We start from the raw sequence: 53,430 nt of genomic DNA, 5'->3' as shown, positions 1-53,430 counted from the left end.
AAGCGGCTTGTTTGAGTTCAAGGCAAAAATCTTCAACTTTGGATCAGCATAATGCTCTGGCATGGTTTCCTCCACCTATTTTTCTTTTTCAAAGATCTGGATAATCTTCGTAAATACTGACCGATTGAGGCGATAAAGAAAATAATACAGCTTATATTGCCTTCTTAACCCACCAAAACCATTTTTAATCAGAATCAATGTTCTCGACTCAATTTCTGTATTTTCGACTATCGCAGAAATTAGGCACATCATCGCAATATTTGCAATTACACCATCCAAAGCCCCAGAAACTTCTGGTTGGACACTGATTACCTCAGTACGCACACACTGAGCGGCATCTAACCATGACCGATAATCAACGTTTGTCAAACCTGAACTTACGCTGTCACTATTATTAATCGTGTAAGAATACAAGGTTGCACGTGTACGCATTGATTCACGAATCAAACCTACGTATTCACAACAGAAAAGCATATCTTCCCACATACGGAATTGTTTAAATCTAATCTGACCTAGATCAATAATACGTCGCTTGAACATCTTGTTCCACAAGTACCCCTCGCAAGATTGTTGTGGGTTATCGACCAAACGCAACATCTCTTTAAAAACATCGAGTTGTGGTTCACAGTGGCGGGTGAACTCTCCAACAAAGAGGCTTTCATTTTGATTATCGGCAATGGAGAAATTGCAAATTGCTAAATCTGTACCTTCTATTGTTTTCAAGAGATACTCAAGATAATGCTCTGACACAACATCATCTGCATCGACAAAACATATATATTCACCGGTAGCATGCTCAAGTCCAAAATTTCTGGCACTTGCAGCACCACTGTTTGTAGTTCTAAAGTAATGAATTCGATTATCTGAAGCTTGAAGGGCAAGACAAATATTTTGAGTAGTGTCAGTCGAACCATCGTCAACAATAATTAATTCAAATTTTTTATAGGACTGTCGTATAATACATTCCACCGAGCGGGCAATCCATTTTTCGGAATTGTACGTCGGCATGATAACACTGATTTCGTTCCTCATCTTTATCCTCGAGAGTAATCATCTAAGTGATTGAATATGCTGAGTGGTACGAAAAGATAGTCTTCGGAAATACAAATCGAACACTCCAATGCCAACAATGAAGTAAATACCCTCCATGCTGAAAATCGACTCAAAAAACTTGTTAGAAAAGAAAGAAAACATAATTGAAAATGCCAGATATCCATAAAACATGATAAAGTACGTCACTCTCGGTGAACTTGTAAATTTTATATGATCATAGATTGCCTGACAAAACATCCCAAGAAATGCCATCATACCACCAACGCCAGCTAGACCGAAATCGGCGTATAGGGGCATGAACAGTGTATAGACATTACCCAAACCTACTCCATTCCACCATCTGTACTGATAGTAACTAGCAACTTGAAAATATGAATTCTTAGTGAAATCGTATACTCGAGAATATGTACTAGAAAACGTCTGTGCACCAAACAAATTCTGGTGAAGATGTCCTTCTCCAAGAAATAACTCAAGATTCTTCATAGGCGCGCCCAAGTAACTTGATAAGACTTCGAAGGAATTCATGTCCTGTAAAGTTCGTCCTTGAAATTCATTTAAAAAGTTAAAAAGAAAAACCAACAAGATGAACAAAAAACCAGCGATAAAGACAGCGCGAATGTTGATGGACTTCTTCCAACCAAATAACTTACTTCGAATCACAGTAAAGTAAATGAAGACAGTAATGATATACATAAAGAAAGTAGTCTTTGTACCAGTTAACAGTGAACCAGCAACCCCAATAAGAATATTGAAAATTAATAGCCTGGAATTATGCATTCCGTGTAATTTGTTATTTGCATACACAAATAGTAAATAATAAATTCCCGAAAAGTTTAAAATCTGCCCAATACTTACAATTGATGAGCCAGCCTTACTTCCAGTCCGAGCAAGCTCATAGTATGCGCCAACGGTCTTCGACAAAGACGACAGGCCAAGTGATCCCCCCGTGGTACGATGAATCATGAGTAAAATCATCCCAAAAAGTAGCAACTGAAATACGAGATAAACGATAAGTTGCATTGATGGGATACTAATGGCTTTTAATGGGTAAATCGATGGACGTCTACCCCGAGAGTCTATTAATGCAGTGAGATATGCAGCAAGTACGAAAGCTCCCACACCAACACCGAGGACTTTTGCAAATTCAATGTTTGAGAACTGATAGGTGGTATTGAAAGCCCAGTTAAACACCATTGAAATCCAAATTGTAACTACTAGTAAAAATGCGGGTGCAGCCACATCTCGATGAAAAATAAAAACTGTAACTATGAGCATGGCCGTAACCATCAGCACAACTAACTGGATCATAAAAACACCTCTTAGTTACTTGCACGACGTAAAACGTCGAAGAGTCTTTGATAAGGAATATTCAGACGTAAGAGCCGTTTTAAGAACCCAGTCTTCCACTGCGAATCGAACAAATCGTGAACTAAACGATGCGGATGAACTAAATAAGTGATGTAGTGACTAGGTTTCGCAAGATAAACTTTCTGACTATTGTTGAAGAATTGAAAATCCCCAAAAGCATTAACATCTTTCATACTTGGATTTACTCCAATTACTTGCAAATTATTAAACATCGTGATTGAATCTTTCCCAACAAATTCACGAAGAGGCGAGTTCGAGAAATCTTCTATAAACTCAAGAGCTCGTTCCTGTAGTTCCCCTACGTGAACCGCCTCAGGTGTTGGTTCATCATCAACTGAATATTCGTAGGGATAGCGTAATGCTACGAAATTCTGATCGCTTTGAATATAGCGTTTCACCGATCCAGATTGTTCTAAAAATAATGTTTCGAATAATCCCACGAATGGGCGTTCTAAATCTTTACCCGAATGATGAAGGTTGTCAAACACATACCCCCTTGCTGAATAATCGTATTTTCCTAGATTCGATTTTGCTTTTGCAGTGAGACCTACATAATACCCCACGATATTCGCATCAAAATGATTTGCTTGGAGGGTTTCTAAAAGGTATTTCTGCATTGAACCACCCCACCCAATATCTACTAACGCAGTTTTTTTATTAAAATCATGTTGATTTAAGTAACCAATTAAATCTGCACGTTCGGCATCAGCGTTGATCATCACATCCGTATATACATGCTGAAGTAATTTTAAAAACATTTTATTCGTACTCAGAGAATCGCGCTTCAGATATGTGGCCTGATCAAAACCGAGCCTCTGAATTTCCTCGAGGTACTCGGTAACATCAAGGCCCAGACTATCGAAAATTTGCGAAATATTCGTCATGTTGGGTACCGTCAACTCGCCCAGAATGTCATCTAGGCTCATGTCTCGATGATATGCCGGTATTCTTAGGCTCCTCCGTGACGCTTCAAAATAGCAAACTTCAAAGTCTTTATCGAATCCTAGGCATTCAAAAGCGCGTTTCATAATGTAACCATCACGCGCTAAAAAAAAGACCTGTTTGACATTATCCTTTCTCAATTGGTCCGCTAACCACATACTAAATCCGTATAGCAATGGTCCAAAAGCCTCATACCCAAACTGAGAAAAATAATCATTAGAACTAAGTGTATGATTATTAAGAAACGCTTCAAGAAAATTAGTAGCGTCAGCTGACTTCGTATCCGTGGGTTTATAATATTCGTGTAGCTTTAAATTGTAATAAGTTCGGATCTTGACTGAAGAGATTCCGTGTTTACGTGCAGACACAAAATCAGCACGAAATGAATTCCCGATGTGTAGGATATCATTCCTATTAATCTTCAGATTCCTGACCACGTAATCAAATAAGGCACCTTCTGCCTTACTCAAATTCAATTCATTTGAAATGTATAATCGTTGGAAACCAGATATACCACATTTGGTCAAGAGCCGAGTGATAGTCTCTCGATCGAGATACATGTCGGAAATCAGCACTATTTTTTTATTATTCTTGCAATAGTCATAGAATGAGGCCATCTCGGGATTTGCGATGGCAACTTCAACTTCCAGTTCCTTTTCAGCCGAAATCAGCTCAAGCTTCTGTTGCCCATCAGTGTCATCAAATTGGGCATAAATATCCTCAAGATTCACTTCTCCAGATGGTGATAGTTGTCTAGCGCGCGCCTCTGCATTAATGCGTCGTTTCGCAAAATTCTCTATATGATTCTTTTCTTGCATCAACACAAATAAATCCGTTGGAATTGGAACATCCCGTTTTAGTAAAGTATCAAATATATCAAACGAAACATATTCAAAATTATCTGCCTTACCTATTAACTTCTCTGGGGTACAAGACTCAAAATTATCTAATTTTAAGTGCAGCTTACTCCGAATACTCATAGAAATAAACACCTTTTCTGTTAGTTTTCTTTGATAGCGCGGTTCACAATAGTTGATTTCATTTGATAAAAGGTACGTGACATATGCGTCTTCACAAATCCAATTGTCTTACCCATCATGATGCTGCATCCGACCCAACGTTGTTTTATTGGAATAGATAGTATTGAAAGTACCGACGACTTTAACTGCCCATCATGCATAGCCTGGATAGTGAGGGGGTCATTCAATATTTCTCGAACCAGATTAATCTTATCTGGCGCATTGGACGTACTGACATTTTGTACACATTCGATTAATCGTCCGGCATAATATCCGTAAATGTTACTTAAAATATTGGAATCAGTGATATTCCAATGCTCGTAAAGTCTTAAAATATGCGTAAACTGTTCTTTTCTCTTTTTGAACAGCTGCCCGTCAAACACCGTCGTTGTCTCAGATCCTGGACGTGACCTAAAAAAATGATATCCAAATGTATTACATACAGCAACGTGTTTAATATTCATTAAGACTTCCACATTAAAGTGCAAATCATCCCATTTAACGTCAGGAAAACGTAAATGATTATCTTGAATGTAGCTGTTTAGATAAAATTTATTCCACGGAACTGCCAACATCGTATTATCAAAGTATGTATGCATGTGTAGCTTCACAGCATCATTGTTTTCGAAATCAGCTGCAGGTTCAGAAACATGGTATGAAAATGCCGTTCCGGCTTCGACATACTTCATTGTAAACCCAGACATAACTAATTCTGCCTGTGTCAACTCAGAATAGTCGTACATTGTCTGGATATAATTAGAGTCAATCCAATCATCAGAATCCGGAAAATATAAGTATTTTCCGCGTGCCACATCAATCCCTGTATTTCTGGCACTTGGTGCACCGCCATTTTGCTTGTGAATAACTCGAATACGTGAATCAGTTTTAGCATAACCATCTGCAATGGACCCACTCTTATCAGGTGAACCATCATCAACAATAATCAATTCAAAATCACGGAACGTTTGCGCGAGAATACTCTCTATGCATTTCGGTAAATATTCTTCAACGTTGTATACAGGGGTGATAATAGATACTTGAACCACTATAGTTTCCTCACTTCATTTTAAAAATATCGTATCGCTTCTCAGCATTCTTATCTAATCCTCAACCATCTGGCACTGTACATTATCTTTCAGAAATGTCTATCTGGATACTGGATTCTACTGCGTGAAAGTCAACACTTCTTGGATGCGTGAACAAAGATCCTCAAACTTGGCATAAAAAAGCTAAGGCTGGCTTACTACTTAATAAGGCAGTCTATCAATTAGTATACCGTACTTTATTGCAAGTACAACGACTGCAAGCGGTTAATATTTCTTGATACAATCTTGTAATGTTATTCCATGCCAAGATTAACTATTCATCAGTTGCAAATACGCAAAATATATTCTACTTTCATCATATGAATAAATGTTTTTAATACTCGGTCATGCCATTTTTGATGATTCAAACCGCCTGTTTATCAATTGTACGCTGTGCTTATGACATAATGTGTCCATTTTTGTGCCGTTGTGTGTTCAAACTTTTATCCCTTTATTTGAGCTTTAAAACTTTCTCCACAACAATTTCCTGTCCAGTCAAAGAAAGAAGCTCCAGAGTGATTCGCCCCAGAGCTTCATCCCCATTATTCACCTTTCACCCGCGCGTAGATCTGTTTCAACTCAGTCGCATACTCCATCACAGCACTACGACCCATCCCCAGTACCGCCGCGATTTCGCGTTGCGACAAGCCATCTCGGAATAATCCGATCATCGCTTGATCACGCTTTGGGAGACCTTGAACCAATTGGTCAACAAAAGATTGTTCTTCAAGCGTGGTGGCCTTCACAAAACGATAATGCTTACCCATCTCTGTCGTTTGCGATGCCTGTTGCTCAACTGTTGTTCCAAGTTTAACGATCAGATACTCCCAAACATCTGAAAGCAATGCAAACTGGACTGAGCGCTCGAACTCGGTAGGTGATAGACCGTTGCTCGCTGCTTGATGCTGATAATGCAAATAGCGCAACCGCGCATACAACAACAGTTCATCGAAGTCAGGATCGCCCCACTTCACTTCAAATTGCGCCAAGACTTCAATGATGACTTGATCATCAACTTTCACTTCTGGTTTCATTTGTTTGCCCCCCTACTTTGAACCTTCATCAATGGTCGTTCATACAAGCTTTCCAACTTAGAAATCGTGACTTCGACCCAGTCGCCGCTAGCACCCAGTTTTTCAAGAATTTGTGGTGCCGATAAACCGACCGCTTGCAAAAGATACAACACATCGCGCTCATTTTGTGTCAAATGTGTCCAGATTGCTAAATCACGTCTAACTTGAGCGCCTTCGTGTTGCCTGCTTGCTAGACCGACATGCAGGTGAACTGCCGTGGCGGCCTCGGTAAGCACAATCAATAACTCACGCCGACTGAGGTCTGGATCTTTGGCTAATTGACGGAAATAGGCTTGCACCACGTACCGTCGCAACACACCGGCGGCGCGATCAGTTGGCAACACTCCAGCTCGAAGTAACACTTCATAAATCAAATGCTCGACAAGATCGTCAACATTGTTCATGCACATCAACTCCTTCTACTAAAACAAGCACAATATGCGCTCAGCTCCTACGTTTGTCCCAGCACCTTCGTCATGATTTCCCGAATCTTTACCACCTGCCCATGCACCGCTTGCCGTGAAATTCCAAGTTCACGGGCAATATCGACTTGCTTCATACCACCATCGATCATCATCACCAAGATCTGTCGCTGCAATTCAGTCATCGATCCTAACGCTTCAGTGATCATCTCACGCACCTCCATTTCTGTAATGTCCACACCAACAATAGATTCAACTTGTGCATTCACGCGACTGGCGCGCTGTAAATCTTTCACGATCGAGCCACGTTGCTTTTCAATATCCAAATAGATCAACCTCCCAACACCGCGGTTGAACGCGACATCAGACAACTCACCGCGCTTTTCATAGTGGTAGACATACTGCAATCGTGAAAAGCTCAACCAATCATCATAGTCTGCGTCGCCTTGCCTGATATGCGCCCGCGCTAAGGCTTTATACAAGATCTTCATGTTCTTCGCTAATAACTCAAAGCCAACTCCCATTGCAATTCCCCCTTGCAAGCTTTGATGCGGTCAGGATAACGCGGGGATGGATGGGACGCCAAGTAAATGACCTGACGCCTATTTCACGGCGTTTCTCGCCTGATAAGTTCTCAATTTAATCCAAAAATAAAGACTGAAAAGCCGGTTTAACAGCATTTCAGTCTTTAGATGATTCCTTAACTTTATTTATTTTTGTTTTTTTGAGACATTTGTTTCAGTTTTGCGATGATTTCTTTCTGCTTTGCCTTTTCTGCCCGCTTCTCCTGCGCTTTGTCTTTCTCCTCTTGTTTATTGGCCAACGCCTCAATCGCGGCACCACCTTCACCACCAGAGCGTGCGATCAAAAACGAGTAAGTCGCGTCGATATCTTGATCAAAAAACCATTTACGGATCGGAAATTGAGGCGCGACCGGCGTGGGGTGAAATGGCGGTAACTCAATATCTAGATCATCAAGCTTGTTGCCAAGGTTGGCAATGGCGTATGTATACACAATTAAGGCTTTGCGTGAGACGTAATCCATTAACAAACTCAACTGCAACGGTGAAACGAGTGGCTTTTCACCGGTTTTTGGTTGTGCCGTCCAACTGATCACCTGATCATTAGCTGAATGCGTCATAAAGTGCAATTTGCCGTGTTCGATTTCAATGGCTTCGCACCCAGGGGTGAAAAACCAAATGCCATACGGATTCGCGGGATCTGCAGACCAGAAACTATGCTTACCACAACTGGCAACACGCAATGGATTCTTGAGTTGACCAAGCTTGTTCTCCCATGATTCAAGGGCATGATGATAGACTTGTTCCCAAGTCTCTTTATACTGACGTCTGGTATTCAAATAATAATCTTGCCACCGCGCTTCTAAATTCCGACACAACGCTTCTGGGGTTTGCTCACTGTAGAAATATTCGCCCGCATTGGTGACACAAAGCGCTTGAAACTTTGGATGCGAAAGTCCCATCACAAAGGCGATTTGATGAAAGTTGAACTCGACTAATAACTTCGGGTGCTTGGGAACGGTGATCAATTGCGATCCTCGACGTAGTTCCATGGTGTTGCCTCCTATATAATTATTAATACAGGATTATTGTGAATCACCCCGAACTGATCGCCTAGATGATCAGCGCATTCAAAAATATATTTACAGACAAATTCGTCATCGCTTACATGTCATTGAATCCCGCATTCAATGACACCCCCGCGCACCACCCACTTCTCCAACGCCTGCCAACGCAACCATCCCCCATCATTAAATTCCCACAATCTGCCGTGAAATGTTTCAAAATCCCTCCATAAGTCATGCAAATATATTCCACTCATGGGTAGTATGTGGTAGGAAATATGGTAGAATTGAATAGTTTTAACATACACACGCACACATATTCTTAGGAGGTCCCCATGGAGGACGACGTAATCAGCCTCGGCCAGGTGTTCCAGACGCTGAGGAAACATATTATCATGATCATCTTTTTTGCCATCGCGGGGTTGTTAGTTGCCGCTGGGGTCACTTATTTTGTCATGACGCCAATGTACGATTCCAGTGCGTTGATCTTAGTCAACCAGAAGGAAAACACCAGTCCAGCGATGCAATACAACGCGGTGCAAACCGACTTGCAAATGATCAATACATATAAAGATATCATTACTGAACCGGTTATTTTGGACCAAGCGGCTAGCGACTTACGCGAAGCCGGTCAATTCAACGGCACTGCCGGCGACTTGAAAGCAGCACTGACGATCTCTAACAACACGAATTCTCAAGTGGTTAACGTGACGGCGCGCGCGAAGAGTCCTTATGTGGCCCAAGACATTGCCAACGCAGTGACTCGCGTGTTCCAAAAGAAAGTCACCAAGATCATGTCCAACGCCAAGAACGTGTCGATCATTTCTAACGCCAAGTTGCAAACGAAGGCGGTATCCCCACGCAAAACCATCAACATGGCAGTCGGCTTGTTGGCAGGCTTAGTGTTTGGCATTTTGCTCGCGTTCATTCGCGAACTCACTGACAAAACGGTCAAGTCCCCAGAATTCATCACCGAAACGTTGGGGTTGCCAATGCTTGGGACGATTTTTAACATCGACGATCACGACATGAAGTTTGGCCAGACGCATTCCGCGCATAGCGCCAATGCCCGTCGCACTCGGACTGGAGGTGTGCGCTAATGTTTGGATTCGGTAAAAAGCGTCAAAAAAAGCTTGAAGACTTGTCGATGCACAAAGGCGTCGGCTTGATCACCGCTTATGCGCCAAAGTCTCACATCTCTGAACAATTCCGGACGTTGCGGACGAACATTCAATACTCCAACGCCGATCAACAGATCAAAACGTTGGTCTTCACCTCTAGCGGCCCTGCCGAAGGGAAATCCACGATTTCTGCGAACGTTGCCGTGACGTTTGCTAACCAAGGCTTGCGGACCTTGTTAGTCGACGCTGATACGCGCCGCCCGACTGTGCATGCGACCTTCTCATTGTTGAATGAACGTGGGTTGGTCAACTTGCTGACGAGCAAAGAAGACTTAGACCTCGGCGAATACATTGTGCCGACTTCAGTGGAACATCTCAGCGTGCTGCCAACTGGTCCAGTGCCGCCGAACCCTTCTGAATTGTTGAGTTCCAAGCGGATGGAGCGGTTGATCAACACATTGTCCAAGAACTTCGACATGGTGATCTTCGATGTCCCACCGTTGGGTTCTGTGACTGACGCGCAGATCTTAGCCTCCAAAGTCGACGCAACGGTGCTGGTCGTGCCATTTGGGATTGCCCAAAAAGGCGCCGTCATTGCCGGCAAAGGCTTGCTCGAACAAGTCGATGCCAACATCATCGGCGTTGTGCAAAACCGCGTGCCGCAAGAAGCCACTGGTTACTATGGTTACTACGGTTATTATGGCAACTACGGGTACTATGGTAAGAAAGATAAAGACGACAAAGCTGCTAAGTAAGCGGCGTTGTGGGAAGTCCGTCGAGACATCGACGGGCTTTTTGTTTCGACTGTATATGAAAAGCGGCCTCACATCTGGTAGTGTGAGGCCGCTTTGTCTTTGCTCCTATTTTGACTAGACGTGACGTTTCTTCAGGTCGATGCCCATCAAGGTGAGTAACGCAGTGATGATACCTAGTCCAGCAACAGTCGCCGCTGAATTGGTGCTATCGCCGTTTTGCGGTAACGTCGCTTGCGTGTTTATCTTGGTGTGGTGATCACCGTGTTTGTCACCGTGGTGTTGCTGGTCAGTCGACGGTGTTGGATTACCAGGGTTATCAGTCGTTGGCGTCGGTGTCGGTGTCGGTTTGCCAGGGTTTGGCGTTGGGTCAGGATCTTTGGCGAATTCCAACGTGATTTCATTATCCCCTGCCACCACCATGAAGTCCGTCGGCAACTTCGTCAGCATCGTGAAGCCGTCAACTGAATCGATCCCAATTGTTGTGAGGTCGACCACATCCCCTGTCGCGCCAAATTTTTCAAAAATTTGATCAGCGATCAGTGGCATTTCACTGCCTGCGACGACAAAGTGCACGATCAACTTCTGGGATTGTCCGCGATATTCCAAGGTAACGTCATTGACCCCTGCCATAACGGTATATGACCCGTCAATGAATGATGCCAAATCATAGCCTTGAATATCGGTATGAATGCCAACATCAGTCAGGTGAAGCATGGTACCAGTCACTGCGAAATTCTCGATGATTTGATCATCAACCAGCTTCGTATCAGTTCCAGCGACCACGAAATGAACCACTAAAGTCTGCGGATCGCCGACATAATTCAACATGACCGCATTCCCTGATGGCATCAGCACATAAGCGGTATCCAATGCATTTTGCAAATGGTAGCCAGCAACTGCAGTATCCAGACCTAAGCTGTTCAAATCGATCGTTTCACCGGTGATGCCGACATTGCCCAATGGACTTGGTGTTTTAAGTTCCTGCCCAGTGGTTCCGTCCAGATAGTAAATCGTCATTGTTGTCGGCAAGCCCAAGTACAGCAAGGTAATCGTATTGTCGCCAGCTTTTAACGTATAGGCGTCATTCAAAATACTTTGTAACGCGTAGCCAGTAACTTCGGTACCGATATTTCTGGTGGTCAAATCGACAATTTGTCCGGTGGTACCGACTTCTCTCAGCGTGGCGTCAGGCCTGATTGCCTTACCAGTCACCGCGTCTTGGTAACGAATCGTGATCGATTGTGGCAAAGCGTTATACAGCAACGTGATCTCGTTGTTTTCAGCCATTAACGTGTACGCCTCGCTCAGGTCAGTTTGCAGGTCATATCCGTTAATGGTGGTGTCTAATCCTTGAGCGGTTAGGTCCACAATTTCCCCTGTCAACCCAATATTCGGCAAGGTGGTCGCAGCTTTGATCTCTTTGCCAGTCATCACGTCTTGGTAATGGATGGTCACTGATTGCGATTCTGGAAGATACATTAGCGTGAGATCATTGCCACTTGCCTTCAAGGTGTAGGCAGGGTTCAAGATGCTTTGCATGGCATAGCCGTTGATCGAGGTGTCGATATTCTTGGTGGTCAAGTCAACATTTTCACCAGTCAACCCGACGTTTGCCAAAGTGGTGGAGTCCTTGAGCTCCTTGCCAGTGATCGCATCAGCGAAGTGAATGGTGAGCGATTGAGGTTCTGCCAGATACAACAAAGTGATGTCATTGCCACTTGGTTTCAAGGTGTATGCCGGATTCAAGGTACTAAACAAGACATAACCTTCAATATCGGGATCGATATCCTTCGTCGAAAGGTCCACCGATTCACCTGTCAGCCCAACGTTTGACAATGTGGTTGGCGCCTTGAGTTCCTTGCCAGTCGTCGCATCAGCGAAGTGAATGGTCACTGACTGTGGTTCTGCGAGATACAACAACGTAATGTCATTGCCATTAGCTTTCAACATATAGGCATTATTCAAGGTGCTTTGCAAGGCATACCCGTCAACTGTGGTGTCTAAACCTTGCACACTCAAGTCCACCACCTCACCAGTCACGCCAACATTTTCAAATGTGGTCGGCGCTTTGAGCTGCGCGCCGCTGACAGCATCTTGGAAGTGCATGGTCACACTTTGCGGTTCAGCGATATATTCCAAATAAACATCCGTACCATTTTCTTGTAAAACTACCGGATGCAAAATACTTTGCAGTTGATACCCGTCAACCTCAGTGTCGATGTCTTGTGCACTTATATCCACAGTGTTACCAGGCAAACCGATGTCTTTCAGCGTCGTCGCTGGCTTCAAGTCTTTACCCGTGGCATCTTGATAATGTACAGTCACTGATGCTTTTGGTTGTGCGGCCTTCAGCTTTGCCAATGCACTTTCCAAACTTGCATAAACATCTGGTGGGATCGCCTCGGTGGTGGCCCCGGCAGCTTGGGCGTCTGCCATGGCTTGTTCTTGCTGTGAAACCGCGTCACTGGCCGCTTGATAGCCTTCAGGTGTCGTGAGGTCTGCGTTATTCACCGCATCGACCATTGCTTGCGCTGTAGCGTTCATGCGTTCTTGAGCGATCATTGGTTTTTGAATGTCGCTAAGTTTCTGCAATGCAGCTTTCAATTCGGTTTGTAAGTTTGCAGGAATATCCGCTAACTTGGCCCCAGCAGCAACTGCTTCCGCCATTGCGGTGTTTTGTTGTTGGGCAATTGCACTCGCAGCGTTATACCCAGCACTTGTCGATAAGTCGTTGTTGTTCACCCCATCGATGATGGTTTGCACTGCCTGATTCAACCGATCTTGCAAAACAGATTGTTTCTGGACGTCGCTGAGCTTCTGCAACGCCGCTTTCAATGCCGTTTGCAGCTCTGGTGAAAGGTCTTCAATTTTCGCACCGGCATCGACGGCTTCTTGCATCGCCACGCTTTGTTGTTGGGCAACGGCACTGGCTGCGTTATACCCTTCACTTGTCAATAAGTCGTTGTTGTTCACGGCATCAACGATGGTTTGCACAGCAGTATTCAACCGTGCTTGCAAAATGGATTGTTTCTGGGCGTCTGCTAACTTTCCTAATGCTGCTTGCATTTGCGCGACTAACTCTGCTGGCACTGCCGACATCTCTGCTCCCGCAGTGGTGGCGGCTTGCATTGCCGCACTTTGTTGACCAACTGCTGCTTGTGCTGCTTCAAACCCTGCTGGCGTCGACAGATCCGCCCCATTTACCGCGTCGATGATGCCTTGCACCGCCGCATTTAGATCCGCTTGCGCAGCCGTTGGATCTGCCGCTGCGACAACTTCAGCTGTCGGATCCCCATCCGCAGCCGACACCGTTTGACTCCCGATCAACGCCGGTACCACCAACATCGCCGCCGCAAGCCCTGCGACCAGCCACCCGCGATGCGTTTTGTACATTTTCTTTGCGCCTTGACGATTGTTCATCAAATTTCACCCCACAATATACCTTCCCATTGCGACAACTTCCCCAGATGGGCGTCACGACAGCGTTTCGCCCGATAAAAATAGACTCGCGATTACTGGGGAGAGCAACCACGAGCCCGTGTGAAAGGAACCCGTCCTATCAGCGACCGTCACCCAACGGCCTAGGTGTCCATAGATCAATGACACCATACTTGTAGTATAGCCAGCTGGAAACGTTTTTTTGTGCAAGATTCAAAAAGTTTGTTTGTCGCGATTGACAAACTGCAATCGTCTGCCATTTAGGTAGTGTCTGGCCAGACAAAACAAATTACTGGGAGGTCATATCATGGCACGGATCAATAAATCATATACAGTCGGCATCAGCGTTAAAGATGCCGACGCCAAGTTGAAGTTACGGACGCTTAAAAGTATCGACCCGCAGATCACCGATGCGACGATCGTGGGCTTGGCGAACTTGGTCAACAGCTTTGACCAAGAAGATTTGCAAAAGCCAACGTTAACCCGCGTCGATGAAATCGAAATCGGGAACTAGGAGGTAGCAGGTCATGAATAACTATGTCATTTCGCTGATTTACACCAATCACCAAAACACCAAAAAGACGTTCAAGATCAGCGGGTTGAAAAACCCGATCACTGAGGTCAAAGCTTTAGAAGCCTTGCAACAATTGCCAGGACTTGGTGGCTTTGTCGACGCAGACGGCGCCCCATTGTACGTTAATCCCGTTCAAGCAGACGTCACCCAAACCGTTAAAACCACCTATACCCTTTAAAGTTGCGGGGGGTCGCAGCCATTATTGGTGAGGGTTTAGGGGTAAGTAAAAGGAAGTGATCATTATGGATCAACTGATCAACAGCATGCTCGATCAAGCCATCGGTGGGTTGATCGCCGTGATCTTGCTGACCAAAATCGATAAGCGCTTAGAGTCAATGACTCAAGCCATGGACACGCTCACTGCAGCCATCAAGGAGGTCCTCACTCATGTCGACACCATTAGTCGCTGATGTTTCTAGCTGGAATCCCGACACCCAAAGCTTTTTCAACTCTTTGGCGCAAAAAGGCGTCAAAGCCGTGATCGTAAAATTAACTGAAGGCACCACTTACACCAATCCCAAAGCCAAAGCCCAGATCCAAGCCGCGTGGAAAGCGGGGATGCACGCCCATGGCTACCACTTCGCCCGCTATCAAACGGCTGCCCAAGCTAAAGCTGAAGCCTTATATTTCGTCAAAGCCGCTAAAGCAGTCGGGTTGAATGGCACCTCTGTGTTAGCCGCAGATGTCGAAGCTGCAGAATTGCCAAAGTCGTCGTTGACCAGCTTGACCAATACGTTCTTGTCAACGGTGAAAGCTGCTGGTTATGGGAAAGTGGACTTTTACACCATGGCCAGCTGGGTGAAAGCCGGCTACTTGAAGCCGTCGCAACTGATCGCCAAAAATATGTGGATCGCCGCTTGGAATGTGTCGATGCCAGGCATTGAGAACGTCGGAACTTGGCAGTTCACCAACAATTTCCAAAATCTTGGCGTGGACATGAGCTACGACTTTCATGGGTTGTATACCAAGATCTGAAATCAGCCGCTACCCTGTTGGGGTGGCGGCTGATTTGTCGTGCAGTTGGGCGTTAAGCTGGACCAAGTATGCGATCTAAGAAGCGATTCCAGCGCGCCGACCAAGAATGGTACTGCTTTTGATATTCTGCATCACGTTCAGCTTGTTCTGCTTTGAGCTCTTGATCAGTCGGAATGTGATCCAGCGGCGGGCCACCAATTAAAGCACGCTGTTCATTAAGATGGTTCAACGTAATGGCATCTTGTTCAGCAACCGGTAACTTGAGATAATCTTCAAAGTCTGGCCAAAAAGCCTTCAATTCTGCTTCTGAATCATTTTTATTGATCATTTCAAATTTTCCCCTTTCAATTGCAAAATTAGTATCTTGATATGGTTCAAACTCGAGGTTTTTAGCATCACATTGATAACAACAGCATATTTGTCTGAAACCAAGAGACGTGAAATTTCCGATCCGACTGCTGCCGTAATTTCATCATTATCGACATAGCCTTTTTGCGCCATCATCCAAGCCAGCCTATCCACATGATGCAAAATAGTTGCCAGTCCTAACTGCGTCGCAACGTCGAGCGCAATTCTTTCAAGCTGCGTGGCTTTATCCGATGCATCACTCAACCTAGGCTCGATAGTCGCCATCATCCGGTCAAATTTAGTGATAAAGGCAATCACCAACAAGCGAATCTTGTCGTTGTAGTAATCCAGCCCTTCACCTGTCTTGTCAGCACGTCGAAAGCGATTATCTTGCCAGCGCATCGTTTCTTTGCGAACCGTACCAAAGAATGCCAAGGTCGTTCCAGAGATCCCGACGCCTAACAACTGCGACCAGCCAACTTGCATCCGATCACGAAAATACCACGTACCGAGTAGTCCTGCACCTGCAGCGATCAGACCGACGAGTAACCAAATTCCGATACCCCATTTTCGCATGTTTTGCCCTCCTTTGCGTCTGGGTGGTGGAGAAATAATATTATTTCTCCTCACTTAATAGATATGCGAAAAATGGCCAAAAGTTTTTTGACAGTTCGATTACATTGCGAGAATATTGGTATCACGGCATTTCGTGGTAGCAAAAAAGCCGCCAACGATCGGCAGCTTTACTCAAGTTTTTGGATGGCAGACTTAGGAACATCAGATTTCTCGACGGCTTCCCAAGCGGTGACACCTTTTTTCAAATTGTAGGTCACTTTCAAATATGCCCCAACGCGCAATGGCCGCGACTTGTTGGCGTTAAACACCAAGGTTTGGGACTGGCCTTGCTTGTCGTAGCCTGGTTGGTTGTAGCGATAGTCGACATACACCCTGCCGGCATCATCTTGCGGGGCGATTTTGGTGCCGGTGGTGGTGATCTTGGTGTAATACGATTCGCCGCCGTAATACGTGATTTCATACAGCTTCAACCCGCCAAACACCAACACCACAAACAATACCAACCCGATCAAAAACTTTTTCATATGCCTCACCTCACCATTATTATCGCAAAAATTCAGGTGTGATGCGCGAACGGTTTTGTAAGGTGAGCACGATCTTCGTTAAGCTTCCGTGTCCCACAATATCGCCCAAGCGCGGCGAAAACGTTGCGTGAAACTTTTTTTCTTGGCTGAGCCATATAGCTTTTGTCGTGCCACTTCAATTTCTTCATCGGTCAACAGCCGCTTGATCGGTGCCAAGCCTGCTTTCATCAGGCCATCATTCACCACGCTGACCACATAAGCCTCACGCTGGTCCTCCGGAATCGCGATAAATTCTGCATAGCCGGACAACTCACGCTTGCGATATTCCAGTTTTTCTTCATCAGTCATGAGTTGCAGATCTATTTGTTCCAAAGAATCACCCAAGCCCGCTGGAAACGACGACGAAAAGTTAACTTTTTCGCGGGTGCATGCAATTTTCGACGGGCGCTCTCCAACTCTTCATCTGTCAGCAATCGATCAATTGGATCCATTCCTGCATTGATCAATGCCTCATTCACATGGCCCAAAACGTAAGCCTCACGCTGATCTTCTGGAATCGCGAGAAATTCAGCGAATCCGGGAACCACCTGCTTCTCATATTCGATGATTTCTCGATCACTTTTCATCATGTGTCGGTACCTCCTTTAACTTTTCAATCAGATAGTCAAGATTCCGTATGCTTGAATGCCGAAGCAACTGCAAGATGACCACTTCGTACTGCTCATTCAATAATAATCGCTTGAGTTCAGAAGCGATTGAATACAGGATTTCCTCTTGATAGAGATAACTCGTTTGTTTCAATAGCCATCCGAGATGATCTAAAAGATGCAATATCGTCGCTAATTCCAATTTTGTTGCCAAATCTAATTGAAACTGGATTTGCAGTCGCAATGCACCAGCGCCTTTGTCAGATTTCGGTTTAAATTGAACGGCTTCCTTGTCAAACTCACGCATGAACACGATTACCAGTTTCCTGATTTCGTTGTTATAAAAGGCAATGATTTTGGACGTATTGTCGATTCGCCGCATATGCGAGTCCTGCCAACGAATGGTTTCGCTGCGGATCCGCGACACCACCGCCATGACACCACTAGAGATGCCGATGCCGATCAGCTGTGCCAACCCAGCGTAATGCCGGAATACCCACATCCCCCACTTGCTGCTTTCCATTTTTTCATATTTTGCCCTCCCATACCACAATTCGTCGCAGAAATAATATTTTCCCTACTCACTTATATATATTTGCGAAAACTGGGCCAAAACATACTCGCAGTCGTTCAAAACGTGGCCGCAACAACGAAAAAAGCCGCCGACCTCCGTGAGGTCAACGACTTGACGAACTATTCCATTTTCAGCAATTACGGTAAACTGGTACCTTTCGTATATACGACGCAGTCAAAGGTTTGGTCAGTGCCCCCATTTGGCAACTTGGCATTAGCATATTCCCAATAACTGCCAGTCGCAGGCTTTTTACTTGAGATCACATACCGCGCAGCACTCGGCGCTACTGATTTGATGGTCGCAAGCGTCGAGGCACTGCCCATTAACACGACGCCTTGTTGATAGTGAGCTTGCAACAAACTGATCAAACTGGTGAGATTTCGTGCCACCACCGACGATTTCGGCGGGTCGCTGGCATAATTTCCGTAATATGTCACATAGATGCCGATCGGCAATTCACCGGCGTCAGCGACATGTTTGATGAAGTTCTCTGCTTGCGCTTGCGGCGTGGAGTCGAAGCTGAAATAGTGATAAGCCCCGACTTTCAAACTTCCGGCGCGCGATTGGTTGGTGGCAAAATTATCATCAACAAAGCTCGCACCTTGCGTGGCTTTGAGGTAAACGAAGCTCACCCCGCCTGCTTCCAGTTCTGAGGAATCCAGCACCCCGTCAGCTTGGCTCATCCGCACGCCGAGCTCTGGGTATTTGGCCACGCTAGGACGGGGATTGCGGTGCAACCACCACCACACGCCACCGACCGCGGCAGCCAGCACAGCAAGTACTACGATCACAATGATAATTTTTCGCCGGCGGTCATAAGTATCCGCATAAATTGGGCGCTTGGCACGCATGGTGTCACCTCCTGCATGCCTGATATTATACCGCACGAACCACGGCTGTGGCCATGAGGTGTCAGTTTTGTCACATCACTAAAAATCAGACTTTGGGCTGATGCTCACAAACTTTTTGCGACTAGAATTGCGTTATCAATTGAATTCCAGTACGATGGAAGCGGAAGCATAAGGAGTGAGAAATATGTTAGATGACCGCTTGATCAAAACCATTTTCACTTTACCCACTGCCACGTCTGGGGAAATTCAATTGTATGGGATCTTCTACCACTACCGCGTGTTAGGTGAGGCAGCACCTGGCGACCAAGTGGTAGTCGTTGCCGCGGATCGAGACGGCTTATCAGTCCGCAAATTGGGGTATGAGTTAGATTTTTAAGGAGGAGTTTTTATGATTTTAACAATCGTCTTCGGCGTTGTCGCCGTTATCTTAATTTTGATCATTGCCGTGATCTTGTTCACAAGTGTTGCCATTATTCATACTGGGGAAGTCGGGATCGTCGAACGTTTAGGGAAATACGTCCAAACCTTGCAACCAGGCTTCCACGTGGTGCCACCGATCATTTATCGCATCACCGAAATCGTCAACATGAAACAAATTCCACTGAAAGTTGACGAACAAGAAGTGATCACCAAAGATAACGTGGTCGTCCGCATTTCAGAAACTTTGAAATACCACATCACTGACGTCAACGCATATGTTTACCAAAACAAAGACTCAGTGTTGTCCATGGTGCAAGATACTCGTGCAAACTTACGTGGGATCATCGGGAACATGGACTTAAACGATGTGTTGAATGGCACTGAAACCATCAACCAAACCCTTTTCACCCAAATCGCTGAAACCACTGCCGGCTACGGGTTAAACGTCGACCGGGTCAACATCGACTCGATCAAAGTCGACACCACCATTCAAGATTCCATGAACAAGCTGCTGCGCGCCAGCCGTGAAAAAGAAGCCAACATCATGGAAGCTGAAGGTCACAAACAAGCTGCCATCGCCAAAGCCGAAGGTGAAAAGCAAGCCTCCATTTTGGAAGCCGAAGCCAACAAGCAGACTCAGATCTTGCAAGCCCAAGGTCGCGCGGAATCCCAACGTTTGATCGCCGAAGCCGTCAAAGATCAAATCAATTCCATCAACGCTGGTCTTGAACACGATGGCGATTTGTATCTGAAGTATAAGAACGTCGAAGCCCTTGAAGCCTTAGCCAAAGGTGATTCAAATACCGTGGTCTTACCATCGACTGCCGTTGATTCACTTGGTCAGATCCCAGCAGTTGGGCAAGTGCTTAACGCCACCCAAAATAAGAAGTGATCAATTGAAGTGCGTTGCCGATAACGGCGGCGCGCTTTTTGGTTGCCAAGCGTGAAGTCTCTACTGTAGAATAATAAGTATCCCGATTGAATTCACTAACAGGTAGAGATAAGTAGGTGATTCCATTTGAACGAACCAACTGAATATGTCAAATGCCAAGGAAACTCGGATATTCAATATAACCAGTTTACGCAGGCTGTTGTTCAAAAGTATGCATATGAAACTCATGCGAGCGGAAATTTTAGTGTTCGGATTGAAAAAATAGGTACCACTGCAGACAATGAACACTCAATTATCAAGTTGTTTCATGAAGATCAACTCGTATCTCATTACAATATCCTATTTGCAAGCTGGGTACGCAAACTCACACCTGAGGCCATGGCAGACATCAATACACAAGCCGAAAAGATGTTTCGCGAAGAATATTTTTATGGTGTCAAAGACTGTAATACCTTAAGCGCCATCCTCGCTTCAGTCCAAGAAAGCTACTTCGGCGTTGATCCATACGAAGGTGTCGTGAGCAAAGCAGCTACCTTATGGTACAAAATTGCCACATCTCAAGTATTTCACAACGGAAATAAACGCACTGCTTTGTTGAGTGGGATTATTTTCTTGGACATCAACGGCTTTTCCCTAAACGAACCCAACGGAAATGAACTTTACGAAATCACAAAAAAAGTCGCAAATCACCAATTCTCTGCTAAAAGCCTTGAATCCTATATCTTACAACGGCTTATTGTTAAAACGTATAACTCAATTGACGCTGCCAAATCAGCAACGGGCTGGGCAATTCGAATGAAATTAAATATTGATAATCCAGAAAACTAAGGTATAATAGCGTCACTAGGAGGTGCAACCATGACAATCGATGTCACTATTACTGACGAAGCAAAAGCCTTGATCAAACAACATGAGTCAGACTATCAAGAGCATGCGTTGACCCGCGAAGAACTTAAGCAATCTCTCGAACACGTGCTGTCAGATAAGCAAATTTACAAAGCCGTAAAAAAACTAGCAGCTGAATAGTTGCCATGATTGAAGCGCGTTGCCGATAACGGTGGCGCGCTTTTTGAATGTTCGGCGGTACAACAACCTAATCAAATCGAAAAAACAATCGCCTAAGATTTCAAGTCGAAACTGATAAATATCCTGTTTCTCCCCTACCAATAAATTGGTAAGGGATTTTTTATATGATAATTTTCTAATTTTTATTTGTGAAAACGTATAAAATCTGCGCCGGTATGACGCTTTTTTGGATTGCTCAAAAAAAGTTTTAAAGTTTGCGATGCACCTGATTACCGTTCAGAATCGTCATTTTGCTAAACTTAAATTGTAGAAGTAATGGTCAATATAAGCGGGAGGTGTGCCATGGTCATTCACAATACTGGATAACACATTGAAAGGGGGGAGAAAATGATGCAACGCAAGATGATCCACGGCTTTTTAGCGGCTTTGCTGGTCGTGATGCAGCTTTGCACATTAGTCGGCATCCGGCATGTGCAAGCCGTCGAATCGCCTAAGGTTGAACAAACCTTGATCGATTCCGACGACTTAACGCTCAAAGCGACCGGTGTGCAAAACGGCGATTTGATCGATTGGACCTTGCAATATAAACGCAAGGCCAGCCCTGCCCCACGTGCATTGAAAGTTGAGGTCAAAGCTGATGACACTGCTTTGACCCCGATCAATGCCACTGACTGGCATGAACTGCAAGCTGCTGACACACAGTGGTGGCAAGAAAAAGATTTTACCACTGAAACAACCGGCAGTTTGCGTTATCAAACGCCGATCACCCAAACTAGCTTGGCGATCATGGCCCAACTAGATGAACAACCAGTTGCTGCAGCAACTGAAGCAAGTCCAGTTGCCACTGAACCACAGTTGAACGTCGACTTACTTGATGATCAAGTCGCGGGTCCACACACAGTCACCCTCACCTTACCTGAGGTGGAACAACCTGTGCCAGATCCAGAAGACGAAGCTGCTCAAGCAGAAGCAACGGAAGAATCAGTGGTGACCGCTGAACTACCAGCAGCACCAACTGCACAAGCTGATGCCTCAACGCTCAACAAAGCCGCCAACGAAACCGTCATTAAACCAAGCACCGCCACCTTTCAAGCACAAAACTTAGTGTTAACCTTAGGGGCTCGCGCTGATTTAAAGATGAATGTCTTAGATAAGACTGGCGCCGACCGAAAACTTGGTGAAATTGTCACCAAAACCGCGGATAATCGTTGGAAATATGACTCTGAAGCCACGATGCGAACGCACACTTCTAGTGACTATGTTGAAGGCTCAACCAGCCGTGCTGTGATTTTCGAAGATAACAGCACGATTGCAGATGCAAAGATAGAACTTTCTTACTCACATGTTGGCTACGTCCAAGATCAAGACGGGAATAACCTGCCTGTGGGTGCCTATGTCGAAGTCCAAAACATGACTTTCCGTTCGGTGGAATGGGATGAAAGCACAATGGCGATCGATTTTTCCAACAACTTCTACTCAGGGGTTTCGATTGCCAATATGCGTCACTTTGATTGGAATGTCACCTTCTTTTTACAAGATGACGTGCATACGAAAATCGAATTTTCAGCCGACTCTGAAGCCAAGCTCACTTTCACCTCGTTAAATCCTGGTGAATTCGTTGCAGCTAAAACACCAAATTTGACTTTCTCGACAGCCGATCCGAATTCGGTGCGTGAAACAAACTTGAGTCCTGATCGCTTGGTGCCGGACTATCGGGGTACCACCAGTGATCCAAACAGTTGGGAAAGCTTCATTCGTTATGGCTGGCCGAGCGGTGGAACCCTTGGCATCAAAGCCTATACTTCACACAAGTGGGGTAACTGGGATGAAACAGATCCAGACAAGATCGTCACAACAAAAGAATGGCAAGACCGCTTGGGTACACCGAGTTTTGGGAACGGGGCCGCGGCTTTCACTTTAATCGGTAGCACCTTCTCATTCACTCGCGGGACTTACTCCAAAGGTCAACAAACTTGGCTGGCGAATGCCTCTGGCGATGCGAAGTTCACGATACCAAAACTCGAGAACAACAAATCAATTTCCGCTGTTGGTAATAATGCTGGTGGTTCTGAAGCCGATATTGAAAATATTGGCGGCCAACCTTACACAGCTAACGAACTTGACGGCAATTCTGTTGACACACAAGCTGATGCCGGTGCACCGATGTATTACTACATCAACCAACAAACCTACAAGGTCATTGAAGAACTGGTGTCGCGTCCGCAAAGAATTGTGATTTCAGATCTGTTACCTGAAGGCATGGTGCTGTATAGCGATAATGTTGATGCTGACATATTGATATTTAATGAACGGCCAGTTGATAACAAAAATCGCTATTTAACGCCAGAACCAATCAAACCGGTAATGGTGGGTGGTCGACAACAATTGACCATCACCTTGCCAGCTAGCGAAGTGATGAAAATTCCTTTTGGTGGTGGCTTCTTCTCCATTCGCGTCCGGGTAAAAACTACCTATGATCGCGACGAGATCAAAGAACAACAAACCATGACCAACGAAGCCACAGTCAAAATGTATGGCAGTTTGAACGAACTCGCCTACGACAAAACCACTGATCCAGTCACCGTTTTCGTGACACCAAAAGCACCTGACCCAGTGGATCCAGCTTTCAAAAAAGTTGACGACTTCGGTCAGGCCGTGAAAGACGTGACCTTTGGCCTATTCACCACTGCAGATGCCAATGGTGACCCAGTCCAAACACAAACGTCTACGAGTGACGGAACTGTTAAATTTACAAAAATCGCACCAGGCGACTATTGGTTGAAGGAAACTTACACACCTACAGGGTATGTGCCGTTGACAGAGGCCATTGCCATCACTGTGAATGAAGATGGTTCAATCACTTGGCCGAAAGATTGGCAACACAACAACCAAGTCGTCAATGATCTCAAACGTTGGACAATTGAACTAGAGAAAACAGATGACGAACAAAAACGCTTAGCTCACGCGGAATTCCAGTTGAGTACCGCCAACGGCACTGTGATCACCAGTGGCATCACGACCACAAACGCGAACTTGATATTAGCCTCTGATCAATTGATTCCAGGCACCTACGCCTTGGAAGAAACCAAAGCCCCAACTGGCTTTGCGAAACTAAATGGCAAATTCACTTTCACGTTGAACATTGATGGGACCATTTCAAGCCTGAAATATACTGGGAGCGATCTCACTGACAAACAATACCGATGGGAGGTTGCTAACCACAAACTACACTTGACCCTTGAAAACAATGCTGAAGAAATTCCATTACCAGTCACGGGTGGTGACGGGATCAAAGCATTGATCACCATGGCGGTCATGATGATGTTGTTAGCCTTGATGCTTGGTTGGCACTGGCGAAAGGAGGCCCTACGATGAGAAAACTGATCGCATTTTTATCGCTGATGGCCTTCGCCTTGATCGCTTTTGGCAACCAACGGGTCCACGCTAGCGCCGACACCACGACTTTGACGCTGCACAAGCGGATCTATCGGGATGCCCGCTTAGCAGGACTCGACAATTGGGAGTACAACAACCAAGGCCAAGCGATCATTCAAACGGATGAGTCCTTTGGTCTCAATGGCGCAAACTTTGATGTTTATGACGCCACTGAATTGTATGACAAAGCACATGAAGATGGCGAATCTGAACAAGACTTCGCGAAACGGTTGGCGGGATTGGATTGCAAATCTGGTTCAGCGTTAGCGAAAGCCTATGATTTGCCACTGGTGACGACCTTAAAAACTGGTACTGTCAACGGTGAAGACGGCGTGGTCAGCCTCGACGTTCCCAATATTTCCGCCGATCAAAACGCCGCTTACTTGTTGATCGAAACTAGCGTCGATGCAGATATCTTGCTTAACGTCGATTTAACGAAGAAAGCCGCGCCGATCTACTTGCGCCTTGGCACCAAAGATCGCATGGATGTGATCCACCTTTATCCTAAAAACGTCGGTTACGTCCGCGATCCTTATTTCTTCAAATTTGGCCGTCAACTTGACGGCAGTGAAAAGCGACTCAAAGGCGTCACCTTCGCCTTGTATCGCATTGAACCCAATGGTGAAAAGCTTTACCTGGATAATACGCCAGTGTTTGACTTGAAGAACAGCTGGATCACAACCACTGACCCACTGAACCATCCTCAAGTCGCGAAATTCGTCTCTGACGATAACGGCTTAGTCGATTCCGGGGAACGTTTCTTACCTGCTGGGACTTACTACTTCGAAGAATTAGCCAGTGTTGCCGGCTATAGCTCAGAGATCAAAGATGTGGAAGTGATCATTCCCGCCACTTGGTACGACGATGCTGGCAACTATCTCTCCGTTACCGTTAACGGTGAAGTGATGGAAGAAACCCTTTCTGGGGTCGTAAAAGAATCAAGTATTCAAGCTGGTCGTCCACGGGTTTACAACAATCAAGTTGGGACTGCTCAGCCAACAACACCAAGCAAACCAAGTACCAACAAACCTAGTACCATTTTACCAGCCATGGGCACTGCAATTTCTTGGTTGGCAGTTTTGATCGGTGCGGTATTCATGATCGCAGCGATAAATTGGATGAAGAAGAACCGTTCACTTTAGGGGGAAAAACAATATGAAAACCACCAAGCTTACCCGCACCCTGTTAACTGGGATGATGACTTGCACGATGGCATTAACTGCAATGTCTGTGAGTACATTCGTGAGTCCCAGCGTGACGCATACAGTATTAGCAGATGACAAAGAACCGATTCCTGAAGAATTTAGTCTGAATCTTCACAAGAAACAAGTTTTTGACGGATTCCACTTCGAGAATGATGGATCCAGTAGTAGTTGGTTGGATGAGGAATATGCTGGCTTAGCAGGCGTCGATTTTGAAGTCTATAACGTCACACAATGGTTCTATGACATGAAAGCTTTGCCAGGCAACGAAGACAAAACCGATGATGAAATTACGAAGATGATGAGCGACGCTTGGGATTATGATACGCCTAAAGGTGACTATGTCAGCACCATTACAACTGACGGAAACGGGACTGCCAACACTAAATTAACGACAAAGACTAAAGTGAACAATAACATGGTTTACAGCCTGTATATGTTTGTCGAACTCACAGACGAAGAGAGCTCTAACGCAGCGTTTGTGAATGCCCGCCCGTTTACTTTGGGAATGAACAAAAAATTAGCGACACAACCACAAGTTGACTTATATGCCAAGAACTACGGGGTCTTAAAAGACTTAGTTGACGAAAAAGACGAAGCCCTGAAAGACGGCTATTACAGTTACAATGTGGGCGATGATCTCACCTATATTTCCAGCGCTCCGATTCCCGATACTAAATTTATGGGCGAAGGCGGCTACACCGGTTTTCGCTTCCTTGATCAAATGACGCTTGCGGGGACTGACTTCGTTAGAGTGGACGACATTTATGTGATGAAAGGCGACGAAAAATTCTCGGTCAAGGAAGATTTTGATGCCGTAACAAGTTTCATCTCTTCAAAAGATGAAGGCTGGCAAAACGACCAACGTAAACACGCTGGTTTTGAATACAATTTAGACTTTAGTAACTGGGAAGAATGGACACATGAACAACTCGTGATCCTTGACCGCTTGTTGCAGAACATTGGCAGAGAACAATTATTCTTCAAATACACGATGAAGATCAATGAAGATGCGACCCCATATCAAAGTATCGGCAACAAATTCTACGGTTACTTCACCAATCAACATGACACGTATGAAACTGTTGATGATGCCCCAGAAGTTGAAACTGGTGGTCACGAATTTGTGAAGCTTGATGCTGAAACCGACGATGGATTGAAAGGTGCTTACTTTAAGATCAGTCGTGTCGGCAAAGACGGCAAAACGGAATTTGCCAAGTTATTGGATGATGACAACAAAGTGATCTCCAGCACTGACGGAATCTACAAACCTGCCAAAATCGAGTGGGGCAGCGAAGCGGATGCCACTGAAATCGTCTCAGCAGACAAAGGCCACTTAGCAATTTACGGGTTAAAGACTGGCACTTACAACTTGAAAGAAACCAAAGCGCCAACTGGCTATACGTTTGAGAAGGCTAATACCGAATTTAAGGTGTATGAAGCCAGCGTTGCGACACAAACGCTCAAGTCAGAAAGCGTCTTCAACACCCCAGGGAGCTCGATCTTACCAACAACTGGTGGTATCGGGATCGTGACCTTCCTCGCAGTCGGTGCACTTGCTATGGGTGGTGCCTTAGTTTACAAGAAGAAACAAGCGTAGTTTTACTGGTGGGGCGACCCACCTTACATAAGGAGGTGCACTTATGTCCAAGCGATTTAAAAATTTGCTGGTGTTACTGCTTTTCTTCACCGGTTTAGGAATATTCGCCTACCCTTTTGTCGCCAGTGGTCTCAACACAGTGCGCACTCAATTTAATCAACAACGGTTGAAAGATCAAGCAGCGGTCAACGCCAAACGTGATCTCGCCAAGAAAAAAGCCGAAAACGCTGAACTTGCTGCTAATGGGATACGCCCTAGTGGTGATGTGTTCAAAGAAACCAGCAAGTCTGCATCAGCAAAGTACTTGAATGATCATCTGATCGGCGCCGTGTCCATTCCAACCATTGATCTGTACATTCCCTTATATGACCGGACTAACGACTTATTGTTGCAGTCAGGCGCCACAGTATTGGGTGGGACCAGCTACCCAACTGGCGGACCCTCGACTCACACGGTGATTTCTGCTCACGCGGCTTTACCAACAAAACAGCTGTTCACCAACCTCAAGAAAGTCAAAATCGGTCAACGCTTCATCCTCACTGTCGGCAATAAGCGCCTCGCCTATCAAGTCGAACGTATCGACGTGGTGTTACCGCAAAACGTCTCAAAGTTAAAAATCGAACCCGGCCGTGACCTTGCGACATTAATGACTTGCACCCCATATGGCGTCAACTCTCACCGCCTGTTAGTCACTGGCAAACGCGTCCCGTTGAAAAACGTCACCGCCAAATCAGTTGATGCAGCTGCTAAACGTCAATGGTGGCAAGCAGTCGCCAAAATTGCCGCAGCGCTGATTGCCTTGATCATTTTCATTATTTTGGTGATCCGCACTTGGCGAAAGCATCGTCCAAAGTAATCTTCACAAAAAATTCACAATTAACGTGCATGATGATAGTTGTATGCGCAACTATACCAATGGTGAAACACCGTGTTTCTTCTATTGTAATAGTGCACAAAAATCACGTCGAATGGGTCTAACCGAATCAGGTTTAGGCCTATGTTTTTTGGGAAAGGAGTATCATTTTGGACGAAGCACAACGTCAAAAGTCGCCATGGCGGCGCAACCTTACGATTTTATGGGGCTGTACTTTCGTGGCAGGGATCGCCTTTTCAGAGATCATGCCGTTTATGTCGCTGTATGTTGGCGAGTTAGGCGACTTTACTAAAGCAGAAGTTTCATTTTACTCAGGATTAGTTTACGCAGCGACGTTCTTAGTCACGGCGATCGTCAGTCCGATGTGGGGCGCCCTTGCCGATAAAAAAGGCCGCAAGATCATGTTGATCCGCGCAGCGTTTGGGATGGCAGTGGCAATGTTTTTAATGGGGCTGGTCACTAACGTTTGGGAATTGATCGCGTTGCGGGCTTTACAAGGCTTGTTTTCTGGTTACATTTCTAACGCCCAAGCCTTGATCGCGAGTCAAACCCCACGCTCCAACGCTGGGAAAGCATTAGGTACGTTAGTTACAGGTTCGACTTCTGGCATGCTGATGGGGCCGATCATCGGTGGCGCGCTGGCACAATTCTTCTCCATTCGCGACACTTTCTTCATCACCAGCGGTTTGTTGTTGCTCACTGGGATCATGTCTGCCTTTTTCGTGAAAGAAGATTTCGTCCCGATCCCACCGCGCCCCAAAGAAGCCCATCAAAAAGGCTTACTGCGCGGACTACTGTCGCAATTCGCTAATCCGAAGTTGATCATCGTGTTACTGTTTTCCACCTTGTTCGTGCAACTTGGGAACGCCTCGATCGCACCGATCGTGTCATTATACGTTAAAGAGTTGATGCACGGTCATGGGGCCTTCGCCTTAGTCGCTGGGATCATCGCTGCATTACCTGGTATTTCCAACATCATCGCCGCACCTAGACTTGGTGAATACGGCGACCGTCACGGTAGTGGGAAAGTCCTTGTGGCAGGCTACTTATTTGCGGTATTGGTTTACATCCCCCAAGGTTTTGTCCCTGGTGTCATCAGCTTAGGGATCTTGCGGTTGTTAGTCGGGATCTCTGATGGTGCGTTGTTCCCTACCATTCAAACTTTGTTAACGAAAAACTCTCCAGTCACCGCCACTTCCGCCATTTTCTCATGGAACCAGTCCTTTCAGGCGCTTGGTAACATGTTCGGTGCCTTGCTCGGTGGGACTTTAGCTGGGATCTTCAACTATAACGTGGTCTTCATTGCCACTGCTTGCTTGTTGTTGATCAACTTCTTGATGTTGTGGTTCACGGAACCGCAACTGCGCACTGGGAAAGCTTAACCCGGTGTCATTCACCGCGGGCTTAGCCCAAAGCTTAAGCTCATCATGAATCTGATCTTGCACTTCAGATCAGATTCATGATGACTTAGGCGCCTGGGCGTTGCGGTGAATGACACGACGAAAAGTCGCAGCCACCAAGGCTGCGACTTTTTTAATGGGCAAAGTGACAATTTTGTTCGTTGCCTCATCCTTGAAACAGGCTTATATTGAGCGTGGGTAATGGGATGGGAGGACGCAATGATGAAATATCGCTATGTGTATTATCTCAGCGGCGTGGTGATGGGTGGCATCATGCTTTGGGCGATCTTCAAGCCAGGCACCGCATCTTGGGTGGCATTAGTGTGCTGGTTGCCGTTTCAAATCGGAGAATTTTGTTATGGGCGCCGGCTGCATCGCTTCAATCAAAAACAAGCCACAGTGATGTGGGCACTGGCCGATCAACTCGGCTTCACGGCCCGAGATTTGAAGCGCTTGGCCGGTAAATACGGTGAATTAGATTGGCAGGCCACGCGACCAGAGAACATGCAATTTTACCCCAGTCAAAAAGTGATGGTATCGCTGATCCGCAAACTCAAACAAGAGCGTAATTTGCGGGAAATGAAACTGCGGCACGCGCCAAACGTTATTAAATAGTTGTCTTATCTAAGTGGCCATATTAAAATTAAGCCATAGAAAAAACGCGGTGCGTCAACACCACGCCGGAAAGTTTCTCCTCAGCAGGCAGTTTTCAAACCGGCAACTTTCAGCACAATTAATAGTTAATGACTAATCGCGCATACTAGCCAAAGTATCTCAGCGCGATTTTTTCTTGCCGTTTTTTCGTTTCGACTTTTGAGAAGTCTGACGCAAGCAACGCCGCCAATGCTTGAATCCACTCGGTTATAGAACTTGAATGGTCACATTGTTGGATCACGACTATGGCTGTTACAACAGCCATCGACATAGATGATCAGACTGTTCGAGCTTGCTCGTTACAGGCTGACATACGTCAGTGACACTCCTTTCCTAGATTTCGTTTCTGCCACAGGTTTCATAAGCATCCAGTACTGAAAGGTCACCGCTCTGTTCACTTTTCTGCTTAGAGAAATCATACCAAGATTTTGCCTCAAAAAGTGGCCCCAAACATTTATATCAGAATATTTAATTCGTTATTTAATTCTATAAAAAAACGCGTTCGTCAACTGAGACGAGCGCGTTTTACTTTATAAGCGGGTGATGCCGATGCGGTTGGGATCGGTATCTTTTTCAACATAAGGTGTGGCGATTTGTCCTAGCGTCACCCCGCACACCGGCTTGAATCCTTCAGGTAGCTGCAACTTCGCGATCACTGATGGTGTTTGGTTGATCGCAGCGACTGCTCCCCAGATGTAACAGAACCCCACCCCTTCATCGACGGCTTTTAACGCGAGGTTATGGGCAATGATCGCAGCACTTGAGAAATCAGCATTTTGTTCACCTTGAGCGGAGACTAAAACAAATGTCGGTGCGCCATAAAGCATTTTGCCACCGTGGCGATGAAACAGTGTCGCAGTGGCAGATTCGATGGCGTCTAGAATTGCTGGATTGTCGATCACCGTCAAATGATATTTTTCAAACTGACCTAGGGCCACTGGTGCGAGCTCCCCTGCTTGTAAAATGGCTTCCAACTGCGCGTCGGTGACTTTTTCGCCAGTGTACGCCCGTTGCGCATGCCTTAGTAATAAAACTTCTGATAATTCCATGATGATAACCTCCGTTCGTGGCGTGATAGCTGATGGCATCTACTAATTGTCAACGTATTCGCTTTCAGTTTAACACGTTTTAGCTTGGAATTGCCGCGAACTTTTGGTAAGCTTATCACGAAAACGGAGGCAGAAAAATGAGCATTTTGACAGACACTTATACTTTAAACAACGGGATCAAGATCCCTAAAGTCGGCTTCGGCACTTGGCAGATCCCTAACGGTGATGTCGCCTACCGTGCAGTCAGCGAAGCGCTAGAAGCAGGCTACCGCCACATCGACACCGCTTTAGTTTACGGCAACGAAAAGTCCGTCGGCAAAGCGATCGCCAACTCCGGCATTCCCCGTGATGAATTGTTCGTCACCACCAAGCTCCCGGCCCAAATTAAAGACCGCGTCGGCGTGGAAGACGCCTTCAACCGCTCGCTTGATAACTTGGATATGCCATATGTCGATTTATATTTGATCCATGCGCCATGGCCATGGTCAATGGCTGGCGTTCGCTATGACAAGCAGAACTTGGTGGCGTGGGATATGATGCAACGCTTCTATGATGATCATCAAGCACGAGCCATCGGCGTGTCAAACTTCGATGACCATGACCTCGCGAACTTGCTTGATCACGGCGACTTCAAGCCTGCTGTCGACCAGATTCAATATTACATCGGTGCGACTGAACCCATCAACGCCGGCTTCGCCCAGAAAAACGACATTTTAGTGGAAGCTTATTCACCACTTGCAACCGGTGGTTTGCTCGACAACGCAGATTTGCGGCCTTTCGCTGAAAAATATGACGTATCAGTTGCCCAACTCGCCTTACGTTTCGTCTTACAAAATGGCGTGTTACCACTGCCCAAAGCCACCAGCGCCGCGCACATTCAAGCCAACACCCAACTTGACTTTGAAATTTCTGATGCTGACATGGCCACACTGAACGCGATGCCAGACTTTTCACCAGATGGCGCGCATAACAAAACCCAACGCTAACGACATCACGCGGCCCAACCTTTGAATATGGAGGTTGGGCCGCGTTTGATGATTTCGAGTCGACAAAAATGCCGCCTGACAAAACGTCAAGCGGCATTTCATTTTACTTCGTCAATACCGTCACAGATTCGATGGAAGTCGTTTGTGGGAACATATCCACAGGTTGGTTAGACTTAGCAGTATAACCAAATTCTTGCAGTGCCGCGATATCACGGGCTAAGGTCGCTGGGTTGCAGGAAACATAAACTACTTTATCTGGTAACATTTTCCCAACTGCAGCGGTGAATTCTGGTGCCAAGCCTTTGCGTGGGGGATCGACCATCAACACATCAGCGTGTAAGCCTTCTTCTGCCCAGTTGGTCATCACATCTTCTGCTTTGCCGACGACGAATTCGGCGTTTTTGATGCTGTTAAGCGAGGCGTTAACTTTGGCGTCATGCACCGCTTCTGGTACCACTTCGACACCTAAAACGCGCTTAGCATGCTTGGCCATGGACAAGGAGATCGTCCCGATACCAGAATAAGCATCGATGACCGTTTCGTTGCCTTTTAAATCTGCGGCATCAATGGCTTGTTGATACAAGACTTCAGTTTGTTGTGGGTTGACTTGGTAGAAAGATAGCGGGCTGATCCGGAAGGTCGAGCCGAGCAGCTTGTCTTCTAAGTAGTCATGACCAAACAAGGTGCGGGTCTTTTTCCCAAGGATGACATTGGTTTTACGATTGTTCAAGTTCAACATCAAGCTGGCAAGTTCAGGTAAGGCTTCAGTCAAGCCTTTAACGATGTCTTCTAAGTGGTCGATGGCCCAAGTGTTCGTGACTAACACGATCATCAATTGATGCGAGAAGTAGCCGCGGCGCACCACGATATGGCGAATGACGCCAGAGTTATCCGTTTCGTTGTAAGCGGGAATTTGGTATTTCCGCAATAAGTCCCGCACCACCAAAACCGCTTTATCGATTTCAGGATCTTGAATATAGAAATCTTCTAATGGCAACAACTCATGGCTGCGACGTTTGTAAAAACCAGTGGTCAATACGCCGTTGACCATCCGTACTGGGATCTGGGCTTTGTTGCGGTAGCCGTATGGTTGGGCCATGCCAAGGGTTGGCTTGACCTCGATATCGAGTTTCGCCTTTTTGAATAAGTTTGCCACTTGTTGTTGTTTAAATTTCAATTGTGCTGGGTAGGCCAAGTGTTGCAATGGTGCGATCCCAGTTTGCGCGTAAGCTTTGGCTTTTGGTTCCACCCGATCAGGTGAAGCTTCAAGCAGCTCAGTCATGCGAGCAAAAGCGAATTTCTTTTCCGCTTTGGTGATGTGGGCAACGACTTTTTCCCCTGGCAAAGCCCCATCGACAAACAGTGGATAGCCGTCGACTTTAGCGACCCCCATCCCTTCGTAAGTCAGGTCTTCAATGTTGACAGTGAGTTCTTGATTTTTTACTACCGGCGTTTTAGCCAAATTTATTTCTCCTTATATATCCGTGCAATTGTTGCGTACACTTGACCATACCTTATTTTACGTCGAAACACAACATCACCCGCAAGGAAATAGCGAAACGCTAATGGTTCATGCCACATTACGGCAACCTCATTTGTGCCCAGTTCTTGAATCCAATTCGCTCCACATTAAAATTGGCATCTTTGAAAAAATCGAAAACCGCTGAATTAAGCTTGTAAAAGTCGAATCTAGCATCTACCGACCGCATAAGTTTGGAAAAGATGAGTAATACCAGGGCAATGCGATGGCTAACTGATCCATTTTCAATGGCTAATCTCGACCGAATCGATTTCGGCATTAATGGCATCGTTTCTAATCGGAGGTCAATTAAATCATGATTATGGGCACATCAATTGCGAATAAAATTCAACAATCGCACCCATGACACCAATTCATCCGCAGTGCAGCCAAAGCGTTTTGCCACGCTACGACGGTTTTTGATCGACATCATTTGTAGAATTGTGACCGCTGTTCCAAACGTAATAAAATCACCAAGTAACCAAATCGTAGGAAATCCGCCTTTAGGTGATAAGTTCAGACCCGATTGAATCGTGAGATCATCCAGCGTGGAATAGCGGGTCCCTCTCAACACATCACGGTGAAACTTTTGTTCAAATCGTTCAACTCGTGATAATTGGATAGCGCGATCCGACCAACTTTTAACATGCCAATATCCAAACGCACCATACCGCTTCCCTAAAACGGAAACGATGGTACTCACAAGGTATGGCTCAATTTCTTCAATCCCATTAAACAATGCTAGTTTAAGTCGGCGATCACGATAATACTTGTTCACAACGTTGGTAAAACGCGTATTTTGATAAAACAAGTTTCCGTATTGGTCATATGCTGACATCGCATAAGCATATTCCTTTAATTTATAATAACCGATCACAGAAATTCGTTTAATATCATCAGCGCGGTTTGTGGTTTTGAAATGCATGCCTCGCTCTGCAAATTTCAGATATTGTTGCATCGGGGTCAAATACATTGGTTCAAGCCAAGTCGTCATCACGATCACCCTTTTCATTGCGATTTTAAGCAAAAAAAAAGCCCGACCTCAGAACATGTCTGCCGCTTGGATGCGGTGCCGGGGACTTGACGTAAGTTCAGAATACCTGACAATACATCCTTTGTCAAATTATTTGATCCAAACTCAGACAAGGTGGGTGTCAAAACACCGTCAATGGTAAGCAGTGAACTGAATATCATCACGACTTCAAACTCACCGTCCACCATTCAATTGTCAAAATTATAAAACTGAGTAATATTTGTCATCATTTCGTCGATATTGTGTCATAAATGCTTGCGTCGATGAATAAATTTGAGTACGCTATTATATAGAAAAGTAGGAGGAGCTTCCATGGTTGCACAAGTCTTAACGGTGATCGTCTTCACCTTACTCGGCGGGCTCGGCTTTACCGTTTTATTCGGATTATTGGAGAGTTATTCCGATAAACGTGCTGCCGGGATCCATACCGTCGGCCAATTTCAACAAGCTATTCCTTTAGTGATCGCGATCAGTTTATTGTTGGTCGCCTTGCGCATCATCAATATCGCTGCCAATCAACAAGGCATGGAGATCTATTGGTTATTGATCAATTTACAATTGTTGATCATGATGTACAGTGATTTAATGATCGATAGCTTTTGGGCGTTTGCCATTTTGAAAATCATCGCCGGCATCACTTTCGCCGGTACTGGCATCATGACGATCGCCATGTGGATGGTGTTTATGGTCATTGGCTCAGCGCTGTTTTTCGAAAGTCACTACGCTAAAAACTGGTCCCCTGACAATCCTTGGTTGTTCGCCTTGCCACCGCTAGTCGTCGATGCCGCCGCTTGGGTCGGGATCTGGTTAGTTTGGCGACCGGCGTTGCATATCTTGATTTCCAATTACATCGCCTTTGTGATCGCGATTTTGGTGATTTTCTTCAATGGCCGCTCGCAGCGCAGCTCTGAACAAGTGATGGCGCGGTTGACCCACGAAACGCAATTTGACGCCTTAAGTGGTGTTCGCAACTGGGCAATGTTTCAAAGCGACCTCACCCATGCCTACACCCAAGTCAAAAACGATGAACCTTTAGGGGTCATGACTTTTGATTTAGACCACTTCAAAGCCATTAATGATACCCATGGTCACTTAGCTGGCAACGCTGCGTTAAAAGCTGCGGCCCAAGGGTTGGAATCGATGTTGCAAACTCAAGATCCCAAATATCATGTGTATCGCACAGGCGGTGAAGAATTTGCCGTGATCTTACCTAACACCACTTGCCAACGCGCCCGTGAAATCGGACTTGATGCCTTAGAATGTATGCGACAGTTGCAGATCACCACTCAAGCTGGCGAGTTGAAGCTGACCGCAAGCTTTGGGATGACCCAAGCGAATGCCAAAGACCGCGACGCGACTGCCACCTTCCGCCGCGCAGATCAAGCCTTATACTTAGCGAAAAATGCTGGACGTGACCGCCTAGCGATCGATCAAAACGTGATCTCTGATTAATGATGAAAGCTTCTGCAAAACACGGTTGTCGTGCCTGCAGAAGCTTTTTTACAAACATAGGTATTATTTTTTCATCATTAGGATAATATTTCCTTGAGTTCGACCTGAATGATGAGTAATCTAAAGATAGAATGGAGGCGAGGCACATGTTTGCACAGATCTTGACAACAGTGGTTCTAACCGTGCTTGGGTCACTAGGTTACACCGTTTATTTCAGCATGTTAGAACAGTACTCCGCCCAACGCGCCGCCAAGAAACATAATGTCGGTCAATTTCAACAAACTTTCCCATTGGTGATTGGGGTCAGCGCGTTGATGTTAGCGATGCGCATCATGAACATCGCCGCCAATAGCGAAGATATCGTCTTGTATTGGGCGTTGATCAATTTACAATTATTGATGATCATGTATACCGACTTAATGATCAACAATATTTGGGCCTTTTTAATTTTAAAAGTGGTCGAATGCCTCACCTTCATTGAAACTGGCGGCCGCACCGTGATTTTATGGTTGGTGTTGACGGTCGTCGGCTCCGCATTGTTCTTTGAAAGTCACTACGCCAAAAACTGGTCTCCAGATAATCCTTGGTTATTTGCCTTTCCACCATTGGTGATCGACGCGAGCTTTTGGGTGTTGTTGTGGCTGCGTTGGCACCCAACGGCAGTGATCGTTTTCGGGAATTTCATGGGCTTTGCCTTGGCAATGTTGGTGCTTTTTGCCAATGGCCGCAGCCAACGTGATTCTGATTTAGTGGTCGCACGGTTGACCCATGAAACCCAATTTGATGCGTTAAGCGGGGTGCGGAACTGGGCGATGTTTCAACATGACCTCACCCAAGCTTATGCTGAGGCTTCACTGGACCAACCGCTTGGGGTGATGACTTTTGACCTCGATCATTTCAAGGCGATCAATGACACATACGGCCACTTAGCTGGCAACGCGACGTTGAAAGCCACTGCTTCAGCACTTGACGCAATGCTTCAAAGCCATGATCCCAATTATCATGTGTATCGCACCGGCGGCGAAGAATTTGCGGTGATCTTACCCGATACCCATGATCAACTCGCTCAACAAATTGCCATGGATGCCTTGTATTGCGTCCGCAACTTACAAATCGCCACTGAAGTTGGGACCTTAAGCATCACCGCCAGCTTTGGGTTGACTCAAGCAAAAGTCGAAGATCGCGATGCCACCACCACTTTCAAACGCGCTGATCAAGCGTTATACTTAGCCAAAAATGCAGGTCGCAACCGCTTGGCGATCGACGAAACCATTTTCGGTGCCTAATTAAAAATCCGGCAGCTCACATCGTGATGAGCTGCCGAATTTTTGTTTTTATTTCCCGATTTTGCCGTCACCGTCGATATCTGATTCAGAAATACTTTCGACTTCTTGTAAGTAATCTCGTTGCGCAGTGTCGTCAGCGATGTTGTTTGCTGGAATGTCAGCGATGTTGGCATACATTTCAATATGTTGCCGCAAGTTTTGGAAGCTCATTGGCGCTGAACCGCCGTATTCCCCATCTAAGTTGACTTTCATTTCTTCGCCATCTTCGCGGGTCACGGTTAAGTTCGTGGTTTTGGTGTAAATGATGTTTGGATCATCAACATGTTTGCCACCATTCAAGACTTTACCCATCAACACTAAGTATTCAGGGAGTTTCGCGGTTTTGACTACGATCAAAGAGAATTTGCCATCCCCGAGACTTGAATCTGGGACGATTTGTTCGAAGCCGCCAATAGAATTAGTCATTGCTAACAAGAACATCGACGCAGGCCCGTCATACACGCCATCGTCATATTCCAAGTGGATCGGGAACTGTTTGATGGCAGGCAACATTTCAGCGCCTTTGATCAAATAAGCAAAGTAGCCAAAAATCGACTTAAATTCACTTGGCACGCCGTAAGTGAGTTCTGATAACAACCCGCCAGCGGCAATGTTCATAAAGTAATGTTTATTGGCTTTCCCAATATCCATCCGCAATGTTTGCCCAGCTAAAATCACTTTCGCCGCTGCGACTGGATCTTCTCGAGGGATCGCCAATGCGCGAGCATAGTCGTTGGTGGTACCTGCTGGAATGATCGCCATTTTCGGACGATGGCGGTGAGGCGCGATGCCGTTAACGACTTCATTGATGGTGCCATCGCCGCCGGCAGCCACGATCAGATCAAAGCCATCAAGGGTGGCACGAGATGCCTCTTTTTTGGCGGAAAAAGGTTCTGGCGTAGTTTGGTAAGCGCTGGATTCATAGCCAGCTTGTTCCATCACGTCTAAAATATCGGCGACATACCGCTTCATACCTTCGTTGCCGCTGGTTGGGTTATAGATCAATCGTGCGCGTTGAGTCATCTTGCACGTCCTTTCACAAAAAGATTCCACATTAATTATGCGCGATTGCGTCCATAAAATCTAGTGTAAAAGGCGCCAGCCGTGCGGTTGTCATGTTTAAAAGTTGGTAAAGCTCTGGCGATTGCTTCAACGTCCGCTAACGTCCTGACTCATGACTCACTTCAACAGTGTCAATCTTGACGGCACTGTCGTCACCTTCTGCAAATTTTGTACCCAAAATAAAAAGCCGCGATGCAACATCGCGACTTTCCATTCACTTCAATTAACGTTTCTTGATTTCTTGCATCAAGATCTGGTTGACGACTTTTGGATTGGCCTTCCCGCGAGTCTGCTTCATGATGTTCCCCACCAAGAAGCCAATGGCGCGATCTTTACCAGCTTTAAAGTCATCGATCGATTGTTGGTTATCATCTAACACGGCATCAATGATCGGTGTGAGTTGTGCCGGATCTGACAACTGCACCATTCCTTTGGCTTCAACGAAAGCTTTAGGATCAGTGTCGTTGGTGATGATCTCTTTGAAGACTTTCTTGGCGATCTTCGAAGAAATCGTCCCATCAGAAATCAAAATGATCATCCCAGCTAAATGTTCTGGTGTCAACGCCACATCTTTAAGTTCTTGATGTTGGGCGTTCAAATACCCAGACACTTCACCCATCAACCAGTTAGAGGCTAACTTGGCATCAGCGCCTGCAGCAACAGTGGCTTCAAAGAAGTTCGCCATTTCAAGCGTTTGGGTCAACACGCCAGCATCATATTCTGGAATGCCCCAGTCAGCGACGTAATGCGCCCGACGTGCTGCAGGTGGTTGTGGTAAACGCCCTGCGACTTCATCGATCCATTTTTGCGACACATGCACAGGTGGCAAGTCTGGTTCTGGGAAGTAACGGTAATCATCCGCCCCTTCTTTGACCCGCATTAAAATGGTTTCTTTTTTGTCGACATCCCAACGACGGGTTTCTTGACGAATTTCACCGCCTGCACGCAACACGGCTTGTTGACGAGTTTGTTCGTAGGCTAAGCCATCGCGGACATGGTTGAAGGAGTTCAAGTTCTTGATTTCAGTCTTCGTCCCATATTGGTCAGCACCAATTGGCGCAACGGACAGGTTGGTATCCACACGCATGGACCCTTCTTCCATTTTCACATCAGAAGCGCCGGTGAACTGTACGATTTGACGCAGTTGTTCCAAGTATTGATAGGCTTCTTCAGGACTGGCGATGTCAGGCTTAGACACGATTTCAACTAATGGTGTGCCTTGACGGTTCAAATCGACATAAGAATAGCCATCAGGTTCATGTTGGTTCTTCCCGGCATCTTCTTCAACGTGAAGTTCGGCGATCCCGATTTTCTTCTTTTTACCGTCAACTTCGATTTCCACCCAACCATTCGTGGCCAGCGGTTGTTCTGCTTGGGTCACTTGGTAAGCTTTGGGGTTATCAGGATAGAAGTAGTTCTTGCGATCAAAGTGGGTATCGCGGGTGATGTCAGCGTGTAAGGCTAACGCCACCATGATGCCATAGGAGTAGGCGCCTTTGTTGATCGTGGGCAAAACCCCTGGGAAGCCCCAATCAATGACGTTGGTTTGGGTGTTAGGTTCTGCCCCATAAGATACTGGAGATGGGGAGAACATTTTAGATTTGGTTTTTAACTCGACATGGACTTCCAGGCCGATGGTCGTTTCAAAGTTCATTAACGTGCACCTCCTGGGATCAAGTCAAGGTAATCGTTTTGGCTTTCAAAGGCGTCAGCCGCTTGATAAATCGTGCTTTCGTCAAAATGCTTGGCGATCAATTGCAAGCCCACTGGCATGTTATCCACAAAGCCGGCAGGGATCGACGCTGCTGGCAACCCGGCTAAGTTCACAGGGATCGTCAAAATGTCGTTCATGTACATGGTCAATGGATCGGTGACTTTTTCACCGATACCAAAGGCAGTCGTCGGTGTGGTTGGCCCCATCACTAAGTCATAGTTTTCAAAGACTTTGTTGAAGTCTTCGGTGATCAACGTCCGCACTTGGGCTGCCTTCTTGAAGTAAGCATCGTAGAAACCAGCAGACAATGAGAACGTCCCTAACATGATCCGGCGCTTGACTTCTGGGCCGAAGCCTTCAGAACGGGAACGGACATAAACATCGGTCAAGTTCTTCACGTCTTTAGCACGGAAGCCATAGCGGATCCCATCAAAACGTTGTAAGTTGGAAGAGGCTTCAGAACTGGCGATGATGTAATAAGCGGGTACCGCATATTTGGTATGTGGCAAGGATACTGTATCCACCGTTGCGCCTAATGCGCGGAATTGATCAGCGGCTTTTTGAATGGCCGCCACAATTTGCGGATCGACCCCTTCACCTAAATATTCTTCAGGTAAAGCGATTTTCATTCCTTTGATGCTTTGACCGATTTTTTCAGTAAAATCAGGGACATCAAAGTCTGCAGAAGTGGAATCTTTCTCGTCATGGCCGGCGATGACATTCAAGACACGAGCAGAGTCTTTCACCGAGCGGGTCAACGTCCCAATGGCATCTAAGCTAGAACCAAAGGCGATCAACCCCCAACGAGAAACGCGGCCATACGTTGGTTTGAAGCCAACGATCCCGTTGAACGCTGCTGGCTGGCGAATGGAGCCGCCAGTATCAGTCCCAAGCGCTGCCAGCACTTGACCAGAAGCAACTGCAGCAGCAGAGCCACCTGAAGAACCACCAGGCACCTTGGTGTGATCCCAAGCGTTTTTCGTGGTTTTAAAGGCGGAGTTTTCAGTGGAAGAGCCCATGGCAAATTCGTCCATGTTCAACTTCCCGACGTTAATGGCACCAGCTGCGTTGAGCTTTTCAACGACAGTGGCATCATAAATCGGGACGAAGTTTTCCAACATCTTAGACGCTGCAGTGGTGGTCAAGTCTTTGGTGACGATGTTATCTTTGATCGCCACTGGGATCCCTGACAATGGTTGATCTTTGTTGATGCCGGCAGCGTCAACCGCTTCAGCTTGAGCCTGAGCTTGGTCGTTCAAGTTCAAGAAGGCATCGATTTCAGGATCGATTTCAGCGATTTTGGCTAAGGTATCTTTCGTCAAGTCGGCACTGGTAATGGTCCCTGCGACTAATTGATCATGCAACGCGTCAATGTTTGTTGTAAAGTAATCCAAACTAGTCTTCCTCCTTGTCGATGATGGCAGGTACTTGAATCAAGGTGCCTTTTGACGTTGGGACGTTTTTGAATAAGTCTTCAGTCTTGGTATCATTGACCGCGACATCTTCGCGCATCACATTTTGCAAGTGGATGGATTGGGTCGTGGCGGGAACGCCTGTCGTATCAACGGTTTCCAGTTGATCCACCATATTTAAAATGTCGTCGAGTTGGTTGGTGAATTGGTCGAGTTCAGCATCACTGAATGCTAAGCGCGATAATTCAGCGACGTGTGCGACGCTATCTTTTGAGATCATCGTATCCCTGCTTTCATTATTGTTGTGTGGTTTTCACACTCATGGTTTCAATTCTACCATTAAATACCGATTTCTTGTAGCAACGGTGAAACCTTACCTGACAAAAAGTTGGTGATTTTACCAATCGGGGGATCACTGCGGTTGGTTCACTGGATATTCAGGTTGACGACCACTTAACACCAAATCAATTTGTTTGGCAGCGATCAGCGCCATTTTCCGATTGGCTTCAATGGTGTTGGCCCCAATATGTGGCGTTAAGATCACATTCGGCATTTGAAACAGGACATGATCTGCAGATAGCGGTTCTTGTTCAAAGACATCTAACGCCGCTTGAGCGATTTGTTGCGTCTGCAATGCCTCGACCAATGCCTCAGTATCAACCACTGCCCCACGCGCCAAGTTGATCAAACTAGCAGTGGGCTTCATCAATTCAAATTCTCGAGTCGAGACACAATGTTTGGTTTCAGGCACTGAAGCAAGGTGCAAGCTGACATAATCTGAACGTTTAAACAAGTCGTCCCACTGCACATATTCACCAGCAGTTTGATCGGCGCGAGGATGGCGGTCATATAACAACACTTGCATCCCCAACGCATGACACATTTCTGCAAGGGTTTGGCCGACGTGGCCGACCCCAACGATCCCCACGGTGGCTCCAAATAGTTCATGGCCTAATAACCCTTGATAGGCACCAGTCCAGTCGTTGACACGCGTTTTTAAATCCACCGCATGAAACTGTCGCGCTAACATCAACATGTCCATCAACGCTAATTCGGCAACAGTTCGCGCATTGGCCCCTGGCGCATTGGTCACCCACACCCCTTGTTTGGCGGCATAGTCGACATCAATGGCATCAAAGCCCACGCCTCGCCGCGCCAAAATCTCTAAATTGGGCAATTGCGCATACAAGGTATTTGGGATCGGTTTGGAGATCATCATAATTCCTGCGGCATCAGGGGCTAGCTGCATGATCTCATCAACACCAGGATTGTCGCAAGTCACCACGGCATAGCCATGTTTGGCTAAATAATGATCGGTCAAATCGTCTGCAATTTTGGGTAATAATACTTTTTTCATGGGCCACCTCGTGAGTTTATTACTATTGTTATATCGCGTTGGCTGCGCCGTTGCTAGTGACTTCACACAAACATCACAAAAAGTAGCCAAGACATTATTCCAAATTTGAGTCTAGTCGCGTTCCAAAAAACAACGCCCAGCAATATAAATGCCCCTGCACCGCGGTTTAAAACAAACCGTGGCACAGGGGCACTTATATTTTGGGCTAAAACCGCTTTTTGTCTCAGCCTTGTTGAGGTTAAGCTTGACGCCAGTTGATTTTTTCTTTGATCCGGCGAATGATCGCCATTTTATTATCCCAAGCGGCTTGTGACAAGTCGACAGGATAATCTTGTGGGTTGAGCACACGGGTGTATTCGTCCCACAGTGATTCGACACATTGCATGGCAAACTTGCGAATGTCGACCAGTTTCGGTAACTTGTAAACCAAGTCCCCATGATCAAAAATCGTTTGCAACAATGGCCGCGCATCAAAATCAGTGACGGTTTTGTTGATGTAAGTGAAGTTTGGATGGAACATGTACAATTCTTCCAAGCTTTCCACATCTTCATAAGCTAACGCCACATAGTCACCTTCAGACTTGCCATTGGCGTTACGGGTGATCCGCCAAACTTGCTTTTTGCCTGGGGTGGAGACTTTTTCGGCATTAGAAGATAACTTAATGGTATCAGCCATTTCACCATGATCATCTTCAATGGCCACCAATTTGTACACCGCACCTAAAGCTGGGTGATCAAAAGCAGTGATCACTTTGGTCCCAACGCCCCAAGTATCGATTTTAGCCCCTTGCATCTTTAAGTTTTGAATGGTGTTTTCATCTAAATCATTAGAGGCAACGATTTTGGTGTCGGTAAAGCCCGCGTCATCGAGTTGTTGGCGCACACGCTTTGAGATATAAGCCATATCCCCAGAATCGATCCGGACGCCTTGGAAGTCGATTTTATCGCCCATTTCCTTAGCGACACGGATCGCTGCTGGCACCCCTGAACGCAAGGTGTCATAAGTATCGACTAAGAAGGTCACATCATGGTTCACTTCAGCGTAAGCTTTAAAGGCAGTGTAGTCGTCTTGATAAGCTTGGACTAACGCATGCGCATGCGTCCCTGAAATCGGGATCCCAAAGACTTTGCCGGCGCGGACATTAGACGTCGCGTTGAAGCCGCCGATGAACGCGGCACGCGTGCCCCACATCGCGGCGCTAGTTTCTTGCGCGCGGCGAGTCCCAAATTCCATCAATGGGTCATCGCCAACTACTGAGCGAATCCGAGCAGCTTTAGTGGCCACTAAAGTTTGATAGTTAATGATATTTAAAATCGCAGTTTCCACCAATTGACCTTGTGCCAATGGGCCTTCAACTTGTAAGATCGGTTCGTTGTTGAACACCAAGTCCCCTTCAACTGCAGAGCGCACTGTTGAAGTGAATTTCAAGTTCGCCAAGTAATCCAAGAATTCTTGCGGATAGTCAGTGACGTCTTTGAGATAAGCAATGTCAGAATCGGAAAAATGGAGGTCTTGTAAATATTGCACCACATGTTCCAACCCAGCAAACACAGCAAAGCCACTGCCGAAAGGTAAATCGCGGAAGTAAACTTCAAACACCGAATTCTTCTCAGCGATCCCTTGCTTCCAGTAAGTGTACATCATATTCAATTCGTAGAAATCAGTATGGAGGGCGAGCCCGTCATCTTCGTATGTCATGTTTAGACCTTTCAGATTGTTACGCGTATTACGCGAATTCATTTCGTGTTGCTACTATTCTACCGCGGGTCACGACAGATAGCAAAACCCCGCGTGAAAATTTTCACGCGGGGTCATGATTTTAGCGTTCCAGCACCAATTCGAACCGGTCAGCCACATATTGCGTGCGGACATATTCAAATGGGCGCCCGTCTTGTAAAAATGAGATCTGTCGCAGCCGCAAAATCGCACTAGAGCGTTTGATCTCTAAGTAATCAGCGATCCGTTCGCTAGCAACTGTCGCGCCAACAGTTTGTTGGGCGCCACCGATCACATAGCCACCTTTTTTCTCTAAGGTGTGATAAAACGAGGTGGTCACTTCAGATTTGGAGAAGTCTTTGATCAAATCAAACGGAATGGTGGCCACTTCAAAGCAAATCGGCACCCCATCGCCATAGCGGACGCGTTCCATCCGCAACACTTGGACATTATCGTCAAGATGCAATTTCTCAGTTTCAGAAATCGACGGCTTGGCCACGTGATAAGAAACGGTTTTGCTTGAAGGCACTTTGCCTTGGGCGACCATCACATCAGAAAAACTGGTGACCCCAGAAACTTTTTCTTGCACTTTGCGATTAGCGACATAAGTCCCGGCGCCGACCCGCCGTTCCAAAATGCCTTCATCAACTAAGGTTTGGATCGCTTGACGTAAAGTCATCCGCGATACTTGATAGCTTGCTGCCAGTTCGCGTTCGCTGGGAATGCGATCGCCGATCTGCCATTTGCCAGCTTCGATTTGTTCGCGCAGCGCATTATGAATTTGAATATATACTGGGAATTCCACAGAAACTCGTCCTTTCGTGATTGGTCTATGTTGTCATCATAACCGGTATAGACCAAAAAAGCAAGTCATCATTGTTCTTCTTGATCTTTGGCGATCGTCGCATCCACACCAGCGACCACAGAAGGCATAAAGCCTGCTGCTTCCATGGCCAGTAACCCAGCAACAGTGGTCCCACCAGGACTGGAAACTTTATCCACCAAATCAAATGGTGATTCAGGACTTTGTAACACCATGGCCCCTGAACCTAATACAGCTTGAGCGGCAATTTTATCTGCTTGTTTCTTGGTCAACCCATGTTTGACGCCGGCGCGCGCTAACGCATCGATAAACATGTACACAAACGCTGGGCTAGACCCTGCTAAAGCAACGAAGGTGGAGAAATGTTGTTCCGCGAGTTCAATGGTTTCACCAATGGTATCAAACCACGCCACCACGGTGTCTTTGATGTCAGCAGCAGCTGGGTTGGCAGCATAAGCCGTCATCCCTTGATTGATCGCCACATTTAAATTTGGCATCACCCGGATCAGTGGATAATCTTTCGTCCCTAAGAAGCCTTCGATTTGCAACAACGACACACCAGAAAGCAATGACAACAGCGGTGTGGTTTTGGCTTGCAAAGCCGGATTGATTTCGTCGATCACATCTTGGGCCATCACTGGCTTCACGGCTAACACCACCACATCAGCAGATTCGATCACTGCGGTATTGGAGTCAACGGTTTGGACGCCAGTTTTTTGCGCATATGCTTCGTAATTCGCCGGATGTCCGCCATGGATCACAATATCTGATGGGACGAAGGTTTTGGCCTTCAACAACCCGTCAATAATCCCTTGCGCCATGTTCCCAGCGCCAATAAATCCCAATTTCATGAAAATGCCTCCCAGTTTCTACTATTGTATTCAATTTACCCATTACCTGACCCAATGTCAAGATTGGTCTAGTCAAAAAGCGCTGACATATCGCAGATTTTCTGTGATTGGTTGTTAAAATGTTCGGTTTTCTCACATTCAGCACCACAAAAAAACGACTCATCTCGCAGATGAGTCGCACAATTGGGGTAGCTGGATTCGAACCAGCGCATGACGGAGTCAAAGTCCGTTGCCTTACCGCTTGGCTATACCCCAATGATATAATGGAGGATCTAGGATTCGAACCTAGGAACCCGAAGGAACGGATTTACAGTCCGTCGCGTTTAGCCTCTTCGCTAATCCTCCGTCAATCAACTTTAATAATATACAAAATTTTCGCCGCTGACGCAAGTCTTTTTTGGAAAATTCTCGTTAAACTTCCAACCACACCAAGGTTTTGCGCCATTGTTCAAACCAATCATCACTGTCCCACTCATTCAACCGATGCAAGCCGTAGCCCATCGGTTGATGATAATAGGTGGTGTGGTCAATGGTCAGTGGGGCGTGACGTTTGTGCAAATGACCAAACACCACTGAATCAACGTGACGGGCATTGAGTAGGTCTCCTAAATGTTGCGACCCCATGACGGCAGTGGCCATTTGCCAATAAGAGTGACCTGGGGCATAGATCATTAACGCTTTTTGCGGGACAAAATGAGTCAAATAAATCACGTGTTGCCCTTTGGCATCATCTAATGCCTGAGTCGTGGTGGCCAACACCCGTTGCATCCGCTGTTTGTCGCTGACTGGTTGATCGATCGCGCCATCGATCCAATACGCCTGCTTCCACTGAGTAAACTCAGCATCAGTTTTGTCCAAATCTGCCGGCGCCAAGGAATAATCATACCAGCCGTTGTTGCCAATGATCACCGTCTTGCCGATACGTAGGCTTTGTTCATGAAAATACAGCGGATCGGCATGGCTTTGCGCTATTTCATAAGAAACGCCATTCACCAAGTCGTGATTGCCTGCCAACCACCGCACAGGAAATGGGACATGGGCTTGTAAGTCGCGATAAAAGGCCGCACTTTTGGTGAAATCATTAAAGCTGTCACCAGCGTTAAAATACCCTGCTGGTTGTTGCGTCATTAAATAAGCGCTGATGCGCGTGATCGCTTCTGGTACTGAAAGCTTATTCACATCGAAATGGTTATCCACACTGACTGCAATTTTCATCGACTCACCTCCAATTCAGTTTACCACAACAAAAAAGCTTGAACCTCAAAAGGTCCAAGCAAGCTGTGCAAACGATCAGTTGATCCCTTGCATGAGTTTTTCGATCCGTGGCACCATGAACCCTAAGATCACAGCAAACACGATCGACGCGATCCCAACAGCGGCAAAATAAGCCACTTCAGTTGCTGGGGAGTATAATTTCACGATTTGAGCGTTGATGGCTTGGGCTGCGGCATCAGCCAAGAACCACATACTCATCATTTGAGAGGAGAACGCCTTTGGGGCAAGCTTAGTGGTCACTGACAACCCCACTGGGGAGATCAACATTTCAGCGATTTCAACGATCGCCCATGATAATACCAACCATAATGGGGAAACGCGAGTGCCAGTCCCAAACATCATCACAGGGATCACCATCACCAAGTAACTCAACCCGGCAAACACTAAGCCATAGCTGAATTTCTTTGGTGAACTTGGTTGACGTTTGCCTAAGCGCACCCACAACCAAGCGAAGATCGGGCCATAGATCAAAATGAATAATGGGTTAAGCAATTGGAAGTTCCCTGGTAAAATCGGCATCCCTAAGAAACTCAACTTCGTTTGATCGGCAGCAAACACGGCTAATACCACAGAGCCTTGTTCTTCGATCGCCCAGAAGATCACCGCAGCGATGAACAATGGAATGTAGGCCCACACACGAGAACGTTCAGTTTTAGTGACTTTCTTAGACCGCAACATCGCGATAAAGTAGCATACTGGCACACCGATGGCAATGATGGTGATCAAGGTGATCACATGATCAATGCTGAAGGTCCCAGTCGCGCCCATGATCCCGAGGATCGCCGCCAAGACGACGACACCTGCGAGCACTTTGAGCAACAATGGCTTCATTTCATCTGCGGAAATTGGATCTGGGGCCACATCATCTTTAGGGTTAATGGTTTTCTTCCCAGCGATGACATAATAGATCAACCCGATAAACATCCCGATGGCAGCAAAGGAGAAGCCGACATGGAAGTTAAATTGGGCTTGGCCCCAAGGCACAATGATCGGTGCTAACAAAGAACCGAAGTTGATCCCCATCACGAAGATACTGAAACCAGAATCTCGACGAGGATCATTTTCCGGATACAATGAGCCGACCATTTCAGAGACATTAGGCTTCAACAACCCAGTCCCGATGACGATCAACCCGATCGACGCAAACAACGCACCAGCACCGAATGGCAACGACAACACGATGTGGCCGATCATGATCAGCACGCCGCCCCAAAAAACGGTTTTGCGACTGCCAAGCAAGCGGTCAGAAATGAAGCCACCGATCGTCGAGCTCAAGTAAACCAAAGACCCATAAATCGACATAATGGACAGCGCAGTGGGCTTGTCAAAGCCTAATCCACCTTTGGTCACTGCATAATACATGTAGTAGATCAAAATGGCGCGCATGCCGTAATAACTGAATCGTTCCCAGAATTCAGTCATCGATAAGGTCAATAAGCCTTTGGGATGACCAAGGAACGAATGGTCGCTTTCTTTTTGGTTCATTAAATCAAACACCTCTCACTAGGAATTCGTAACCAAACCTAGTGACGATCCCGCTACTTCCCTCAAAATAGCGACGAATCATTATTCCATTATACGCCAGCAGGAATCCAATGACAAATCGCCACTCATTTTCTCATGAAAGCGCCTTGCGACTATGTGGACGCAACGTGTGTTCAACATTCATAAACAGCTTCCGTCATTTGGTGAGAAAATGATGAACAACAAAGCGGCGGTTGTCGCTTTCCGCTTCGCTGGGTTGACGCACTTGATAACCACTGTTGGCGAGTTGCGTCACTAATGGTCTACCAACGTAACGAAAAAAGCTGAGTCGCATCCGACTCAGCTTGGCTTTAGTTGGTACTTGCCGCGCTACTGCTCGTTTTGTTGGCCATCCGTTGACTGTAAACATTCAACTTTGGCGGGATCTGCCCATTAAAATAGGTTTTGGCAATGGTATTAGTTTGCGACATGAACGTTTTGGCCGTGGTATTATAAGTGGCTTGATCTTTGCCGACCATGGCTGTCAGCATTGCAGTGGCAGCCTTACCAAGCTTTTGCAACGCTGTATTTAACGCTGGCTGGCCACTGTTATCTGCGAGTTGAAGTTGGACATCGGCAATTTGTTGCTTGCCTTTCGTCGCGGCTTGTTGGATCGTGGCTGTGGGTTTGGAATAAGAGGCAAGGTCAAGAGGATCGACCACGGCATCGACGATCGTCACGTAACGTTTTTGTAATTGCGCCGTGGTATACTGCTTAGTAGTGAGAACGGTTTTAGGTTTGGACGATGACGCTGTCGGGTTCGCTTTTTTTTGACCACACCCAGCTAACGTCAACATCAAAGCTAATCCCGCGATGATCTGGAATTTTTTCAACATGCACACCTCCAGTTGCATGCATTATAACACAGTAAGGAGTGATCCCTTGGCAACTTGGCATTTGATGTTTCAAAAACCAGCCTTTGAAACCACCCAGTTGCGCCATGTTGTTGACGTCTTGAAAGCAGCAGGCAACTTCGGTGGCTTTCCCCTGCAATCAGCAACTTACACGCGTGACACCGCGGATCTTGGTTATGTCGACTTGACCTTCAAGATCACCACGCCGATCACACAAGCTGTTTTTGCTGATATGGCGAAATATTTAATGGTGGTGGCAGCAGGCTTGGAGAAAGCCCCATTACCGCTGTATTTTGCGATCATGCAACACAGCTTAAACGAACTCAGCATCGACTACCACATCTACGACAGCAAAAATGTCGACATTTACTACTGGCAAGCCCCACCGATCGTCGCTGCACCAGAACCTCCGAAAAAAGACTTACGATTTCGTTAGTTCCAATTGCGATGGTCTTCTTGTATATTGAAGCTATACGGAGGTGTCCCCATGGAAAATCAGGTTTACGACTGCCCCAAATGTCACAATCACAGCTATCAAAGTGATCAATTTCAAGCCACTGGTGGCAATTTCGCTAAGCTATTTGATGTTCAAAACAAAAAATTCGTCACCATCTCATGCACCCGCTGTGGCTATACGGAATTGTATCGTCAACAATCATCTTCTGGCATGAATGTTTTGGATTTCTTGCTTAGCCAATGATCCCTTTTACCGCGTTTCACGACGCGGTATTTTAGTGTGTTAAATTGCAAGTGCTTACATCGACGAAGGTGTCGTGATATTCATCATTAATTTGATATTTAAACTTAAGGAGACACCATGTAAGCATTATTTTTTCAATATTTTCAAATGTATTATCGATGAATTGCAAAAATATATCACGGATGGTAAATTAATGATATAGAAGCGACTTTACAGTACCCTAACCAGTCATTTTATCAATGCCGGAACGGTTGAACTTGGTACCGTCTTGTTGAATCACCTGATGGATGGCACGTATTATGAGTGATGAATAAATCAACCATTGGTGATAAATTCATCATTGCGGGAGACTGTGACAATTGCCGACTTACGCTCGAATCAAACAACTTGAATCTGACCGAGGCTGGTCACTCCAAACGCTTGCAACAAAAGCAGGAATTGGGATCAATAACATTTACCGTTGGCGAACCATGACGCCGACGACAGGTGCTTTAACGGCAGTTGCTGCGGTTCTGGAAGTCTCCGTTGATTACCTTTTAGGTCATACAGATGAGCCAGAGCTTCTGCCCAAGGCAAGACGACCAAATGTGGTTGATTTAAAAACAACCAATGTCTTCATCTATGAAGGCGATCAGGTTGAAGTAACTGGTCTTGATTCTGATGACTGGGCAATCATCAAGGCTGTGATCGAACGGAACCGAAAAAATCGAAAGATGGGAAAGTGATATCGTAGGATAACTCTATATTCAACTGATTAACTTCGCACTGGCTCACGATATCGGTGTCCGCCGGTTGCAACTAAGGCCAACCCAGAAACCGATGTCTGACTCGGAGGGTAGATCTATAACTGGCCAAATAAACACAAAATAACCATCCAGTTGGCTCATGAGCTTGGTCATATAGTCGACGGCGACAAAGACATTTACTACTACGCCACCGATCGTAGCGCTCAAATCGCGAAGGCGATGCGAACCGGGCAGCATTACATATCCATGTACCTATGTACTTTAAAGAAATCACACCTGAAGATGCCAACCTGCATCAATTTCTGACTGACGTACAGATTCCATCATGGTTGGAACACGAAGCTTCCGGCATCATTTCTGGCTACTATGCTGCATAGGGGATATTTCATCTGTGTCACACAATACTATTAACGTCCAGACCGGATCGACGTTAAAAGCTGGGGGAATAAGGGGGAACCATCATGAAAAAACTACTGACAATCGGTGTAACACTCGCCGCAGTACTGTCGTTAGCCGCATGTGGGAATAGCAGCAAGAGCACTGATAATGGCGGTAAGACCACCACTGCATCAAAGGCAAAGACGTCAACGGCCAAGTCCAGTAGCAAAAAGGCATCTTCTGAAGGAAAGGAAGTCACCAATGGGCAATTGTTAAAAGTTGGCGAATGGATGAACGACGATATGCAAGGCAAGATGAAGCTACTCAGGATCAACTCGCTTAACAAAACTATGACGACCGGCTCCTATAGCATCATCTTGAAAGATTATAAGTTCATGGAAGTCACACCCAAAGATGACGATCAGAAGAAGACGGCTTCCGATGCTTTTGGTGTCAGCCAAGGCGTGACAACGCCTTACTATGAAGCACAAGTCCAATACTCGATCAAGAACGCAAGCAACGAAGAAGTTCAATTCAACGGGATCAAGTCAATCGTGCTCAGCACTGGACAACAACTAGACCCTAATGGTGGCATGTCTGATCAAGGTATCGGTGAAGCGGTCGCACCTGGCGCAACCAAGGACACCGCGTTCATGGCAGTCATCCCTACCGCTGATAAGGACAAGTTGAACAAGATCACCATCAACTTCGACAGTTTCTGCAACACGACTGACTTCAGTGACGTCGGCACATTGCCAGCGGTCGCCATCGACTTGCCTTAATCAAGGCAAAAAAACAGTCTAACCTTAGTGGTGAGCCACGATTCCGTCGAATCATGGCTCACCACTAAGGTTAGACTGTTTTGGTGCACAAAAATACCGATCAGGATGACCTGATCGGCACGATGTGTTGCCTTCTGCCGTCTACTGGAATCGAACCAGCGACCTCTTCATTACGAGTGAAGCGCTCTACCGACTGAGCTAAGACGGCATGTCGTCTCAACAACAATAGTAATTATACAGGACAGAAAACCCGCTGTAAACCCCTTTTTGACGGGTTTTCTGCCAATTTTTCCAACCCTTTTTGGTCACAAAAAAAGACCTGTCAGCGACAGATCTTTCATTTAGCGTGGCGACTTCCTACCCTCGCAGGCAGTTACCCACCAACTACTCTCGGCGTAGAGAAGCTTAACTTCTGTGTTCGGCATGGGAACAGGTGTA

Annotated in this window: 53 protein-coding genes, 3 tRNA genes and 1 rRNA gene; 23 read left to right on the top strand and 34 right to left on the bottom strand. The window is 46.2% G+C overall.

Going from position 1 to position 53,430, the window contains the following annotated elements; translation table 11 throughout:
• Positions 1-75 precede the first annotated feature (75 nt).
• From EKM92_RS12340 to EKM92_RS12305, 8 genes are all read right to left on the bottom strand, one after another.
• Positions 76-1,032 (bottom strand): glycosyltransferase family 2 protein, encoded by a 957-nt coding sequence (locus tag EKM92_RS12340; RefSeq protein WP_125711245.1) that lies wholly within the window; start codon positions 1,030-1,032, stop codon positions 76-78.
• Positions 1,033-1,050: 18 nt separating this feature from the next.
• Entirely contained in the window at positions 1,051-2,361 is a 1,311-nt protein-coding gene (locus EKM92_RS12335; RefSeq protein ID WP_125711243.1) for an O-antigen polymerase, read from the bottom strand.
• Between the two features lie 11 nt (positions 2,362-2,372).
• The gene (locus EKM92_RS12330) at positions 2,373-4,343 is read right to left on the bottom strand and encodes an HAD family hydrolase (protein ID WP_125711241.1); all 1,971 of its coding nucleotides are present in this window, start codon (positions 4,341-4,343) and stop codon (positions 2,373-2,375) included.
• 20 nt (positions 4,344-4,363) lie between these two features.
• The gene (locus EKM92_RS12325; RefSeq protein ID WP_164509998.1) at positions 4,364-5,428 is read right to left on the bottom strand and encodes a glycosyltransferase family 2 protein; all 1,065 of its coding nucleotides are present in this window, start codon (positions 5,426-5,428) and stop codon (positions 4,364-4,366) included.
• 581 nt (positions 5,429-6,009) lie between these two features.
• A complete protein-coding gene (locus tag EKM92_RS12320) occupies positions 6,010-6,501 on the bottom strand; it encodes an RNA polymerase sigma factor (RefSeq protein WP_125711237.1) in 492 nt (163 codons plus the stop codon).
• Positions 6,498-6,944 (bottom strand): hypothetical protein, encoded by a 447-nt coding sequence (locus EKM92_RS12315; RefSeq protein WP_125711235.1) that lies wholly within the window; start codon positions 6,942-6,944, stop codon positions 6,498-6,500. Before EKM92_RS12315 ends, EKM92_RS12320 begins: the two co-directional genes overlap by 4 nt.
• A 47-nt stretch (positions 6,945-6,991) precedes the next feature.
• Positions 6,992-7,486 carry a sigma factor-like helix-turn-helix DNA-binding protein gene (locus tag EKM92_RS12310; protein ID WP_125711233.1) on the bottom strand — a complete coding sequence of 165 codons (495 nt, stop codon included), beginning with the start codon at positions 7,484-7,486 and terminating at the stop codon, positions 6,992-6,994.
• A gap of 182 nt (positions 7,487-7,668) precedes the next feature.
• Positions 7,669-8,535 (bottom strand): hypothetical protein, encoded by an 867-nt coding sequence (locus EKM92_RS12305; protein WP_125711231.1) that lies wholly within the window; start codon positions 8,533-8,535, stop codon positions 7,669-7,671.
• 347 nt (positions 8,536-8,882) lie between these two features.
• On the opposite strand from EKM92_RS12305, the gene EKM92_RS12300 reads away from it, so the two are divergent.
• Together EKM92_RS12300 and EKM92_RS12295 are read left to right on the top strand one after the other, a co-directional pair.
• Entirely contained in the window at positions 8,883-9,647 is a 765-nt protein-coding gene (locus EKM92_RS12300) for a YveK family protein (protein WP_125711229.1), read from the top strand.
• On the top strand, positions 9,647-10,423 hold the full coding sequence (locus EKM92_RS12295; protein ID WP_125711227.1) for a CpsD/CapB family tyrosine-protein kinase: 777 nt from the start codon (positions 9,647-9,649) through the stop codon (positions 10,421-10,423). The genes EKM92_RS12300 and EKM92_RS12295 overlap by 1 nt, the downstream gene beginning before the upstream one ends.
• A gap of 114 nt (positions 10,424-10,537) precedes the next feature.
• On the opposite strand, the gene EKM92_RS12290 is transcribed toward EKM92_RS12295, so the two are convergent.
• Positions 10,538-13,843 carry a MucBP domain-containing protein gene (locus EKM92_RS12290; protein WP_125711225.1) on the bottom strand — a complete coding sequence of 1,102 codons (3,306 nt, stop codon included), beginning with the start codon at positions 13,841-13,843 and terminating at the stop codon, positions 10,538-10,540.
• A 325-nt stretch (positions 13,844-14,168) separates the two neighbouring features.
• Between EKM92_RS12290 and EKM92_RS12285 the strand changes: the two genes are divergently transcribed.
• From EKM92_RS12285 to EKM92_RS12270, 4 genes are all read left to right on the top strand, one after another.
• On the top strand, positions 14,169-14,375 hold the full coding sequence (locus EKM92_RS12285; protein ID WP_125711223.1) for a hypothetical protein: 207 nt from the start codon (positions 14,169-14,171) through the stop codon (positions 14,373-14,375).
• 13 nt (positions 14,376-14,388) lie between these two features.
• Positions 14,389-14,613 carry a DUF2922 family protein gene (locus EKM92_RS12280; RefSeq protein ID WP_125711221.1) on the top strand — a complete coding sequence of 75 codons (225 nt, stop codon included), beginning with the start codon at positions 14,389-14,391 and terminating at the stop codon, positions 14,611-14,613.
• A 64-nt stretch (positions 14,614-14,677) separates the two neighbouring features.
• Entirely contained in the window at positions 14,678-14,845 is a 168-nt protein-coding gene (locus tag EKM92_RS13665; protein ID WP_191988956.1) for a YvrJ family protein, read from the top strand.
• A complete protein-coding gene (locus EKM92_RS12270; protein ID WP_125711219.1) occupies positions 14,823-15,410 on the top strand; it encodes a GH25 family lysozyme in 588 nt (195 codons plus the stop codon). The genes EKM92_RS13665 and EKM92_RS12270 overlap by 23 nt, the downstream gene beginning before the upstream one ends.
• A 52-nt stretch (positions 15,411-15,462) precedes the next feature.
• Here EKM92_RS12270 and EKM92_RS12265 read toward each other — a convergent pair whose 3' ends face one another.
• The 7 genes from EKM92_RS12265 to EKM92_RS12235 form a co-directional block, all read right to left on the bottom strand.
• Positions 15,463-15,738 carry a hypothetical protein gene (locus EKM92_RS12265; protein ID WP_125711217.1) on the bottom strand — a complete coding sequence of 92 codons (276 nt, stop codon included), beginning with the start codon at positions 15,736-15,738 and terminating at the stop codon, positions 15,463-15,465.
• A complete protein-coding gene (locus EKM92_RS12260) occupies positions 15,735-16,334 on the bottom strand; it encodes a hypothetical protein (protein ID WP_125711215.1) in 600 nt (199 codons plus the stop codon). The genes EKM92_RS12265 and EKM92_RS12260 overlap by 4 nt, the downstream gene beginning before the upstream one ends.
• Positions 16,335-16,501: 167 nt before the next feature.
• Positions 16,502-16,858: a YxeA family protein gene (locus EKM92_RS12255; protein WP_125711213.1), complete on the bottom strand. Its 357-nt coding sequence runs from the start codon at positions 16,856-16,858 to the stop codon at positions 16,502-16,504.
• A 78-nt stretch (positions 16,859-16,936) separates the two neighbouring features.
• Positions 16,937-17,230 carry a hypothetical protein gene (locus EKM92_RS12250; protein ID WP_125711211.1) on the bottom strand — a complete coding sequence of 98 codons (294 nt, stop codon included), beginning with the start codon at positions 17,228-17,230 and terminating at the stop codon, positions 16,937-16,939.
• Positions 17,218-17,487: a hypothetical protein gene (locus EKM92_RS12245; protein WP_125711209.1), complete on the bottom strand. Its 270-nt coding sequence runs from the start codon at positions 17,485-17,487 to the stop codon at positions 17,218-17,220. The genes EKM92_RS12250 and EKM92_RS12245 overlap by 13 nt, the downstream gene beginning before the upstream one ends.
• Positions 17,474-17,980 (bottom strand): hypothetical protein, encoded by a 507-nt coding sequence (locus EKM92_RS12240; RefSeq protein ID WP_125711207.1) that lies wholly within the window; start codon positions 17,978-17,980, stop codon positions 17,474-17,476. The genes EKM92_RS12245 and EKM92_RS12240 overlap by 14 nt, the downstream gene beginning before the upstream one ends.
• Before the next feature lie 236 nt (positions 17,981-18,216).
• Positions 18,217-18,930 carry a GH25 family lysozyme gene (locus EKM92_RS12235; protein ID WP_125711205.1) on the bottom strand — a complete coding sequence of 238 codons (714 nt, stop codon included), beginning with the start codon at positions 18,928-18,930 and terminating at the stop codon, positions 18,217-18,219.
• Between the two features lie 184 nt (positions 18,931-19,114).
• Here EKM92_RS12235 and EKM92_RS12230 point away from each other — a divergent pair, with 184 nt between their 5' ends.
• From EKM92_RS12230 to EKM92_RS12190, 10 genes are all read left to right on the top strand, one after another.
• Positions 19,115-19,306 carry a hypothetical protein gene (locus EKM92_RS12230; RefSeq protein WP_125711203.1) on the top strand — a complete coding sequence of 64 codons (192 nt, stop codon included), beginning with the start codon at positions 19,115-19,117 and terminating at the stop codon, positions 19,304-19,306.
• A gap of 12 nt (positions 19,307-19,318) precedes the next feature.
• Positions 19,319-20,242 carry an SPFH domain-containing protein gene (locus tag EKM92_RS12225; RefSeq protein WP_125711201.1) on the top strand — a complete coding sequence of 308 codons (924 nt, stop codon included), beginning with the start codon at positions 19,319-19,321 and terminating at the stop codon, positions 20,240-20,242.
• A gap of 126 nt (positions 20,243-20,368) precedes the next feature.
• The gene (locus EKM92_RS12220; protein WP_125711199.1) at positions 20,369-21,070 is read left to right on the top strand and encodes a type II toxin-antitoxin system death-on-curing family toxin; all 702 of its coding nucleotides are present in this window, start codon (positions 20,369-20,371) and stop codon (positions 21,068-21,070) included.
• Between the two features lie 30 nt (positions 21,071-21,100).
• Positions 21,101-21,268: a hypothetical protein gene (locus EKM92_RS13635; RefSeq protein ID WP_164509997.1), complete on the top strand. Its 168-nt coding sequence runs from the start codon at positions 21,101-21,103 to the stop codon at positions 21,266-21,268.
• 387 nt (positions 21,269-21,655) lie between these two features.
• A complete protein-coding gene (locus EKM92_RS12215) occupies positions 21,656-24,643 on the top strand; it encodes an MSCRAMM family protein (RefSeq protein ID WP_125711197.1) in 2,988 nt (995 codons plus the stop codon).
• Positions 24,640-25,845 carry a pilin N-terminal domain-containing protein gene (locus EKM92_RS12210; protein WP_125711195.1) on the top strand — a complete coding sequence of 402 codons (1,206 nt, stop codon included), beginning with the start codon at positions 24,640-24,642 and terminating at the stop codon, positions 25,843-25,845. Before EKM92_RS12215 ends, EKM92_RS12210 begins: the two co-directional genes overlap by 4 nt.
• A 13-nt stretch (positions 25,846-25,858) precedes the next feature.
• Positions 25,859-27,505 (top strand): SpaH/EbpB family LPXTG-anchored major pilin, encoded by a 1,647-nt coding sequence (locus tag EKM92_RS12205; RefSeq protein ID WP_125711193.1) that lies wholly within the window; start codon positions 25,859-25,861, stop codon positions 27,503-27,505.
• Positions 27,506-27,548: 43 nt separating this feature from the next.
• The gene (locus tag EKM92_RS12200) at positions 27,549-28,361 is read left to right on the top strand and encodes a class C sortase (protein ID WP_125711191.1); all 813 of its coding nucleotides are present in this window, start codon (positions 27,549-27,551) and stop codon (positions 28,359-28,361) included.
• 167 nt (positions 28,362-28,528) lie between these two features.
• Positions 28,529-29,761: an MFS transporter gene (locus EKM92_RS12195; RefSeq protein WP_125711189.1), complete on the top strand. Its 1,233-nt coding sequence runs from the start codon at positions 28,529-28,531 to the stop codon at positions 29,759-29,761.
• 237 nt (positions 29,762-29,998) lie between these two features.
• Positions 29,999-30,394: a hypothetical protein gene (locus EKM92_RS12190; RefSeq protein ID WP_164509996.1), complete on the top strand. Its 396-nt coding sequence runs from the start codon at positions 29,999-30,001 to the stop codon at positions 30,392-30,394.
• A 569-nt stretch (positions 30,395-30,963) separates the two neighbouring features.
• Here the strand turns inward: EKM92_RS12190 and EKM92_RS12185 are convergent.
• The gene (locus EKM92_RS12185; RefSeq protein ID WP_164509995.1) at positions 30,964-31,482 is read right to left on the bottom strand and encodes a nitroreductase family protein; all 519 of its coding nucleotides are present in this window, start codon (positions 31,480-31,482) and stop codon (positions 30,964-30,966) included.
• 137 nt (positions 31,483-31,619) lie between these two features.
• Here EKM92_RS12185 and EKM92_RS12180 point away from each other — a divergent pair, with 137 nt between their 5' ends.
• Positions 31,620-32,468 carry an aldo/keto reductase gene (locus EKM92_RS12180; protein WP_125711183.1) on the top strand — a complete coding sequence of 283 codons (849 nt, stop codon included), beginning with the start codon at positions 31,620-31,622 and terminating at the stop codon, positions 32,466-32,468.
• A 103-nt stretch (positions 32,469-32,571) separates the two neighbouring features.
• On the opposite strand, the gene rlmD is transcribed toward EKM92_RS12180, so the two are convergent.
• Together rlmD and EKM92_RS12170 are read right to left on the bottom strand one after the other, a co-directional pair.
• The gene (gene rlmD, locus EKM92_RS12175; RefSeq protein WP_125711181.1) at positions 32,572-33,930 is read right to left on the bottom strand and encodes a 23S rRNA (uracil(1939)-C(5))-methyltransferase RlmD; all 1,359 of its coding nucleotides are present in this window, start codon (positions 33,928-33,930) and stop codon (positions 32,572-32,574) included.
• A gap of 388 nt (positions 33,931-34,318) precedes the next feature.
• Positions 34,319-34,981, bottom strand: a complete 663-nt coding sequence (locus tag EKM92_RS12170) for an Abi family protein (protein WP_164509994.1) — start codon at positions 34,979-34,981, stop codon at positions 34,319-34,321.
• A 351-nt stretch (positions 34,982-35,332) separates the two neighbouring features.
• Between EKM92_RS12170 and EKM92_RS12165 the strand changes: the two genes are divergently transcribed.
• The gene (locus EKM92_RS12165) at positions 35,333-36,472 is read left to right on the top strand and encodes a GGDEF domain-containing protein (RefSeq protein WP_125711177.1); all 1,140 of its coding nucleotides are present in this window, start codon (positions 35,333-35,335) and stop codon (positions 36,470-36,472) included.
• 146 nt (positions 36,473-36,618) lie between these two features.
• Positions 36,619-37,758: a GGDEF domain-containing protein gene (locus tag EKM92_RS12160; RefSeq protein ID WP_164509993.1), complete on the top strand. Its 1,140-nt coding sequence runs from the start codon at positions 36,619-36,621 to the stop codon at positions 37,756-37,758.
• A gap of 48 nt (positions 37,759-37,806) precedes the next feature.
• Here the strand turns inward: EKM92_RS12160 and EKM92_RS12155 are convergent, their stop codons facing one another.
• From EKM92_RS12155 to EKM92_RS12095, 13 genes are all read right to left on the bottom strand, one after another.
• Complete coding sequence (locus EKM92_RS12155; RefSeq protein WP_125711173.1) at positions 37,807-38,820, bottom strand: diacylglycerol kinase; 1,014 nt, start codon at positions 38,818-38,820, stop codon at positions 37,807-37,809.
• Between the two features lie 262 nt (positions 38,821-39,082).
• Positions 39,083-40,513 (bottom strand): Asp-tRNA(Asn)/Glu-tRNA(Gln) amidotransferase subunit GatB, encoded by a 1,431-nt coding sequence (gene gatB / locus EKM92_RS12150; RefSeq protein ID WP_125711170.1) that lies wholly within the window; start codon positions 40,511-40,513, stop codon positions 39,083-39,085.
• Complete coding sequence (gene gatA, locus EKM92_RS12145; protein WP_125711168.1) at positions 40,513-41,967, bottom strand: Asp-tRNA(Asn)/Glu-tRNA(Gln) amidotransferase subunit GatA; 1,455 nt, start codon at positions 41,965-41,967, stop codon at positions 40,513-40,515. The genes gatB and gatA overlap by 1 nt, the downstream gene beginning before the upstream one ends.
• A gap of 1 nt (position 41,968) precedes the next feature.
• Positions 41,969-42,265: an Asp-tRNA(Asn)/Glu-tRNA(Gln) amidotransferase subunit GatC gene (gene gatC / locus EKM92_RS12140; RefSeq protein WP_054716437.1), complete on the bottom strand. Its 297-nt coding sequence runs from the start codon at positions 42,263-42,265 to the stop codon at positions 41,969-41,971.
• Positions 42,266-42,397: 132 nt separating this feature from the next.
• Entirely contained in the window at positions 42,398-43,342 is a 945-nt protein-coding gene (locus tag EKM92_RS12135; protein ID WP_125711166.1) for a phosphoglycerate dehydrogenase, read from the bottom strand.
• Between the two features lie 238 nt (positions 43,343-43,580).
• Positions 43,581-45,041 (bottom strand): nicotinate phosphoribosyltransferase, encoded by a 1,461-nt coding sequence (locus EKM92_RS12130; protein WP_125711164.1) that lies wholly within the window; start codon positions 45,039-45,041, stop codon positions 43,581-43,583.
• 121 nt (positions 45,042-45,162) lie between these two features.
• Positions 45,163-45,864 carry a GntR family transcriptional regulator gene (locus EKM92_RS12125; RefSeq protein WP_125711162.1) on the bottom strand — a complete coding sequence of 234 codons (702 nt, stop codon included), beginning with the start codon at positions 45,862-45,864 and terminating at the stop codon, positions 45,163-45,165.
• 68 nt (positions 45,865-45,932) lie between these two features.
• Complete coding sequence (proC, locus tag EKM92_RS12120) at positions 45,933-46,733, bottom strand: pyrroline-5-carboxylate reductase (RefSeq protein ID WP_125711160.1); 801 nt, start codon at positions 46,731-46,733, stop codon at positions 45,933-45,935.
• 183 nt (positions 46,734-46,916) lie between these two features.
• Positions 46,917-46,988: transfer RNA gene (locus tag EKM92_RS12115), tRNA-Gln, on the bottom strand.
• A 9-nt stretch (positions 46,989-46,997) separates the two neighbouring features.
• Positions 46,998-47,078 (bottom strand) — tRNA-Tyr (locus EKM92_RS12110).
• A 66-nt stretch (positions 47,079-47,144) separates the two neighbouring features.
• Entirely contained in the window at positions 47,145-47,948 is an 804-nt protein-coding gene (locus EKM92_RS12105) for a metallophosphoesterase (RefSeq protein ID WP_125711157.1), read from the bottom strand.
• Between the two features lie 75 nt (positions 47,949-48,023).
• Entirely contained in the window at positions 48,024-49,493 is a 1,470-nt protein-coding gene (locus EKM92_RS12100; protein ID WP_125711155.1) for a peptide MFS transporter, read from the bottom strand.
• Between the two features lie 350 nt (positions 49,494-49,843).
• The gene (locus tag EKM92_RS12095; RefSeq protein WP_125711153.1) at positions 49,844-50,368 is read right to left on the bottom strand and encodes a hypothetical protein; all 525 of its coding nucleotides are present in this window, start codon (positions 50,366-50,368) and stop codon (positions 49,844-49,846) included.
• A 46-nt stretch (positions 50,369-50,414) separates the two neighbouring features.
• Here EKM92_RS12095 and EKM92_RS12090 point away from each other — a divergent pair, with 46 nt between their 5' ends.
• The 4 genes from EKM92_RS12090 to EKM92_RS12075 all read left to right on the top strand — a co-directional run bounded on the left by EKM92_RS12090 (position 50,415) and on the right by EKM92_RS12075 (position 52,992).
• Entirely contained in the window at positions 50,415-50,822 is a 408-nt protein-coding gene (locus tag EKM92_RS12090; protein WP_125711151.1) for a hypothetical protein, read from the top strand.
• Between the two features lie 51 nt (positions 50,823-50,873).
• Positions 50,874-51,086, top strand: coding sequence for a zinc ribbon domain-containing protein (locus EKM92_RS12085; RefSeq protein WP_125711149.1), 213 nt, complete (start codon positions 50,874-50,876; stop codon positions 51,084-51,086).
• A 359-nt stretch (positions 51,087-51,445) separates the two neighbouring features.
• Positions 51,446-51,811 carry a helix-turn-helix domain-containing protein gene (locus tag EKM92_RS12080; RefSeq protein ID WP_125711147.1) on the top strand — a complete coding sequence of 122 codons (366 nt, stop codon included), beginning with the start codon at positions 51,446-51,448 and terminating at the stop codon, positions 51,809-51,811.
• Positions 51,812-52,293: 482 nt separating this feature from the next.
• Positions 52,294-52,992 carry a hypothetical protein gene (locus EKM92_RS12075; protein ID WP_125711145.1) on the top strand — a complete coding sequence of 233 codons (699 nt, stop codon included), beginning with the start codon at positions 52,294-52,296 and terminating at the stop codon, positions 52,990-52,992.
• A 135-nt stretch (positions 52,993-53,127) separates the two neighbouring features.
• Here EKM92_RS12075 and EKM92_RS12070 read toward each other — a convergent pair.
• Both EKM92_RS12070 and rrf read right to left on the bottom strand, forming a co-directional pair.
• Positions 53,128-53,200, bottom strand: a tRNA-Thr gene (locus EKM92_RS12070).
• 136 nt (positions 53,201-53,336) lie between these two features.
• Positions 53,337-53,430, bottom strand: a 5S ribosomal RNA gene (gene rrf, locus EKM92_RS12065); the annotation flags it as partial.

Origin of the sequence: Lacticaseibacillus porcinae (assembly GCF_003946305.1) — a bacterium.
GTDB classification, from domain to species: domain Bacteria; phylum Bacillota; class Bacilli; order Lactobacillales; family Lactobacillaceae; genus Lacticaseibacillus; species Lacticaseibacillus porcinae.
This window is presented reverse-complemented; position numbering and strand designations above follow the sequence as displayed.

Bases quoted from the DNA above. Each gene is read 5' to 3' on its own strand.
- EKM92_RS13665 (WP_191988956.1), top strand. From the start codon at position 14,678: ATGGATCAACTGATCAACAGCATGCTCGATCAAGCCATCGGTGGGTTG.
- EKM92_RS12135 (WP_125711166.1), bottom strand. From the start codon at position 43,342: ATGAAAAAAGTATTATTACCCAAAATTGCAGACGATTTGACCGATCAT.
- EKM92_RS12255 (WP_125711213.1), bottom strand. From the start codon at position 16,858: ATGAAAAAGTTTTTGATCGGGTTGGTATTGTTTGTGGTGTTGGTGTTT.
- EKM92_RS12340 (WP_125711245.1), bottom strand. From the start codon at position 1,032: ATGAGGAACGAAATCAGTGTTATCATGCCGACGTACAATTCCGAAAAA.
- EKM92_RS12215 (WP_125711197.1), top strand. From the start codon at position 21,656: ATGATGCAACGCAAGATGATCCACGGCTTTTTAGCGGCTTTGCTGGTC.
- EKM92_RS12295 (WP_125711227.1), top strand. From the start codon at position 9,647: ATGTTTGGATTCGGTAAAAAGCGTCAAAAAAAGCTTGAAGACTTGTCG.
- EKM92_RS12100 (WP_125711155.1), bottom strand. From the start codon at position 49,493: ATGAACCAAAAAGAAAGCGACCATTCGTTCCTTGGTCATCCCAAAGGC.
- EKM92_RS12305 (WP_125711231.1), bottom strand. From the start codon at position 8,535: ATGGAACTACGTCGAGGATCGCAATTGATCACCGTTCCCAAGCACCCG.
- EKM92_RS12280 (WP_125711221.1), top strand. From the start codon at position 14,389: ATGAATAACTATGTCATTTCGCTGATTTACACCAATCACCAAAACACC.
- EKM92_RS12270 (WP_125711219.1), top strand. From the start codon at position 14,823: ATGTCGACACCATTAGTCGCTGATGTTTCTAGCTGGAATCCCGACACC.
- EKM92_RS12190 (WP_164509996.1), top strand. From the start codon at position 29,999: ATGATGAAATATCGCTATGTGTATTATCTCAGCGGCGTGGTGATGGGT.
- EKM92_RS12230 (WP_125711203.1), top strand. From the start codon at position 19,115: ATGTTAGATGACCGCTTGATCAAAACCATTTTCACTTTACCCACTGCC.
- EKM92_RS12095 (WP_125711153.1), bottom strand. From the start codon at position 50,368: ATGTTGAAAAAATTCCAGATCATCGCGGGATTAGCTTTGATGTTGACG.
- EKM92_RS12265 (WP_125711217.1), bottom strand. From the start codon at position 15,738: ATGATCAATAAAAATGATTCAGAAGCAGAATTGAAGGCTTTTTGGCCA.
- gatC (WP_054716437.1), bottom strand. From the start codon at position 42,265: ATGATCTCAAAAGATAGCGTCGCACACGTCGCTGAATTATCGCGCTTA.
- EKM92_RS12285 (WP_125711223.1), top strand. From the start codon at position 14,169: ATGGCACGGATCAATAAATCATATACAGTCGGCATCAGCGTTAAAGAT.
- EKM92_RS12185 (WP_164509995.1), bottom strand. From the start codon at position 31,482: ATGGAATTATCAGAAGTTTTATTACTAAGGCATGCGCAACGGGCGTAC.
- EKM92_RS12330 (WP_125711241.1), bottom strand. From the start codon at position 4,343: ATGAGTATTCGGAGTAAGCTGCACTTAAAATTAGATAATTTTGAGTCT.
- EKM92_RS12130 (WP_125711164.1), bottom strand. From the start codon at position 45,041: ATGACATACGAAGATGACGGGCTCGCCCTCCATACTGATTTCTACGAA.
- gatB (WP_125711170.1), bottom strand. From the start codon at position 40,513: ATGAACTTTGAAACGACCATCGGCCTGGAAGTCCATGTCGAGTTAAAA.
- EKM92_RS12085 (WP_125711149.1), top strand. From the start codon at position 50,874: ATGGAAAATCAGGTTTACGACTGCCCCAAATGTCACAATCACAGCTAT.
- EKM92_RS12075 (WP_125711145.1), top strand. From the start codon at position 52,294: ATGAAAAAACTACTGACAATCGGTGTAACACTCGCCGCAGTACTGTCG.
- EKM92_RS12105 (WP_125711157.1), bottom strand. From the start codon at position 47,948: ATGAAAATTGCAGTCAGTGTGGATAACCATTTCGATGTGAATAAGCTT.
- EKM92_RS12335 (WP_125711243.1), bottom strand. From the start codon at position 2,361: ATGATCCAGTTAGTTGTGCTGATGGTTACGGCCATGCTCATAGTTACA.
- EKM92_RS12320 (WP_125711237.1), bottom strand. From the start codon at position 6,501: ATGAAACCAGAAGTGAAAGTTGATGATCAAGTCATCATTGAAGTCTTG.
- EKM92_RS12155 (WP_125711173.1), bottom strand. From the start codon at position 38,820: ATGACTCAACGCGCACGATTGATCTATAACCCAACCAGCGGCAACGAA.
- EKM92_RS12205 (WP_125711193.1), top strand. From the start codon at position 25,859: ATGAAAACCACCAAGCTTACCCGCACCCTGTTAACTGGGATGATGACT.
- EKM92_RS12165 (WP_125711177.1), top strand. From the start codon at position 35,333: ATGGTTGCACAAGTCTTAACGGTGATCGTCTTCACCTTACTCGGCGGG.
- EKM92_RS12180 (WP_125711183.1), top strand. From the start codon at position 31,620: ATGAGCATTTTGACAGACACTTATACTTTAAACAACGGGATCAAGATC.
- EKM92_RS12290 (WP_125711225.1), bottom strand. From the start codon at position 13,843: ATGAACAATCGTCAAGGCGCAAAGAAAATGTACAAAACGCATCGCGGG.
- EKM92_RS12310 (WP_125711233.1), bottom strand. From the start codon at position 7,486: ATGGGAGTTGGCTTTGAGTTATTAGCGAAGAACATGAAGATCTTGTAT.
- EKM92_RS12245 (WP_125711209.1), bottom strand. From the start codon at position 17,487: ATGATGAAAAGTGATCGAGAAATCATCGAATATGAGAAGCAGGTGGTT.
- EKM92_RS12160 (WP_164509993.1), top strand. From the start codon at position 36,619: ATGTTTGCACAGATCTTGACAACAGTGGTTCTAACCGTGCTTGGGTCA.
- EKM92_RS12235 (WP_125711205.1), bottom strand. From the start codon at position 18,930: ATGCGTGCCAAGCGCCCAATTTATGCGGATACTTATGACCGCCGGCGA.
- EKM92_RS12200 (WP_125711191.1), top strand. From the start codon at position 27,549: ATGTCCAAGCGATTTAAAAATTTGCTGGTGTTACTGCTTTTCTTCACC.
- EKM92_RS12170 (WP_164509994.1), bottom strand. From the start codon at position 34,981: ATGACGACTTGGCTTGAACCAATGTATTTGACCCCGATGCAACAATAT.
- EKM92_RS12300 (WP_125711229.1), top strand. From the start codon at position 8,883: ATGGAGGACGACGTAATCAGCCTCGGCCAGGTGTTCCAGACGCTGAGG.
- EKM92_RS12260 (WP_125711215.1), bottom strand. From the start codon at position 16,334: ATGCGAAAATGGGGTATCGGAATTTGGTTACTCGTCGGTCTGATCGCT.
- EKM92_RS12210 (WP_125711195.1), top strand. From the start codon at position 24,640: ATGAGAAAACTGATCGCATTTTTATCGCTGATGGCCTTCGCCTTGATC.
- EKM92_RS12225 (WP_125711201.1), top strand. From the start codon at position 19,319: ATGATTTTAACAATCGTCTTCGGCGTTGTCGCCGTTATCTTAATTTTG.
- proC (WP_125711160.1), bottom strand. From the start codon at position 46,733: ATGAAATTGGGATTTATTGGCGCTGGGAACATGGCGCAAGGGATTATT.
- EKM92_RS12315 (WP_125711235.1), bottom strand. From the start codon at position 6,944: ATGAACAATGTTGACGATCTTGTCGAGCATTTGATTTATGAAGTGTTA.
- EKM92_RS13635 (WP_164509997.1), top strand. From the start codon at position 21,101: ATGACAATCGATGTCACTATTACTGACGAAGCAAAAGCCTTGATCAAA.